This is a genomic window from Aeromonas sp. D3 (genome assembly GCF_027705025.1).
Taxonomy (GTDB): Bacteria; Pseudomonadota; Gammaproteobacteria; order Enterobacterales; family Aeromonadaceae; genus Aeromonas; species Aeromonas salmonicida.
The window spans coordinates 1-57,671 of the sequence record NZ_JAPDBE010000011.1 but is presented as its reverse complement, the minus strand read 5'-3'; the positions used below and the strand labels follow the sequence as shown (position 1 = coordinate 57,671).

Annotated in this window: 49 protein-coding genes and 1 tRNA gene; 30 read left to right on the top strand and 20 right to left on the bottom strand. The window is 60.4% G+C overall.

The annotated features are described in order from the left end of the window. Positions 1 to 233: 233 nt before the first annotated feature. Both OKC28_RS08950 and OKC28_RS08945 read right to left on the bottom strand, forming a co-directional pair. Positions 234 to 3,311, bottom strand: a complete 3,078-nt coding sequence (locus OKC28_RS08950; RefSeq protein ID WP_270688795.1) for a beta-galactosidase — start codon at positions 3,309 to 3,311, stop codon at positions 234 to 236. A gap of 218 nt (positions 3,312 to 3,529) precedes the next feature. After that, complete coding sequence (locus tag OKC28_RS08945) at positions 3,530 to 4,534, bottom strand: substrate-binding domain-containing protein (RefSeq protein WP_011898254.1); 1,005 nt, start codon at positions 4,532 to 4,534, stop codon at positions 3,530 to 3,532. Between the two features lie 204 nt (positions 4,535 to 4,738). Here OKC28_RS08945 and galE point away from each other — a divergent pair, with 204 nt between their 5' ends. The 6 genes from galE to bacA all read left to right on the top strand — a co-directional run bounded on the left by galE (position 4,739) and on the right by bacA (position 11,470). Then, positions 4,739 to 5,752: a UDP-glucose 4-epimerase GalE gene (gene galE / locus OKC28_RS08940; RefSeq protein ID WP_270688792.1), complete on the top strand. Its 1,014-nt coding sequence runs from the start codon at positions 4,739 to 4,741 to the stop codon at positions 5,750 to 5,752. Positions 5,753 to 5,834: 82 nt separating this feature from the next. After that, positions 5,835 to 6,893 carry a UDP-glucose--hexose-1-phosphate uridylyltransferase gene (locus tag OKC28_RS08935; RefSeq protein WP_270688864.1) on the top strand — a complete coding sequence of 353 codons (1,059 nt, stop codon included), beginning with the start codon at positions 5,835 to 5,837 and terminating at the stop codon, positions 6,891 to 6,893. Next, on the top strand, positions 6,890 to 8,038 hold the full coding sequence (gene galK / locus OKC28_RS08930) for a galactokinase (RefSeq protein ID WP_270688790.1): 1,149 nt from the start codon (positions 6,890 to 6,892) through the stop codon (positions 8,036 to 8,038). Before OKC28_RS08935 ends, galK begins: the two co-directional genes overlap by 4 nt. A gap of 186 nt (positions 8,039 to 8,224) precedes the next feature. Then, entirely contained in the window at positions 8,225 to 9,205 is a 981-nt protein-coding gene (gene galM, locus OKC28_RS08925; RefSeq protein WP_270688788.1) for a galactose-1-epimerase, read from the top strand. A gap of 182 nt (positions 9,206 to 9,387) precedes the next feature. Then, positions 9,388 to 10,383 (top strand): aldo/keto reductase, encoded by a 996-nt coding sequence (locus OKC28_RS08920; RefSeq protein ID WP_270688787.1) that lies wholly within the window; start codon positions 9,388 to 9,390, stop codon positions 10,381 to 10,383. Positions 10,384 to 10,654: 271 nt separating this feature from the next. Next, positions 10,655 to 11,470: an undecaprenyl-diphosphate phosphatase gene (bacA, locus tag OKC28_RS08915; RefSeq protein WP_021141140.1), complete on the top strand. Its 816-nt coding sequence runs from the start codon at positions 10,655 to 10,657 to the stop codon at positions 11,468 to 11,470. Between the two features lie 63 nt (positions 11,471 to 11,533). Here bacA and OKC28_RS08910 read toward each other — a convergent pair whose 3' ends face one another. From OKC28_RS08910 to OKC28_RS08900, 3 genes are all read right to left on the bottom strand, one after another. Beyond that, positions 11,534 to 12,211: a ChrR family anti-sigma-E factor gene (locus OKC28_RS08910; protein ID WP_270688784.1), complete on the bottom strand. Its 678-nt coding sequence runs from the start codon at positions 12,209 to 12,211 to the stop codon at positions 11,534 to 11,536. Continuing rightward, positions 12,204 to 12,773, bottom strand: a complete 570-nt coding sequence (locus tag OKC28_RS08905; protein ID WP_005318397.1) for a sigma-70 family RNA polymerase sigma factor — start codon at positions 12,771 to 12,773, stop codon at positions 12,204 to 12,206. Before OKC28_RS08905 ends, OKC28_RS08910 begins: the two co-directional genes overlap by 8 nt. 132 nt (positions 12,774 to 12,905) lie before the next feature. Then, positions 12,906 to 13,472, bottom strand: coding sequence for an LON peptidase substrate-binding domain-containing protein (locus OKC28_RS08900; RefSeq protein WP_021138448.1), 567 nt, complete (start codon positions 13,470 to 13,472; stop codon positions 12,906 to 12,908). Between the two features lie 313 nt (positions 13,473 to 13,785). On the opposite strand from OKC28_RS08900, the gene argS reads away from it, so the two are divergent. The 4 genes from argS to hslU all read left to right on the top strand — a co-directional run bounded on the left by argS (position 13,786) and on the right by hslU (position 18,480). After that, positions 13,786 to 15,531: an arginine--tRNA ligase gene (gene argS / locus OKC28_RS08895; protein WP_059168218.1), complete on the top strand. Its 1,746-nt coding sequence runs from the start codon at positions 13,786 to 13,788 to the stop codon at positions 15,529 to 15,531. A 3-nt stretch (positions 15,532 to 15,534) separates the two neighbouring features. Continuing rightward, positions 15,535 to 16,362, top strand: a complete 828-nt coding sequence (locus OKC28_RS08890; protein WP_059168219.1) for an SPOR domain-containing protein — start codon at positions 15,535 to 15,537, stop codon at positions 16,360 to 16,362. Positions 16,363 to 16,553: 191 nt separating this feature from the next. Continuing rightward, on the top strand, positions 16,554 to 17,087 hold the full coding sequence (gene hslV, locus OKC28_RS08885) for an ATP-dependent protease subunit HslV (RefSeq protein WP_005318389.1): 534 nt from the start codon (positions 16,554 to 16,556) through the stop codon (positions 17,085 to 17,087). 64 nt (positions 17,088 to 17,151) lie between these two features. After that, positions 17,152 to 18,480, top strand: coding sequence for an HslU--HslV peptidase ATPase subunit (gene hslU / locus OKC28_RS08880; protein ID WP_005318386.1), 1,329 nt, complete (start codon positions 17,152 to 17,154; stop codon positions 18,478 to 18,480). A 73-nt stretch (positions 18,481 to 18,553) separates the two neighbouring features. Here hslU and OKC28_RS08875 read toward each other — a convergent pair whose 3' ends face one another. Beyond that, positions 18,554 to 19,942, bottom strand: coding sequence for an MFS transporter (locus tag OKC28_RS08875; protein ID WP_270688776.1), 1,389 nt, complete (start codon positions 19,940 to 19,942; stop codon positions 18,554 to 18,556). Positions 19,943 to 20,132: 190 nt separating this feature from the next. Between OKC28_RS08875 and OKC28_RS08870 the strand changes: the two genes are divergently transcribed. From OKC28_RS08870 to mgtE, 6 genes are all read left to right on the top strand, one after another. After that, positions 20,133 to 21,053, top strand: a complete 921-nt coding sequence (locus OKC28_RS08870; protein ID WP_219614767.1) for a LysR family transcriptional regulator — start codon at positions 20,133 to 20,135, stop codon at positions 21,051 to 21,053. Positions 21,054 to 21,352: 299 nt separating this feature from the next. Further along, the gene (gene nirB / locus OKC28_RS08865) at positions 21,353 to 23,899 is read left to right on the top strand and encodes a nitrite reductase large subunit NirB (RefSeq protein WP_270688774.1); all 2,547 of its coding nucleotides are present in this window, start codon (positions 21,353 to 21,355) and stop codon (positions 23,897 to 23,899) included. Between the two features lie 106 nt (positions 23,900 to 24,005). Then, the gene (nirD, locus tag OKC28_RS08855; RefSeq protein ID WP_005318375.1) at positions 24,006 to 24,323 is read left to right on the top strand and encodes a nitrite reductase small subunit NirD; all 318 of its coding nucleotides are present in this window, start codon (positions 24,006 to 24,008) and stop codon (positions 24,321 to 24,323) included. A 51-nt stretch (positions 24,324 to 24,374) separates the two neighbouring features. Continuing rightward, complete coding sequence (gene nirC / locus OKC28_RS08850; protein WP_270688772.1) at positions 24,375 to 25,187, top strand: nitrite transporter NirC; 813 nt, start codon at positions 24,375 to 24,377, stop codon at positions 25,185 to 25,187. A 12-nt stretch (positions 25,188 to 25,199) separates the two neighbouring features. Beyond that, positions 25,200 to 26,606 carry a siroheme synthase CysG gene (gene cysG, locus OKC28_RS08845; RefSeq protein ID WP_270688770.1) on the top strand — a complete coding sequence of 469 codons (1,407 nt, stop codon included), beginning with the start codon at positions 25,200 to 25,202 and terminating at the stop codon, positions 26,604 to 26,606. A 150-nt stretch (positions 26,607 to 26,756) separates the two neighbouring features. Beyond that, positions 26,757 to 28,181 (top strand): magnesium transporter, encoded by a 1,425-nt coding sequence (gene mgtE, locus OKC28_RS08840; protein WP_058395131.1) that lies wholly within the window; start codon positions 26,757 to 26,759, stop codon positions 28,179 to 28,181. 70 nt (positions 28,182 to 28,251) lie between these two features. Here the strand turns inward: mgtE and OKC28_RS08835 are convergent, their stop codons facing one another. Continuing rightward, a complete protein-coding gene (locus OKC28_RS08835; protein ID WP_270688767.1) occupies positions 28,252 to 30,105 on the bottom strand; it encodes a methyl-accepting chemotaxis protein in 1,854 nt (617 codons plus the stop codon). A gap of 145 nt (positions 30,106 to 30,250) precedes the next feature. Between OKC28_RS08835 and rraA the strand changes: the two genes are divergently transcribed. Further along, positions 30,251 to 30,736: a ribonuclease E activity regulator RraA gene (rraA, locus tag OKC28_RS08830; protein WP_005318362.1), complete on the top strand. Its 486-nt coding sequence runs from the start codon at positions 30,251 to 30,253 to the stop codon at positions 30,734 to 30,736. 270 nt (positions 30,737 to 31,006) lie between these two features. Here the strand turns inward: rraA and OKC28_RS08825 are convergent, their stop codons facing one another. From OKC28_RS08825 to OKC28_RS08815, 3 genes are all read right to left on the bottom strand, one after another. After that, complete coding sequence (locus OKC28_RS08825) at positions 31,007 to 31,681, bottom strand: 7-cyano-7-deazaguanine/7-aminomethyl-7-deazaguanine transporter (RefSeq protein ID WP_059111846.1); 675 nt, start codon at positions 31,679 to 31,681, stop codon at positions 31,007 to 31,009. Positions 31,682 to 31,851: 170 nt separating this feature from the next. Next, complete coding sequence (locus OKC28_RS08820; RefSeq protein WP_265456805.1) at positions 31,852 to 32,139, bottom strand: DUF3630 family protein; 288 nt, start codon at positions 32,137 to 32,139, stop codon at positions 31,852 to 31,854. A gap of 10 nt (positions 32,140 to 32,149) precedes the next feature. Continuing rightward, complete coding sequence (locus OKC28_RS08815; protein WP_270688764.1) at positions 32,150 to 33,577, bottom strand: protein adenylyltransferase SelO; 1,428 nt, start codon at positions 33,575 to 33,577, stop codon at positions 32,150 to 32,152. Positions 33,578 to 33,681: 104 nt separating this feature from the next. On the opposite strand from OKC28_RS08815, the gene OKC28_RS08810 reads away from it, so the two are divergent. Continuing rightward, complete coding sequence (locus tag OKC28_RS08810) at positions 33,682 to 33,984, top strand: c-type cytochrome (RefSeq protein WP_021138464.1); 303 nt, start codon at positions 33,682 to 33,684, stop codon at positions 33,982 to 33,984. A 101-nt stretch (positions 33,985 to 34,085) separates the two neighbouring features. On the opposite strand, the gene recQ is transcribed toward OKC28_RS08810, so the two are convergent. Beyond that, positions 34,086 to 35,909 (bottom strand): ATP-dependent DNA helicase RecQ, encoded by a 1,824-nt coding sequence (recQ, locus tag OKC28_RS08805; protein WP_021138465.1) that lies wholly within the window; start codon positions 35,907 to 35,909, stop codon positions 34,086 to 34,088. A gap of 133 nt (positions 35,910 to 36,042) precedes the next feature. Between recQ and OKC28_RS08800 the strand changes: the two genes are divergently transcribed. Both OKC28_RS08800 and OKC28_RS08795 read left to right on the top strand, forming a co-directional pair. Continuing rightward, positions 36,043 to 36,507, top strand: a complete 465-nt coding sequence (locus OKC28_RS08800; RefSeq protein WP_270688761.1) for a thioesterase family protein — start codon at positions 36,043 to 36,045, stop codon at positions 36,505 to 36,507. A 124-nt stretch (positions 36,508 to 36,631) separates the two neighbouring features. Then, positions 36,632 to 37,159, top strand: coding sequence for an AbiTii domain-containing protein (locus OKC28_RS08795; RefSeq protein ID WP_270688759.1), 528 nt, complete (start codon positions 36,632 to 36,634; stop codon positions 37,157 to 37,159). Between the two features lie 338 nt (positions 37,160 to 37,497). Here the strand turns inward: OKC28_RS08795 and OKC28_RS08790 are convergent. The 9 genes from OKC28_RS08790 to OKC28_RS08750 form a co-directional block, all read right to left on the bottom strand. Beyond that, a tRNA-Pro gene (locus tag OKC28_RS08790) sits at positions 37,498 to 37,574 on the bottom strand. A 154-nt stretch (positions 37,575 to 37,728) separates the two neighbouring features. After that, positions 37,729 to 38,433 (bottom strand): MOSC domain-containing protein, encoded by a 705-nt coding sequence (locus tag OKC28_RS08785; RefSeq protein WP_270688757.1) that lies wholly within the window; start codon positions 38,431 to 38,433, stop codon positions 37,729 to 37,731. A gap of 45 nt (positions 38,434 to 38,478) precedes the next feature. After that, positions 38,479 to 39,321, bottom strand: coding sequence for an ABC transporter permease subunit (locus tag OKC28_RS08780; RefSeq protein ID WP_005318337.1), 843 nt, complete (start codon positions 39,319 to 39,321; stop codon positions 38,479 to 38,481). Positions 39,322 to 39,394: 73 nt separating this feature from the next. Beyond that, positions 39,395 to 40,300 carry an ABC transporter permease subunit gene (locus OKC28_RS08775; RefSeq protein WP_005318334.1) on the bottom strand — a complete coding sequence of 302 codons (906 nt, stop codon included), beginning with the start codon at positions 40,298 to 40,300 and terminating at the stop codon, positions 39,395 to 39,397. Then, positions 40,297 to 41,451, bottom strand: a complete 1,155-nt coding sequence (gene potA, locus OKC28_RS08770) for a polyamine ABC transporter ATP-binding protein (RefSeq protein ID WP_270688754.1) — start codon at positions 41,449 to 41,451, stop codon at positions 40,297 to 40,299. Before potA ends, OKC28_RS08775 begins: the two co-directional genes overlap by 4 nt. A 76-nt stretch (positions 41,452 to 41,527) precedes the next feature. Beyond that, the gene (locus OKC28_RS08765; RefSeq protein ID WP_219593972.1) at positions 41,528 to 42,589 is read right to left on the bottom strand and encodes a polyamine ABC transporter substrate-binding protein; all 1,062 of its coding nucleotides are present in this window, start codon (positions 42,587 to 42,589) and stop codon (positions 41,528 to 41,530) included. 139 nt (positions 42,590 to 42,728) lie between these two features. Beyond that, positions 42,729 to 43,826, bottom strand: a complete 1,098-nt coding sequence (locus OKC28_RS08760) for a polyamine ABC transporter substrate-binding protein (protein ID WP_270688751.1) — start codon at positions 43,824 to 43,826, stop codon at positions 42,729 to 42,731. Between the two features lie 54 nt (positions 43,827 to 43,880). After that, positions 43,881 to 45,242, bottom strand: a complete 1,362-nt coding sequence (locus OKC28_RS08755; RefSeq protein WP_042468411.1) for an aspartate aminotransferase family protein — start codon at positions 45,240 to 45,242, stop codon at positions 43,881 to 43,883. A gap of 179 nt (positions 45,243 to 45,421) precedes the next feature. After that, complete coding sequence (locus OKC28_RS08750; RefSeq protein WP_111588527.1) at positions 45,422 to 46,753, bottom strand: glutamine synthetase family protein; 1,332 nt, start codon at positions 46,751 to 46,753, stop codon at positions 45,422 to 45,424. Positions 46,754 to 47,220: 467 nt separating this feature from the next. On the opposite strand from OKC28_RS08750, the gene OKC28_RS08745 reads away from it, so the two are divergent. The 10 genes from OKC28_RS08745 to pseC all read left to right on the top strand — a co-directional run bounded on the left by OKC28_RS08745 (position 47,221) and on the right by pseC (position 57,563). Then, positions 47,221 to 47,607, top strand: coding sequence for a TraR/DksA family transcriptional regulator (locus OKC28_RS08745; protein ID WP_005318322.1), 387 nt, complete (start codon positions 47,221 to 47,223; stop codon positions 47,605 to 47,607). A gap of 50 nt (positions 47,608 to 47,657) precedes the next feature. Next, on the top strand, positions 47,658 to 48,512 hold the full coding sequence (locus OKC28_RS08740) for a hypothetical protein (RefSeq protein WP_270688743.1): 855 nt from the start codon (positions 47,658 to 47,660) through the stop codon (positions 48,510 to 48,512). Between the two features lie 174 nt (positions 48,513 to 48,686). Then, positions 48,687 to 49,145, top strand: coding sequence for a CreA family protein (locus OKC28_RS08735; RefSeq protein ID WP_270688862.1), 459 nt, complete (start codon positions 48,687 to 48,689; stop codon positions 49,143 to 49,145). Between the two features lie 77 nt (positions 49,146 to 49,222). Next, positions 49,223 to 50,212: a 2-hydroxyacid dehydrogenase gene (locus OKC28_RS08730; protein WP_270688741.1), complete on the top strand. Its 990-nt coding sequence runs from the start codon at positions 49,223 to 49,225 to the stop codon at positions 50,210 to 50,212. A gap of 177 nt (positions 50,213 to 50,389) precedes the next feature. Further along, on the top strand, positions 50,390 to 51,751 hold the full coding sequence (yegD, locus tag OKC28_RS08725) for a molecular chaperone (RefSeq protein WP_270688739.1): 1,362 nt from the start codon (positions 50,390 to 50,392) through the stop codon (positions 51,749 to 51,751). A gap of 211 nt (positions 51,752 to 51,962) precedes the next feature. Further along, a complete protein-coding gene (locus OKC28_RS08720; RefSeq protein ID WP_058395143.1) occupies positions 51,963 to 52,382 on the top strand; it encodes an META domain-containing protein in 420 nt (139 codons plus the stop codon). 137 nt (positions 52,383 to 52,519) lie between these two features. Then, positions 52,520 to 53,368: an HDOD domain-containing protein gene (locus tag OKC28_RS08715; RefSeq protein WP_270688737.1), complete on the top strand. Its 849-nt coding sequence runs from the start codon at positions 52,520 to 52,522 to the stop codon at positions 53,366 to 53,368. 6 nt (positions 53,369 to 53,374) lie between these two features. Further along, complete coding sequence (gene malZ / locus OKC28_RS08710) at positions 53,375 to 55,204, top strand: maltodextrin glucosidase (RefSeq protein ID WP_270688735.1); 1,830 nt, start codon at positions 53,375 to 53,377, stop codon at positions 55,202 to 55,204. 221 nt (positions 55,205 to 55,425) lie between these two features. Then, positions 55,426 to 56,430, top strand: coding sequence for a UDP-N-acetylglucosamine 4,6-dehydratase (inverting) (gene pseB, locus OKC28_RS08705; RefSeq protein ID WP_270688733.1), 1,005 nt, complete (start codon positions 55,426 to 55,428; stop codon positions 56,428 to 56,430). Next, positions 56,427 to 57,563 (top strand): UDP-4-amino-4,6-dideoxy-N-acetyl-beta-L-altrosamine transaminase, encoded by a 1,137-nt coding sequence (gene pseC, locus OKC28_RS08700; RefSeq protein WP_270688731.1) that lies wholly within the window; start codon positions 56,427 to 56,429, stop codon positions 57,561 to 57,563. Before pseB ends, pseC begins: the two co-directional genes overlap by 4 nt. Positions 57,564 to 57,671 lie beyond the last annotated feature (108 nt).

The following is a 57,671-nucleotide window of genomic DNA, read 5'->3' as shown; positions in this document are numbered from 1 at the left end:
GTTATGCTCCGATCTCTCTATCTGTTTTTGTAGGGAATGCTGTACACCAATTGAACTGGCGCCAGCCTAATGTAATCAGTTTGTTGTATGCCGGTCTGTGATCATGGCAACAAAATGAAAACGTTTACACTCTGTTACATAGCAATAAACTCATTAAAAATCATGACGTTGAAGTTAACTCCGCTTGGTGGGGACCTGAACGTGCCTTCTCGCTACCTATGAACAGGTCAGATTCAGCGTAGAACACAGCTCCAATAGTAGCTCCCTGGCTGCAACCAATATTCCGGTCGCACGCTCTGGCTCCAGGAGTCATCGCCACCCACTCCCATATGAAAACCATCGAGACAGAGGTGCAGGCCTCCCTGCGCCACCAGATCGGTCTGATGACGCGCCAGGGTTAACTGCTGCTGACTGTAGCGACTGACGCTGAAGTGGAACTGCCCTTCGAACGTCAAGTCCCCCAGCAACAGTTGGCGCGTATCACAGCGAAGTCCGTTGTCGGTCGGGAACACATAAGGGGTGTGCAGAGCCGTCAGAGGCAACTGCCAGCGACCGAGATCAGCGCCAAACAGGCGATCAGGATAGTTCTCATGGGGGCCGCGGCCCAGCCAGCTCACCTCATTGAACTCATGGTTCACTCCTTCATCCAGCCAGAGCCTGGCACCGATGCGGGGCAGCGATGGCATGTCTGCGGCGACCTCCACCCTGATGGTGAGCCCCATGGCGCCATCGGCGCCAAAGCTGTGTTGCCAGCGGGTCGATAGCTTGAGCGCCTCGTTGACGAAGTAACCGTGAGTGACCACTACACAGCCCTGATGAGCATTGACCTCCAACCCGAGACAGCGATGCTGCAGATGGTTGAGCCCTGCCCTTTCCCAACGGGCAATCCAGGCGTTGGGATCGGCGTGATCCGCTTCGCTGGTGCCTATGTCGTTGTCCAGCGGCGCACGATAGAAGTGATCGGCAATGGCCCCCCTCAGTCGCTCGCGGCCATGTTTCTGCCAACTACGGATGCGGCCGCTGCTTTTGTCCAGTTGCCACTCGCTGCCAGCCGCACAGACAAGCCAGTGATCCGGCTGCTCGCTTATCGCGGCAGGGTTAAACGCCGCCGGAATAGCCATGGGCGTTGGCAGCATAAATTGCTGGTGCGCCACTTCATGCTCCGGCTCGGCCCAGGCCGTAGCTGCGGGTTGCACTATGGCCAGCTCCAGCCAGGCGAGGGAGCCTGCCGCAAAGGCTGGCAGCGTATCCAGCAAGGTCAGCGCCACGCTGGCCCGAGGCGCGAGTGTGAGTGGGCATTCCCCCTGCAGCACGACAACGCCGTTCTCGCACAGTCGCCAGCGCAGCAATTCGTTATCCGTGGTACGGAACAGGTATTCACTGTCGATCCCCACCACCAGGGGATGCTGGCTCAACAATGTCAGCTCGAAAAATTGCTGGGCCCGCTTTGCCTCGAACAGGGCGGGATGGGGCGTCCTGTCCGGAAACAGCAGGCCGTTGCAGCAGAACTGGCGATCGTTGGGCTGGTCGCCGAAGTCACCGCCGTAAGCCCAATAGTGGCGGCCATCGCCGGTCTGCTTGTCGAGCCCCTGATCCACCCAATCCCACACGAAGCCGCCCTGCAGCCTGGGATGATCGCGAAACGCCTGCCAGTAGTGGGCAAAGCCCCCCAGACTGTTGCCCATGGCATGGGCGTATTCACACAGGATGAGTGGCCGGGTCTCGCCCGGCAGGCCGATCCACTTGGCCAGCGCCCACTTGGGCACGGCCGGGAAGGGTTGATCCTGATGGGTACGGGCATACATGGGGCAGATGATGTCGGTAGCGGCCGTGTCTGCCCCGCCCCCTTCGTACTGGACCGGACGACTCGGATCACTGCGCTTGAGCCAGCCATACATGGCGTCGTGGGCAGGGCCATAGCCGGATTCGTTGCCCAGTGACCAGATGATGATGGAGGGGTAGTTGAAGTCGCGCGCCACCATGCGGGTGACCCGCTCCAGAAACGCACCACTCCAGGCGGGATCCTGCGCCAGTCGCCCCATGGGCACCATGCCGTGGGTCTCCAGGTTCGCCTCGTCCACCACGTAGAGACCGAGCCGATCGCAAAGGCGATAAAAGTCAGGATGATTGGGGTAGTGGGAGCAGCGCACCGCGTTGAAGTTGTGTTGTTTCATCAACCGCAGATCCTGCTCCATGGCGGCAGGGGTCACCACATGGCCCAAGGCGGGATCGTGTTCATGACGATTGGCACCGCGAATGAGCAAAGGCTGGCCATTGACCCGCAGCAGACCGTCACGGATCTCCACCGCCCGAAAACCCACGTCATGGGCCTCGCTCTCGATGGATTCGCCCTGTTCATCCAGCAGGGTCAGGGTCAGTCGATAAAGGTGGGGCGTCTCGGCGCTCCACTTGTGCGGCGCCGCTACCTCCAGCCATAGCTCGGCCCTGTCTGTGTAAGCGCCCTTCTCGTCGATGGCGCCTGTGCCCAGCGGCTGGCGCCGGTCGGCGATCAGCGTCTCACCGAAATAGAGCTTGGCCTCCACCGCCAGCCCGGCGCCCTCATTGACTTGCAGCGCCACCTTGAGGCGAGCATCCCGATAACAGGCATCCAGCACGGGTGTCAGCCGCACATCCATCAGATGGCGATCGGGTTTGTGCAGCAGGCTGACGGAACGGAAGATGCCGCTCATGCGCCACATGTCCTGATCTTCCAGATAGGAGCCATCAGACCAGCGCAGCACCAGCACCGCCAACCGGTTGCGACCGGCATTGAGGCATGGGCTCAGATCGAATTCGGCAGGCAGCCGGCTGTCCTGGGAATAACCGATCCAGCGGCCGTTGCAGAACAGGTAGAAGGCGCTGTCCACCCCGTCGAAGATGATGCGAGTCTGGCCGCTGGCCAGCCAGTCGGCGGGCAACTCGAACTCGCGGGAGTAACAGCCGGTCGGATTGTCTGCCGGTACCCGGGGCGGATCACAGGGGAAGGGATACTTGATATTGGTGTAGATGGGGCCGTCAGTGGCGGGACGTGACGCCGGATAGGCGGCATCCAGCTGCCAGTTGCCGGGCACTGAGATGGCACAGGCATCCGCCAGATCCTGCTCTAGCCACTGCTCAGGCACAAACTCCGGTGCCTCGAAGAAGGAGAAACGCCATTCGCCATCCAGCAGCAACCGTGACGGTGAGGCGAGAGCGGTACGGGCATCCGCCTCGCTGCGCCAGCTGAACAAGGGGGTATGAGCCGCCAGACGATTCACCGATGTAATCGCCTGGGTCTGCCAATCCTGACGGGCCACTATCTCCCTGAGCATCTTTTTCTCTCCCTGCATCGACGCTGAAAACCAATGCAGTGTAGGGGAGTTTTGCCTGGGGATCGGCGATCTCGCTCACACAGATGTAAACGATTACACTCATTGTGTTAAGTAAAACAGGGTAAAAAATCGCTAAATGAAGGTAAAAATGAGCGCCGCCGGATCGCCCACCTGAAAAAGGGCGATCCGGGACAGGAAACTGACGGAAACAGGAGGGATCAGGCTCGAACGGGTGCCACAGAGTGACGATTGATCAGCGTCGGGGTGTAAATACGGCTCTGCACAGCTTCACTTTCACCCGCCGCCAGCTGCAACGCCAGCTTGGCAGCCTGGGCCGCCATCAGTTCGATGGGATAACGCATGGTGGAAAGCTTGGGCCTCAGGTATCGGGCGTAGATGATGTCATCGAAGCCCACCACCGAGACCTCCTCAGGCACCTTGAGGCCGTTGTCAGCCAGCACGGAGATGGCCCCCGCCGCCATGGCATCGTTGTAGGCAACCACGGCCGTGATGGGCTGCCCTTTGGCCAGCAGGTTGAGCATGGCGCGCTCCCCCCCCTCCTCGTTGGGCATGCCGCTCTCGACCAGCTCGGGATCGGCGCGCAGCCCAGCCTCGGTCAGCGCATCCTGGTAACCCTGCAACCGCAAGGTAGCATCCTCAATAGCGTGGTCCGAGCTGAGAAAAGCGATATGCCGGTGGCCCAGCTCCAGCAGATGCCGGGTCGCAGTGGCGGCCCCCTGTCGATTATTGAGAGCGATGCAGCGCCCCTTCAAGGCAGGAATGTCGCGATTGATCAGCACCATGCCGGGCACCCGCAGGGCGTAATCGATCAACTCCTCGTCACTCAACGCCTTGCTGTGTACCACCAGCGCCTCGCACCGCTTGCCGATCAGCAAGTCGATGGACTCGCGCTCTTGCTGCGCCCTGTGAAAACCATTACCCATCAGCAGGTGCAATCCCTGCTCCACCGCCACCGCAGCGACCCCCTTGATCAGGGCACCGAAGAAGGGATCTGCCACGTCACCCACCAGCACGCCCATGGTGTCACAGGTCTTGCTGACCAGTGCTCGGGCGTTGGCGTTGGGGGTATAGCCCAACTCGGCCATGGCTTTTTGTACCACCTCGCGAGAAGCAGCACTGGCCTTGGGTGAGTTGTTCATCACCCGTGAAACCGTTGCCACAGATACATTGGCCAAACGGGCGACATCCTTGATGGTACTCATGCTGTTTTCACTTATTTCACAGTTCAAGACGGAGCCATTATACCGGGCATCATCAGTGATGACAGGGGAAAAAGCCAAGTCGTATCATTTATGACCACACGCGCAAGTGTAATCGTTTACATGCTTTTGTTAAGCAGTTCACAGTTTGCTCGTCAGGGGCTCGGCTAAACTCCTTCACAGGCTTTTTTCAGCATGGAGAAGAGGATGAAAGTACTGGTCACCGGCGGCTGCGGCTATATTGGCAGCCACACCTGCCTGGCCCTGCAGACCGCTGGGATGGAGCCTGTGGTGGTGGATAATCTCTGCAACAGCAAGGTGGGTGTGCTGGCCCGCATCGCCGCCATCAGCGGGCGTGCTCCCCTCTTCTATCAGGGGGACATACGTGACCCGGCACTGCTGGATCGCATCTTCGCCGAACAGCAGATAGCCGCCGTGATCCATTTTGCCGCCCTCAAGGCGGTCGGTGAATCGACCCGCCTTCCCCTCGAGTACTATGAAAACAACCTCGCTGGCACCCTCACCCTGCTGCAGGCGATGAAACGCGCGGGGGTCAACAGCCTGGTCTTCAGCTCCTCGGCCACCGTCTATGGTGATCCGGCCAGCACGCCCATCCGGGAAGATTTCCCCCGCAGCGCCACCAATCCCTATGGTCGATCAAAACTGATCATCGAAGAGATCCTCGAGGATCTGCAACGGGCCGAACCGCACTGGAGTATGACGCTGCTGCGCTACTTCAACCCGGTCGGGGCCCACGAGTCCGGTACCATGGGGGAGGATCCCCAGGGTATCCCCAACAATCTGATGCCCTTTCTGACCCAGGTCGCCATCGGCCGCCGCGACACTCTCTCCGTCTTTGGAAACGATTACCCCACCGTCGATGGCACAGGGGTGCGCGACTACATCCACGTAATGGATGTCGCCGAGGGGCATGTCAAAGCACTGCAGCATTGCGCCCGTCAGGGCGGCGTGCATACCTACAATCTGGGCACGGGCCAGGGCCAGAGCGTGCTGCAGATGGTCGCAGCGTTCGAAGCCGCTTCCGGTCAACCGCTACCCTGCCGCATCGAACCAAGACGCCCTGGCGACATCGCCGAGTGCTGGGCCGACCCGAGCAAAGCAGAGCGCGAGCTGAACTGGCGCGCCAACCGGGATCTCGCAACCATGTGCGCCGACAGCTGGCGCTGGCAGTCCAGAAATCCACAGGGGTACGAGGCGTAAGCATGCACAGCGCCGCTCGCCCTCTCTTCCAGGCCCCGTTGGCGGCCACCCAATCCATTTCATCAGGTAATGAGGAGTGATGATGTTCAACCCTGTTGATCACCCCCACCGTCGTTTCAACCCGCTGACCGGTCAATACGTGCTGGTCTCCCCCCACAGGGCAAAACGCCCCTGGCAAGGCCAGGTCGAGAAGGTCAGTCAGGCGCCGAGCCAATCCCACGATCCGGATTGCTTCCTCTGCGCGGGCAACCAGCGCGTCACCGGCGACAAGAACCCGGACTATCAGGGCACCTTCGTCTTCACCAACGACTTCGCCGCCCTGATGCAAGACACACCGGTCACCCGCGGCGACCAGGATCCCCTGTTGAAACTGGAAGCCGCCCGCGGCACCAGCCGGGTCATCTGCTTCTCGCCGGATCACGGCAAGACACTGCCCGAGCTGCCGCTGCCCGCCATAGAGGCAGTGATCACCACCTGGATGGAACAGGTGGCCGAGCTGTCGAGCCAGTGGCAATGGGTGCAGGTGTTTGAAAACAAGGGCGCCGTCATGGGCTGCTCCAACCCCCATCCCCATGGCCAGCTCTGGGGCAGCGACTTTCTGCCCAACGAGATCGCCCGCGAAGAGCAGCACCAGCGCGACTGGCTGGCCGAGCACGGCCGCCCGCTGCTGGTCGAATATGTGGAGCGGGAGCTGGCGGATCGCAGCCGCATCGTAGTGGAAACAGCACACTGGCTGGCAGTCGTTCCTTTCTGGGCCGCCTGGCCGTTCGAAACCCTGCTGCTGCCCAAGACCCATGTCCCCTCCCTGCTGAGCCTCACCCCCGAGCTGCAGCAGGATCTGGCGGTGGCGCTCAAGGAGCTCACCAGCCGTTACGACAATCTGTTCGAGTGCAGCTTTCCCTACTCCATGGGCTGGCACTTCGCCCCGCCCCATTCAGACTGCCCCGAGGCCTGGCAACTGCACGCCCACTTCTATCCGCCGCTGTTGCGCTCTGCCACAGTGCGCAAATTTATGGTGGGCTTCGAGATGCTGGCAGAGACCCAGCGCGATCTGACGCCGGAACAAGCGGCAGAACGACTTCGCGCACTCAGTCCAATCCACTACAAACACACCAGCCAAGCCAATGAGGAGGCCCTATGACCCCCAGCCAACGCGTCAGCGCCGTTTTTATCGAGCAGTTCGAACAGCAACCTGACCTGCTGGTGCGCGCCCCCGGCCGCGTCAATCTCATCGGCGAGCACACCGACTATAACGACGGCTTCGTACTGCCCTGCGCCATCGACTACGAAACCTGTGTCGCCATCGGTCTGCGCAGCGACTGTCAGGTGCAGGTGATCGCCGCCGATTACGACAACCAGCGCGACCTGTTCGACCTGAACCAGCCCATAGAGCACCACCCCAGCCAACGCTGGAGCGACTATGTACGCGGTGTGGTGAAGTATCTGCAGGAGCGCGGCCAGGCCTTGCACGGCCTCAATCTGGTGGTCTCGGGCAACGTGCCGCAGGGGGCAGGTCTTTCATCGTCCGCCTCGCTGGAAGTGGCCATAGGCCAGGCTTTCAAGGAGGCGCTGGGGCTTCACATCAGCCAAGCCGAGATTGCCCTCAACGGTCAGCAGGCGGAGAACCAGTTCGTCGGTTGCAACTGCGGCATCATGGATCAAATGATCTCCGCCAGCGGCAAGCAGGATCATGCCCTGCTGCTCGACTGCCGCTCGCTCGAAACCCGCCTCATCCCCATGCCATCCGACCTGGCGGTGCTGATCGTCAACTCCAACGTGCGCCGCGGTCTGGTGGACAGCGAGTACAACACCCGCCGCCAGCAGTGTGAAACCGCCGCCCGCCACTACGGGGTCAAGGCACTGCGGGATCTGGACTTGGCTGCACTGGAAGCAGGCAAAGCCGGGCTGGATGAGGTCTGTTACCGCCGCGCCCGCCATGTGGTGGGCGACAACACCCGTACTCTGGCCGCTGCCGATGCGCTGGAGTCCGGCGACCTGGTACGCCTCGGCCAACTGATGGCCGAGTCCCACGCCGCCATGCGCGATGACTTCGAAATCACAGTGCCCCCCATCGACGGTCTGGTGGAGATCATAAAAACCAAGCTTGGCCGCGAGGGCGGTGTGCGGATGACAGGTGGCGGCTTCGGTGGCTGCGTGGTTGCCCTGCTCCGCCCGGCGCAGGTCGCCGAGGTGATTGCCGCCGTCGACGCCGAGTACCCGGCCCGCTTCGGCATCAAGGCCGACAGCTATGTCTGCCGCGCCAGTGCAGGAGCGGGCAAGCTATGACAGCCTTCACACACCATGACGGCATGCACCCAATCATCACGACTGACAGTCATGTCTGCCGTACCCATACAAGCACAGGAGCGGGCAAGCTATGACAGCCTTCACACCCCATGACGGCATGCACCCGATCATCACAACTGACAGCCATGTCTGCCGTACCCATACAGGCACAGGGGCAGGCAAGCCATGACACCATTCGAGCTGGAAAATGAAGAAGGGCTGCGCCTGCGCGGCCTCGATTTTGGCGCCACCCTCACCTCCCTCACCCTGCCGGTGGCAGGCTCAAGGCGTGAAGTGCTGCTGGGCTGCGCCGATGAAGCCTATCCCGCACAACAGGTGTGGCTGGGCGCCGTCGCGGGCCGTTTTGCCAACCGCATCGGCGGGGCAGAGCTGGTGCGTGATGGCCAGCACTGGGCTCTGGATGCCAATCAACCGCCTCACTGCCTGCACGGTGGACAGGAGGGGTTTCATCACAGGATCTGGCAGATCAAGGAACAGGAATCGGATCGGGTCAAACTCGTCCTGCTGTCAAAGGCAGGGGATCAGGGCTTTCCCGGCAACTTGCGGGTGACGATGGAGTATCGACTGGAACAGTACGACCTGGTGGTGGAGTTCAGAGCCAGCACAGATGCCCCTACTCCGGTCAGCCTCACCAGCCACGCCTATTTCAATCTGGATGGGGGCAGCAAGGGCGGCGATGTGCGCGACCATGCCATCAGTCTCAATGCCGACTACTTCCTGCCTACCGACGGCAGCGGCCTGCCGCTGGCCATTGCGCCAGTGGAAGGTCCCTTCGATCTGCGGGTTGCACGCCCCATGGGCCTGGATTGGCTGAGCCACCCCCAGCAACGGCAGGCCAAGGGGTACGATCACGCTTTTCTCCTCAATGGTCCTGAACAGGGGCGAGCAGCGCAGGTGGTGTCGGGGGATAAACAGCTGACGATGGAGGTCTATACCAACCAGCCTTCGTTGCAGTTCTACACCAGCAACTGGCTGGCCAGCACGCCGAACCGCAGCGGTCAGCCCCATCAGGATTACGACGGCTTCTGCCTTGAAGCGCAGCAGCTGCCGGACAGTCCCAACCGGCCAGCGCTCGGTGATCCCTGGCTGCTGCCGGGCCAGCACTATCATCACCAGACCCGTTACCGTTTTATCCCCGCAGACTAAAACAGGTGCTGGTGGCGTCATTCTCCCGACCTCCCCTCTGTCAGGGGAGGAACCGGCTGACACCCCCTCTGGCAGGGAAGCGCTTTGTGTGCGCCCTTTCTTCCGGCAAGGGTGGGAGCTTTGGCCAACGACACCGGGCATGACAGCACACTGACAGTTATCGAGCCGATTCAGGAGTCTTTATGGATGACAACTACCTAGCCGCCCCCGACCGTTACCAGCACCAACCCTATCGATCCGTCGGCCGCCACGGCCTGCGCCTGCCCAGCATAGGGCTGGGGCTGTGGCACAACTTCGGCGAGGGCAGCGATCCCGCCAGGGTGAAGGCCATGGTGCATCAGGCATTCGATCTGGGCATCACCCACTTCGATCTGGCCAACAACTACGGGCCGCCCCCCGGCTCCGCCGAGACCACCTTCGGCCGCGTGATCAAGGGCAGTCTGGCCCCCTACAGAGACGAGCTGATCATCGCCAGCAAGGCGGGTTATGTGATGTGGGACGGCCCTTACGGCGACGGCGGCAGCGCCAAGTATCTGTTTGCCAGCCTGCACCAGAGTCTGCGCCGGCTCGGACTCGACTACCTGGACATCTTCTATCACCACAGGCCGGATCCCCTCACCCCGCTGGAAGAAACCTGCCAGGCACTGGCGCTCATGGTGCGTCAGGGCAAGGCGCTCTATGTCGGTCTTTCCAACTATCCGGCCGAACTGGCCGCCCGGGCGGCAAGCCGGCTGGCCGAACTCGGGACTCCCTGCCTGGTCAATCAGCTCAAATACTCCCTGTTTCAGCGGGAAATAGAGGCCGAAACCCTGCCGGTCTGCCGCGAGCAAGGCGTTGGCGTAGTGGCCTTTTCGCCACTGGCTGGCGGCCTGCTCAGCAACCGTTATCTGGCGGGCATACCGGCGGATTCCCGTGCCGCCAGCGGTAGCCCCTTTCTCAAGCCGGAACAGATCACTCCGGACAAGCTGGCCAGGATCCGTGCCCTGCACACCCTGGCGCAGCAGCGAGGACAGGATCTGTCACAACTGGCGCTGCAGTGGGTGCTGCGCGATCCCGTGGTGAGCTGCGCCCTGATTGGCGCCAGCAGCCCCCAGCAGATAGTGAACGCTGTCGATGCCCTCGCCTTACCCCCGCTGGATGAGCCGTTGCAACGGCAGATTGAGACGACCCTGGCCTGACCCTTTCCCGCCGCCTCCCTTGCAAGGGGAGAAGCCACTGCTGCATCGGCGTGGACAAGAAGGGCGTGACGGCGGCACCTTCCCCGAGAGATGGACCCCCCTCTCCTGGCCAGGGAGGGGCAGGGTGGGATCTGGCAACCCTGTATGACGACAGCCCCTCACAGCGCCCCAATATTTTCTGGTTGCCTGCCCGGTTTTCCTCCATCATTGGCCACCCCGACCCAGCTCGGGGTTGACCTTATCCGGACCAATCAACCAAGAGATCTGAACCATGACAGAGTCTTACGCCCTGTTTGTCGCCTTTGTGCTGGGCATAGTAGAGGGCCTGACCGAGTTTCTGCCCGTTTCCTCGACCGGCCACATGATCATCGTCGGCCACCTGCTGGGCTTCGAAGGGCCCAAGGCCGCCACCTTCGAAGTGGTGATCCAGATGGGCTCCATTCTCGCTGTCGTGGCCGTCTTCTGGCGCCGCCTGTTTGGCTTGATTGGCATCCACTTTGGCCAGAAACCACCTCAGGATCACGCCACCCTCTCCCTGGTGCACATCATCCTCGGCATGCTGCCCGCCGTGATCATCGGCTTGGGGATTCACAGCTGGATCAAGGCCAACCTGTTCGGACCGGAAACCGTGATGTACGCCCTGGTTGCCGGCGGCATCTTGCTGATCATCGCCGAGAAGTTTCGTCCGGCGGTACGCTCCGAGACCCTGGATGACATCAGCTACAAGCAGGCGTTCGGCATAGGTCTGTTCCAGTGTCTGGCGCTCTGGCCCGGTTTCTCCCGCTCCGGTGCCACCATCAGCGGCGGCATGCTGATGGGGATCAGCCGTCAGGCGGCTGCCGAGTTCTCCTTCATTCTGGCGGTGCCCATGATGGTGGCGGCAAGCGGGCTGGATCTCTACAAGAGCCGCGACCTCCTCTCCATGGCCGACTTTCCCATGTTTGCGGTGGGGTTCATCACTGCCTTCGTGGTCGCCATGATTGCCATCAAGACCTTCCTGGCGCTGATCCGTCGCCTCGACTTCATCCCGTTCGCCATATACCGCTTCATCGTAGCCTTCGCCGTCTACCTGGTGTTTGTTGCCTGATGACAGGCAAATAGCCGAATGAAAAAGGGACCTTTCGGTCCCTTTTTCTATTGCTGCCCCACCTCAATAGAGACGATGGGTGATGCCGTTGAGCAGCCGCGACAGTCCCTTGGTGAACTGGACCGGCGCATCCTGCACCGTGTAGCAGAGGCAACCATCCGGCGTATGCGGGCTGTGGGCATGGCTGGCATCGCGCCAGATGAAGTCCCCCGCCTGATAGCAGGTGTCACCATCCTGCATGTTGCCCGCCAGCAACAGGGTCAGCTCATAACCCTGATGGGTGTGCTCGGGGATGCGACCACCGGCCTCGATGTGAAACAGACTGGCGCGGGCCCCCATCTCGTCCAGCGGCAAACTGTGCTGGCGAATGGCACCGATGTGGCGCCACTTGGGGGCATGGTGACGGGCAAGCACCCTAGGCAGGCGGTATGAATGGCCGGCTACCTGCAATTCGGGGGTGGACGGCGCCGGTTGGCCGAGCTCGGCCTGGCTGGCCACTGGCTGCTGCAATATGCCGGCCAGTACGGCATCGAGTCCGGCTGGCATGGGCTCGCTCACCTCGGCTGGCTGCTCGGTCGGCTCCAGATACTGGCGAGCCAGTTCCTCTTCGCAGGCTCGCAGACTGGCAGCACACTCGGGGCAGAGCTCACAATGGGCAGAGACACCGACGGCCAGCGGCAGGGGCAGCTCGTCGGCAGCGAAGTCGCGCAACATGGCGTGAGTCGGATGGGTTTTAATCATGGCCTTGCTCCACTTGCTCTTTCAATTTCTGTAATGCCAGTCTGAGGCGGGATTTGATGGTGCCAAGGGGCACGCCGAGTCGCTCCGCCAGCTCCTGCTGGGAGAACTCCTGCAGATAGATGCCGCGCACCACCTGCTGTTGCGGTTCCGGCAGGGTGGCAAGATAGTGCGCCATCTGGCGGGTCAGCACCGCATCCTCACCACCGCTCAGATGCTCCTCTTCCGCTCTGAACTCCAGCATGGGCCACAACTCCTCGGCGCAGAGATCCTCCTTGCTGGCGCGGCGGCGGCGCAGCATGTCGAAGCTCTGGTTGCGCATGACGGTGTAGATCCAGGTGGTTGGTGCCCCCTTCTCGGGATGGTAGAGACGAGCCTTCTGCCACACCAGCAGCATGGTCTCCTGTACCAGTTCCATGGCGTTGGCCTCGCTGCCGAGGTGACGCAGGCCGTAGCTGCGAATGCGCGGCGCAAAGTGAGTGAACAGAGTGGCAAACGCGGCCTTGTCGGCATGTTCGGCCACCCGGATGAGAAGAGACTTCAGATCGCCATCTGGATTGTCCATGGGGGGCGATATCCTGCGCAGAGTCGATTGGGGTTGGCCAGTATATGCCATTGCGCCATACCTTGAATGTTGTGGTCATCACCATTACGCCTGACGCGGAAAAAGGATCACCCCTGGGTCGCACATTCGCGCTCAATGAGTGGCAACCAGCAGGCCGCTCAGCAGGGAAAGGGCGGGCAGGTTGTTCTCCGCCGCCAGCAGCCACTGCTTCTGCTCCACGGGAATGGGCAACACCTCCAGCCAGCGCTGGGCCACCCAGCTGGCATCATCCCAGTCGGGGTTGTGGTAGAGCGCCGCATACTCCGGGTAGTCGTTGAACACCTCCTGCAATGCACTGACCAGGGAGTGCTGGTCGGCATTGAGCCGTCCTGTCTGCCAGAGCGGCAGCAGTTCCACCTCGCCGACTCTCAGCCCGTCGGACTCCTGCCACAGATCGACGATCCTGACCCGTTCCATGCCGAGCACTGTAATGCCCAGCAGACCGTCCGGCAGTTGATCGAAATCGACTATTCGCACCCGGGTAGCAATGGGGTACATGTTGCGCAGCGCATCGGGCTGACGGGGGTCGAGCATGCAGAGCACAAAGCCCTGATCTCCCGCCTCGGCGATCATGCGCTGGTATCTGGGCTCGAAGATGCGCAGCGGCATGATGCCACCGGGCAGCAAGTGAGCCGAGAGGGGAAACAGCGCCAGTTTCATCAGGTTATTCCTCTGTTGGAGATGCTTCTTGATACGACGGCCGCACCAGAGCAGATCATTGAGTGCCAGTTGGAATAGAAAAACCCTTAACAATCAGGGGAAAATAGCCTGGACAACCCGATTCGATATGCAGTAGAAATGGATAAGCACCGCTTATCCCAGTGAATATTCTGGATAGTGGTGGCAAATGCAGTGAAATATCCGCCCGACCAACTCTGGCGGGCCGTCCCTATAGTTTTCTCGGGCCGATGCGGGTAAAATTCACGCCCTTATATATCAGTCATTTTTCGACGCGCAACCTTGGTGGTCAGTTATGAAAGAGCATATTCATCATCTACTTGAACAAACGGTAGCCAATCTCAAGTCAGCAGGCGTCTTGCCGGCGGACCTGGAAGCCCGGGTGCAAGTAGACCGATGCAAGGAGAAGGCTCACGGTGACCTGGCCACCAACCTGGCCATGCTGCTGGCCAAACCGGCCCGCAAGAATCCCCGTGAGCTGGCCGCTGCCATCATTGAAAACCTGCCCGCCTCGGATCTGATCGCTAAGGTCGAGATCGCCGGTCCCGGCTTCATCAACTTCTTCTTCGACCAGCGCTGGCTGGCCGGCCAGGTCGAGGCCATGGTGACCAGCGCCAACGCCAACGTGAAGCTGCCGACGCCGCAAACCGTGGTGGTGGACTACTCGGCGCCGAACGTCGCCAAAGAGATGGCGGTGCACCACATCCGCTCTACCGTGCTCGGTGATGTGGCCGCTCGTGCTCTGGAGTTCCTCGGCCATAAGGTTGTGCGCGCCAACCACATTGGTGACTGGGGTACCCAGTTCGGCATGCTGATCGCCTATCTGGAGAAGATGGCCAACGAGCACGCCAGCGACATGGCGCTCAAGGATCTGGAAGCCTTTTACACCCAGGCCAAGCGTTGCTACGACGAAGACGAAGCCTTCGCCGAGCGTGCGCGCAACTACGTGGTCAAGCTGCAAGGTGGCGATGAGTACTGCCGCACCATGTGGAAGAAGCTGGTCGACATGACCATGGAACAGAACCAGATCAACTACGACCGCCTGAATGTCTCCCTGACCAACAAGGACATCATGGGCGAGTCCATGTACAACGACATGCTGCCCCAAATCGTCACCGACCTGAAAGCCAAAGGGCTGGCGGTCGAGAGCGAAGGCGCCACCGTTGTCTTCCTGGACGAATTCAAGAACAAGGATGGCGAGCCCATGGGCGTCATCATCCAGAAGAGCGATGGCGGTTTCCTCTACACCACCACCGACATCGCCTGTGCCAAATACCGTTATGAAACCCTGGGCGCCGACCGGGTCATGTATTTCATCGACTCCCGTCAGCACCAGCATCTGATGCAGGCCTGGACCATCACCCGCAAGGCGGGCTATGTACCGGAATCCGTACCGCTCGAGCACCACGCCTTCGGCATGATGCTGGGCAAGGATGGCCGTCCCTACAAGACCCGCTCCGGTGGTACCGTCAAGCTGGTTGACCTGCTCAATGAAGCGGAAGAGCGCGCCGCCGCCCTGCTGGAGAGCCGCAACAGCGACCTCTCTGCCGAAGAGAAGGCCAACGTGGTCAACGCCATCGCCATGGGCGCGGTCAAGTATGCGGACCTCTCCAAGAACCGCACCACAGACTACATCTTCGACTGGGACATGATGCTGTCGTTTGAAGGCAACACTGCGCCCTATCTGCAGTATGCCTACACCCGCATCCAGTCCATCTTCCGCAAAGCCAACATCGATGCCAGCACGCTTATTGGCAACGTGACCCTGAACGAAGAGGCGGAAGAGGTACTGGCCCAGAAGCTGATCCAGTTCTCCGACGCGGTCAACGGCGTTGCCGACAAAGGCATGCCACACCTGCTCTGTACCTATCTGTACGAGCTGTCAGGCAACTTCATGACCTTCTACGAAGCCTGTCCGATCAACAAGGATGGCGTCGATGAAGCCACCCGCCAGAGCCGCCTGCTGCTGTGCGCCGCCACTGCCAAGGTCCTGAAACTGGGTCTGGGCGTGCTGGGCATTCATACCCTGGAGCGCATGTAATAGATGGCAACCCGGGATTACGTCGGCAACAGCCCGAGAAGACGGGCCGGTGGTCGTAACACCAAGAAAGCGGCACCTCGCCGCTTTCCTGTTATCCCGGCACTGCTGGCCGGGGCGCTGCTGGCGGGTTTCGGCGGCTTCCTTTACATGATCAATGGCAAGGGCAGCGATGCCCCCACCATTGAAGAACAGGTCAAGGCCAACAAGCCCAAAACGCAGAACAATGGTCTGCCCCAGGAGAAGTGGAGCTATATCGAACGGCTTGAAAACAAGCAGGTCGATGTCATAGCGCCACCTCCCCAGCCGGGTGTGTTGCCGCCACCACCGGCGGAGACGCTCACCCTGCAGCCGGAGAAACTGCCGCAGCCGGTGCCGACCGACATCCCCCAACCGGGTACGCCCATTGGTCAGGTGCAGCCCTACAAGCCGCAACCGGTTCAACCGGCCAAACCCGCCCCTGTGGCCAGCGCCCAGGAGCAGGTGATCGATCGTCAGGCGGACCGGGAGCGGATGGAGCGGGAGATCCGTGCAGAACTGGAACGTGAGCGGGCCGCTGCGCCCAAACCACAAGTTGCGGCAGCCACGGGGGACGACAGCGGACGCTACATGATGCAGTGCGCCGCCCTGCGTTCGCAGGATTCTGCCGAATCGCTCAAGGCCCGTATCGCCTTCACCGCCGGGCTCTCCTCCAGCCTGCAAGTTGTCAACGGGGCCGGTGGTGCCGTCTACAAGGTGATGGTGGGTCCCTTCAGTGGCAAGGCAGCCACAGATGCGGCCAACCGCAAGCTGCAAAGCGCTGGCATCAGCGGTTGCATCCCCAAGAAGGGGTGAACCCTGTCAGGGGAACCTTGAGAAAGGGCCGGGTCGACAGACTCGGCCCTTTCTCCTTTCTGTGCCACCGAGTCTCGATAGAGGTCGACCCGCTTCGGATACTCCCCCAGGGTTGAAAAGCCAGTCGGGCATCCCCATCTTTCTTGCCATGCACAGTCAGGCCGTTATTCGGCTCAAGCGAGGTAAGTAAAGTGACTACCATAGTTTCAGTTCGCCGCAACGGTCAGGTCGTGATCGGTGGTGATGGCCAGGTATCCCTCGGCAACACCGTCATGAAGGGCAATGCCCGCAAGGTTCATCGTCTCTATAACGGCAAGGTGCTGGCGGGTTTCGCTGGCGGTACTGCCGATGCCTTCACTCTGCTCGAACGCTTCGAAGCCAAACTGCAGGCCCATCAGGGTAATCTGGAGCGCGCCGCCGTGGCGCTGGCCAAAGACTGGCGCACCGATCGCGCCCTGCGCCGTCTCGAAGCCTTGCTGGCGGTCGCCGACGAACACAAATCCTTCATCATCACCGGCAACGGTGACGTGGTGCAGCCGGAGCAGGATCTTATCGCCATCGGCTCGGGCGGCAACTTCGCCCAGTCCGCGGCCATCGCCCTGCTGGAAAACACCGAGCTGGATGCCAAAACCATAGTCGAGAAGTCCCTCAAGATTGCGGGCGACATCTGCGTCTTCACCAACGGCAACCACACCATAGAAGTGCTGGATTATTCAGCTAAATAAGCCAGCCAAGTAACCCATTTTCGAAGGGGTGGGCCCTGCCCGCCCCGGATACAGGAATGCCATCATGTCCGAGATGACCCCGAGAGAAATCGTTCACGAGCTGGACCGACACATCATTGGTCAGGCCGATGCCAAACGCGCCGTCGCCGTTGCCCTGCGCAACCGCTGGCGCCGGATGCAGCTCGGTGAAGAGATGCGCCATGAAGTGACCCCGAAAAACATCCTTATGATAGGCCCTACCGGTGTCGGCAAGACCGAGATCGCCCGTCGTCTGGCCAAGCTGGCTAACGCGCCCTTCATCAAGGTGGAAGCGACCAAGTTCACCGAGGTGGGTTATGTGGGCAAGGAAGTGGACAGCATCATCCGTGACCTGACCGACGTCGCCATCAAGCTGGTGCGCGAGACCGAGATGGAGAAGATGAAATACCGCGCCGAGGAGGCCGCCGAAGAGCGCATCCTCGACGCCCTGCTGCCCAACCCGCGCAACACCTGGGGTGAGGAAGAGAAAGCCGACAACTCCAACACCCGCCAGATCTTCCGCAAGAAACTGCGGGAAGGTCAGCTGGATGACAAGGAGATCGAACTGGAGCTCTCAGCCTCCCCGATGGGCGTCGAGATCATGACACCGCCGGGCATGGAAGAGATGGCCAACCAGCTGCAGGGGCTGTTCCAGAACCTGGGCCAGAACCAGAAGAAAAAGCGCAAGATCAAGGTCAAAGAGGCCATGAAGGCGTTGATCGAAGAGGAAGCCGCTCGTCTGGTCAACCCGGAAGAGCTGAAGCAAAAAGCCATAGCGGCGGTCGAGAACAACGGCATCGTCTTCCTCGACGAGATCGACAAGATCTGCAAACGCGGCGAGAGCTCGGGCCCGGACGTTTCCCGTGAAGGGGTACAGCGCGACCTGTTGCCGCTGGTGGAAGGCTGTACCGTCAACACCAAGCACGGCATGGTCAAAACCGACCACATCTTGTTTGTCGCCTCCGGCGCCTTCCAGGTCGCCCGCCCGTCGGATCTCATCCCCGAGCTGCAGGGTCGTCTGCCGATCCGGGTCGAGCTGACCGCGCTCACCACAGATGACTTCGAGCGCATCCTGACCGAGCCGAACGCCTCCCTGACCGATCAGTACAAGGCGCTGATGGCCACCGAAGGGGTCAATATCGAGTTCACCAAGGATGGCATCCGTCGTCTGGCCGAAGCGGCCTGGCAGGTCAACGAGCGCACCGAGAACATAGGTGCCCGTCGCCTGCATACCGTGATGGAACGACTGATGGAAGACATCTCCTTCGATGCCTCCGAGAAGTCCGGCGAGACCTTCGTGATCGACACCGACTACGTCAACGCTCACCTCGGCAAGTTGATTGAAGATGAGGACCTGAGCCGCTTTATCCTGTAAGCGAGTCTCGGCACAGCACTGACTATTCTGGACGCCTCCACTATGGAGGCGTCTTTTTTGTGTCTCATGATCCTTACGCCAGCGCCTCCTCTCGTCTGCGCCCCACCAGCCATAGCGCCAACCCTGTGAGCAGGCCGGTCAAGGCAAAGGTAACCTGAGTACCGAACACCAGATCGGTCGACATGGCCATGCTCAGATTGTGCGTCCCCACCAGAGTGGCAAACAGGCCACCGAGCCCGGCTGCTCCCGTCAGCTGACCCAGATTGCGCGACAGGGTCAACAAGCCCGCTACTGCCCCCCGTGCCTGCTCACTCGCCCTACCGACCACGGCACTGTTGTTGGCGGTCTGGAACAATGCATAACCGGCCGTCAGCAGCAGTATGGGCAACAGATAGCCGAGCGGACCATATCCCGCCGTCAGGGTTGCCAGTCCAAGGGCTGCTATCACCATGACAGCCAACCCCAGCCGAACGACCCATAGCACGCCAAACCTGTCCACCAGCCAGCCGGCAGGCATACCCGTCAAGGCGGCCAGCAGGGGTCCCCCCGAGATCATGAGCCCGACCGTCGCCATATCGAGGTCAAACACGCCGCGCAGGTAAAAGGGGCCGATCAGCAATGTCACCACCATGACGCTGGCCACCAGGGCACTGGCGAGCAAGCCGCCCCTGAGCCTGGGTTCGGCCAACAGCACCAGTGGCAACAGGGGAGAGGGGTCGAGGCGCTCGCGGCGAATGAACAGTGCAGTGACAAGCAGAGCCCCCGCCCACAACCCCAGCGCCAAAGTCCCTCCCGAGGTCAGCGCCAGCCCGTAGCAAAGCAGCGCCATCACCAGCATCGACAGACTCGCCAGGTTCACCCTCTCTCTTTGTGGCAAAGCGCCCTCAGGTGGCAGACCCAGCATACCGGCCCCCAGTGCCAGCAGGCTGACGGGCACCAGCAACAGAAAGGGAGCCTGCCAGCCAAACGCCCCGATCAAGAGGCTGCCGAACGAGGGGCCAAGGGCTGTGCCGCAGGCCGACAGGGTACCGAGCAGTCCCATGCTCCAGCCACGCCGCTCTGGTGGCACCAGCTGCCCCACCATGGCGAGCGCCAGAGAGAGCATGCAGGCAGCACCGGCTCCCTGCAGGACGCGCGCCGCGATCAGCCAACCCATGGTGGGAGCCAGGGCGCACAGCAGGGACGCCAATGCGAACAACGCCATGCCCCAGAGCAGCAAACGCCGGCGGCCAAACCTGTCCCCAAGCCTGCCAGCCACCACTGTCAGGCAGGTAATCCCCAGCAGATAGGCCACCAGTACCCATTGCACGCTGGCAAAGGGGACGGCAAACACCTGCCCCAACGCGGGCAGTACCATGTTGGCCATGCTCCCCGCCAGCATGGGCAACAGGGTGGCAAGACCGAGCGCCAGCAGGCCAACACGGCGGGCAAAAGGCGTCGGGATTGTGATGGAATGTGACATGGGCATGACCTCCGGCGAACTATGATGCCGACAAGGCTAGTCAGAGCGTGTATCTGGCGGAAGACGCACGGCTTGCAACTTATAGCTGCACGACACGCCATATGAAGAGCCGGATTCTCGCGTATGATGAATCCAACCGACCGCCATCAGGTTGGTCACCCCTAACACCCGGCTCGGCGAGGGCACGACCATGACCACCCCCGATTTCAATCTGCTGCTGACCCTGGATGCGCTGCTCGATGAAGGCAGCGTAGCCGGGGCGGCCAGGCGGCTGAAACTCAGCCCCTCCGCCATGAGCCGGGCACTGGCCCGCCTGCGTGACACCACGGGGGATCCGCTGCTGGTGCGCGCGGGCCGGGGGCTGGTGCCAACACCACGCGCGCTGGCCCTGCGCGAGCGGGTCAGCCAGCTGGTGCAGGAGGCCGAGGCCGTACTGCGCCCCCAGCAGGAGATAGATCCGGCCCACCTAGTACGCACCTTTCGTCTCAGATCCAGCGACGGTTTCGTGGAGAGTGTCGGGGCGGCCCTGCTGGCGCGGCTCGCCGCCGAGGCGCCCGGGGTGCGGCTGCATTTCATGGCCAAGCCCGACAAGGAGAGTCAGCCCCTGCGCAGCGGTGAGCTGGATTTTGAAACCGGCGTGATCGGCACCAATACGGCGCCCGAGCTGCGCACCCAGGCGCTGTTTCAGGATCGCTTCGTCGCCGTGGTACGGCCGGGCCATCCACTGTGCGAGGAGCCCCTGACCGCCGCCCGCTATGCCGCCGCCCGCCATGTGCTGGTGTCGCGGCGCGGGCAGGAGCACGGCCCTGTCGACGAGGCGCTCGCCGCCCTGAAACTGGAGCGTGCCATCGCCACCCTGGTGCCGGGGTTTGCCACTGCGCTGGCGCTGGTGCGGGGCAGCGATCTGGTCGCGACTGTGCCAGCCCTGCACTGCGCCTCCCTGCACGCCGATCTGGTGACTCTGCCCCTGCCCTTTCCCCTGCCCGGGATCACCCTGGCCCTGCTCTGGCACCCGCGGCTGGACGCCGATCCGGCCCACCGCTGGTTGCGCACCGTCATCCGCGAAACCTGCGCCCGCGCCCCCTATCAGGCCACTCCGAAAGAGCGGTGATCTGCGCCGCCATAATCCGCCGCACCAACCAGATGCCACACAGTGAAAGCACCTCTGTCGAGGTGTTTTCTTTCATTATGCCTGGCCAGACGGGCTCCCCCTCTTGCCCCCTTGCCCCGTGACAGCCAAAGCCCAGAATGCACCACTGGTATACCTATTTATGTATATCTTTGAATTGTATCGAATTACCCCTGAGGAGATATATAAATAGACACTTGATTTGCATCAATCGTCCCGTCCCTGCGACTGGGTAGCCTAGCCTCAGAATGATGTTTTATTACTCCAAACTAGAGGCAATCATGAGCAAAGTCAGGCTGGCCGTCATAGGGAACGGCATGGTGGGGCACCGCTTCATCGAAGAGTTGATCGAGCGGGCCGATCCGGACCGGTTCGAGATCACCGTCTTCGGTGCAGAACCGCGTCCCGCCTACGATCGTGTCCATCTCTCCTCCTACTTTTCCCACCACACCAGCGAAGATCTCTCCCTCGTCAAACCCGGTTTTTACGAGAAGCACGGCATCCGCCTGCTGCTCGGCGAAGCGGTGAAAAAAATCGACAGGGCGGCCCGCGAAGTGCATTCCAACAAGGGCACTGTGGTCGTGTACGACAAGCTGGTGCTGGCCACCGGCTCCTACCCCTGGGTGCCGCCCATAGCGGGCAGTCAGCACCACGAGTGCTTCGTCTATCGCACCATAGAGGATCTGAAAGCCATCCGCAGCGCCGCCAGGAGCGGCAAGAGCGGTGTTGTCATTGGGGGCGGCCTGCTCGGCCTGGAAGCGGCCGGCGCCCTCAAGGCACTGGGCCTCGAGACCCATGTGGTGGAATTTGCCCCGGTCTTGATGGCGGAGCAGCTCGACGGTCAGGGTGGCCAGCTGCTGCGCCGCAAGATCGAATCCATGGGGGTGCAGGTTCACACCAGCAAGAGCACCAGCGAGATCCTGATGCACGGCGGTCGTGACGCCCGGCATCGCCTCGCCTTTGCCGACGGCAGCACGCTTGAAGTAGATGTGGTGGTCTTCTCCACCGGCATACGCCCGCAGGACACCCTCGGCCGTTATTGCGAACTGGCCATAGCCGAGCGCGGCGGCGTAGCTGTCGACGATCACTGCCTCACCTCGGATCCCGACATCTATGCCATCGGCGAGTGCGCCGCCTGGCAAGGTCGCTTCTTCGGCCTGGTGGCCCCCGGCTACAAGATGGCCCAGATCACGGTCGACCACCTGCTCGGTGGCGACAGCCGCTTCGAAGGGGCGGACATGAGTGCCAAGCTCAAGCTGCTCGGCGTCTCCGTCGGTTCCATCGGCGATGCCCATGGCCGCACGCCCGGCAGCCACAGCTATGTATTCCAGGACGATCAGGCCGGCGTCTACAAGCGTATCGTGGTGAGCGAAGACAACAGTCGCCTGCTCGGCGCCGTGCTGGTTGGCGATGTGGATGACTACGGCAACCTGCTGCAGCTGATGCTCAACGCCATGCCGCTGCCCGCCCACCCGGATACCCTGATCCTGCCCGCCTATGCTGGTGCCAAACCCACCCTGGGGGTGGATGCCCTGCCGTCCACCGCCCAGATCTGCTCCTGCTTCGACGTCTCCAAGGGCGACATAGCCCAGGCAGTCGCCGAGGGCCACACCACCCTGGCCGCCATCAAGCAGCACACCAAGGCCGGTACCGGCTGCGGCGGCTGCGTGCCGCTCATCAGCCAGGTGCTCAACGCCGAGCTGGTGAAGCAGGGCATAGAGGTCAACAACCACCTCTGCGCCCACTTCCCCCACTCCCGTCAGGAGCTGTTCCATCTGGTCAAGGTGGAAGGGATCAAGAGCTTCGACGAGCTGCTGGCCAGACACGGACACGGCTATGGCTGCGAGGTGTGCAAGCCCACGGTCGGCTCCATCCTTGCCTCCTGCTGGAATGGCTATGTGCTGAGCCCGCTCAACACCCAGTTGCAGGACACCAACGACATCTTCCTCGGCAACATGCAAAAGGACGGCAGCTACTCCGTCATCCCGCGCATGGCCGGTGGTGAAGTGACCCCGGAAGGCCTGCTGGCGGTGGCCGAAGTGGCCCGCGACTACAAGCTCTACACCAAGATCACCGGTGCCCAGCGCATCGGCCTGTTCGGTGCCCAAAAAGATGATCTGCCCGCCATCTGGCGGAAATTGCTGGCCGCGGGCTTCGAGACAGGTCAGGCCTACGCCAAGGCGCTGCGCATGGCCAAAACCTGTGTCGGCAGTACCTGGTGCCGCTTCGGCGTGCAGGACAGCGTCGGCCTCGGGGTCTTCCTCGAGAACCGCTACAAGGGCATTCGCACCCCCCACAAGATGAAGTTCGGTGTCTCCGGCTGTACCCGCGAATGTGCGGAGGCCCAGGGCAAGGACGTCGGCATTATCGCCACCGACGCGGGCTGGAACCTCTATGTGGGCGGCAACGGCGGCATGAAACCGCGCCACGCCGACCTGCTGGCCTCCGACCTTGATAGAGAGACCCTCATCAAGCTGATCGACCGCTTCATGATGTTCTACGTCACCAGCGCCGACAAGCTGCAGCGCACCTCGGTCTGGCTCGGCAACCTGGAAGGGGGTGTCGACTACCTGCGCGAGGTGATAGTCGACGACAAGCTGGGACTGAATGCCACCCTGGAGCGCGACATCCAGGTGCTGATCGACAGCTACGAGTGCGAGTGGTCCCGCACCCTGAATGAAGAGGAGCAGCTCAAGCGCTTCAGCCACTTCATCAACAGCGGCAAGCGTGACCCGGACGTGCAGTTCGTCAGCGAGCGCGATCAGCACAGGCCCGCCACTCCGGCGGAGCGCATTCCCGTCTACCAGATCGAAGTGGAGGCAAAGTGATGAAATTAGCCTGTCAGCTCAATGAGATTTTTCCAGGCACTGGCGTCTGTGCCCTGCTGGAAGGGCGCCAGAATATGCCTGTTTCGCTCGATGTGGAGGTTCAATCATGAAATTCGCCTGCCAACTCAACGACATCCTGCCGGGAACCGGCGTCTGCGCTCTGATCGAGGGGCGTCAGATCGCCCTGTTCCGCCCGAGCGCGGCGGCCGAGGTGTTCGCCATCGACAACCGGGACCCCTTCTTCGCCGCCAACGTGCTGTCGCGGGGTCTGATCTGCGAACACGAGGGCGCGCTCTGGGTTGCCAGCCCGCTCAAGAAGCAGCGCTTTCGCCTGAGCGATGGCCACTGCTTCGAGAATCCGGCCATGTCGATTGCCTCCTATGCCGTAGAGGTACGCGATCAGCAAGTCTGGGTCGCCGTTTAACTCCATGAATATCGGGGCTGCCCGCGGGCGGCTCCCTTAAAGAGAACACCTATGTATACCGACACCATCAACAAGTGCGCCGCCAACGCGGCCCGCATCAACCGCTTCGAGCGCAGCGACAAGCTGGGCTTCTGGCTCAGCTCCGCCATGGCGGGGGCCTATGTGGGCCTGGGCATCATCCTTATCTTCACTCTCGGCAATCTGGTCGACCCCAGCATTCGCCCTCTGGTGATGGGAGCCACCTTCGGCATCGCCCTGACCCTGGTCATCATCGCCGGCTCCGAGCTGTTCACCGGCCATACCATGTTCCTCACCTTCGGGGTGAAGACGGGCAAGATCACCATGGGCGACCTGCTGCGCATCCTGCCCCAGACCTGGGCTGGCAACCTGCTCGGCTCCATAGCAGTGGCGCTGATCTACTCCTACGGCGGCAGCCTGCTGCCGGATGCGGGCAGCCTGGTCCACAAGGTGGCGCTGGCCAAGACCCAGGCACCGGCCCTGACCCTGTTCATGAAAGGGGTGCTTTGCAACTGGCTGGTCTGCCTCGCCATCTGGATGGCACTGCGCACCGAGGGTGCCGCCAAGTTCATCGCCATCTGGTGGTGCCTGCTGGCCTTCATCGCCTCCGGCTACGAGCACTCGGTCGCCAACATGACCCTGTTCGCCCTCTCCTGGTTCGGTGCCCATTCCGAGGCCTACACCCTGGGCGGCATAGGCCACAACCTGCTGTGGGTGACCCTCGGCAATACCGTCTCCGGCGCCCTCTTCATGGGGCTGGGCTACTGGTATGCCACCCCGAAAGCGGATCGTCCGGTCGCAGTGACAGACGCCAACGCCACCGCCAGCCAGACCCAAACCGCCTGATCCGGAGGCCCCATGGACTACTTGCCCATCTTTTGCCGACTCGACAACAAACCCGTGCTGCTGGTTGGCGGCGGCGAAGTCGCAGAGCGCAAGGCGCGCCTGCTGCTGGACGCCGGCGCCCGGCTGACAGTGGTCTCTCCCGTGCTCGACCCCGAGCTGGCAGCCCTTGCCGCCAGCGGGACGATCGACTGGCTGGCTGCCGAGTTCGAGCCGGCGCAGCTGACGGGCAAGTGGCTGGTGGTGGCCGCCACCGACAGGCATGAAGTCAATGCGCTGGTCTACCAGAGCGCCAACCAGGCGGGCATCTTCGCCAACGTGGTGGACGACCCCAAACGATCCAGCTTCATAATGCCGTCGATCATAGACAGATCGCCGCTGATGGTGGCCATCTCCTCCGGCGGCAAGGCCCCGGTGCTGGCCCGCTTGCTACGCGAAAAACTCGAGGCCCTGCTGCCCCAGCATCTGGGCGCCATGGCGGTTTTCGCCGGCGGCCTGCGTGATAGGGTCAAGGCCCGCTTCGCCAGCATGGGAGAGAGGCGCCAGTTCTGGGAGCGGCTGCTTGGTGCAGACCGGCTCGGTCAGGCGCTGGCACGGGGTGACAAGGAATCGGCCAACCAGCTGGCCGACGCTCTGTTTGCCGAGGATGCAGGTGCCAAGGGGGAAGTGATCCTGGTGGGCGCAGGCCCGGGGGATCCCGGTCTGCTCACCCTGCACGCCCTGCGCCACATGCAACAGGCGGACCTGGTGGTCTATGACCGGCTGGTCTCCGATGAGGTGATGGCGCTGGTGCGCCGCGATGCCAGGCGTATCTTCGTCGGCAAGCAGGCGGGCAACCACTGCGTTCCCCAGGAGGGCATCAACCAGCTGTTGCTGGAAGAAGCCAGCAAGGGGCAACGGGTGGTGCGGCTCAAGGGGGGCGATCCCTTCATCTTCGGCCGGGGCGGCGAGGAGCTGGAGACGCTGGTCGGCAGCGGCGTGGGCTTCCAGGTGGTACCGGGGATCACGGCTGCGAGCGGCTGCGCGGCCTATGCGGGCATTCCTCTCACCCATCGCGATCACGCCCAGAGCGTGCGCTTCGTCACCGCGCACGGCAAGGGTGGCACCCGGGATCTGGACTGGCCCCTGCTGGCTCGGGATCAACAGACGCTGGTGTTTTACATGGGACTCTCATCGTGCGCCACCATACGCCAGAAGCTGACGGCTCACGGCAAGGCGGGCACAACGCCGGTGGCGCTGATCGAGCGGGGCACCCAGCCTCGTCAGCGGGTCATCCGCGGCACCCTCGACCAGCTGCCGGAGCTGGCCGTCGGGGTCGAGAGTCCCGCTCTTATCATGGTGGGCTCCGTGGTAACCCTGGCCGACAAGCTCGCCTGGTTCGGTCAGACCAACCATGGGATGCAAGCCGCCGCACTGGCCTGAACCCGCTATCTGCCAGTCCATTCAGACCGCCGCCATCATGGCGGCGGTTTTTTATGACGTCTGACGGCACTCATGGTCATAACCTCCTGTTTTGAGTCTGGTATCCTATGGGGAGGTCATCCGGCCAACCGATTTCAGGAATTCCGTTTCATGTCTCACCCCGTCAAGAACAGCGCCAAACAGCGTGAAAAAGACAGAAGGCGCATCCTCACCCTGCTGCTGGCCGACGATGCCCTCACCGACAGCCTGCTCGACCCCCAGTCGGCACAGGATGCGGCGCAGCGCGACCAGACTGGCGAAATAATCCGTCTGGTGAACCGACTGCCCGCCGCCGACGTCGCCGATACCCTGGAATCCCTGCCGCCGGACGAGCGGCACGCGCTGTGGCAGCTGGTGAATGAAGAGAAGCATGGCCAGATCCTGGTCGAGGCATCGGAGACTGTGTGGGACAGCCTCATCAACGGCATGAGCGACAAGGCGCTGCTACATGCACTGCGCTCCCTTGATATCGACGATCAGATCTATCTGGGCCAGTACCTGCCTCGCAACCTGATGGGCCGCCTGCTCACCTCCATGGCCCCGCCCCAGCGCGAACGGGTACGGGACGTGATCCGCTATGGCAAGCACACTGTCGGCGCCATGATGGACTTCGAGATCATCACGGTGCGAGCCGAGGTGAGCCTGGCGACAGTGCAGCGCTACCTGCGCCTGCGCGGCAAGATCCCCGTCAACACCGACAAACTGTTCGTCATCGACAGGCGCAACCGCCTGCAGGGGGAGCTGCCCCTCACCACTTTGCTGCTGCACAAACCGGATACCCTGGTCGCCAACGTCATGGAGCGGGATCCTGTTACCTTCGACCCGGAAGACAACGATGAAGCGGCGGCCCGAACCTTCGAGCGGGATGACCTGATTTCCGCGGCCGTGGTGGATGCCAAGGGCAAGCTGATGGGTCGCCTCACCGTCGCCGAGGTGGTGGACCTGGTGTATGAAGAGAGTGACACAGACCTGCGCCGCATGGGGGGGATCAGCGAGGATGAAGACCTGTTCGCCCCGGTCAGCAAGGCGGTCAAGACCCGCTGGGCCTGGCTCGCCATCAACCTCTGTACCGCCTTCGTGGCGTCACGGGTCATAGGTCTGTTCGAACACACCATCTCGCAACTGGTGGCGCTGGCGGCCCTGATGCCCATAGTCGCGGGGATAGGTGGCAACACCGGCAACCAGACCATCACCATGATAGTCCGAGCACTGGCACTGCAGCATATCCAGGCGGGCAACATCTCCTTCCTGCTGTGGCGTGAGCTGGGGGTAGCCCTCGTCAACGGCCTGGTGTGGGGCGGCACCATGGGGGTCGCGACCTATCTGCTCTATCAGGATCCGGCGCTGGGTGCCGTGATGACACTGGCCATGATGATCAACCTGCTGGTCGCCGCCCTGATGGGGGTCATCATTCCCATGACCATGACCCGTCTCGGCCGGGATCCCGCAATAGGTGCCAGTGTGATGATCACCGCCATCACGGATACCGGCGGCTTCTTCATCTTCCTCGGGTTGGCCACCCTGTTCCTCATCTAGGAACACCCAGCCTCAAACAACAAAGGGAGCCACTATGGCTCCCTTTGACTATCCCCCCCGGTGCAGGCAGCTACACCCGGTACTTGGCCACCGCCTGGTGGAGCAGCTTGGCCTGCTCGGTCAACCCATGGCTGGACTTGGCATTCTCCTCCGCCATCAGACTCGACTCCTGGGCGATATCACGGATGTTGGTCACGTTGCGATTCACCTCGTTGGCCACCAGGCTCTGCTGCTCGATGGCGGCGGCGATCTGGGTGCTCATGTCCATGATGTGAGTGACATCCTGAGTGATCTGTCCCAGCAGATCACCCGCCGTGCTGGCCTGCTCCGAGCTGCTGTTGCCCTGTTCCCGGCAGGTTGCCATCATGCCCACTATGCTGCCAGTCTGTTTTTGCAGCGAGCTGATGATGCCGGCGATCTCCTGGGTCGACTTCTGGGTACGGATAGCGAGGCTGCGTACTTCGTCTGCCACCACCGCAAAGCCACGGCCCTGATCTCCCGCCCGCGCCGCTTCTATGGCCGCATTGAGGGCCAGCAGGTTGGTCTGCTCGGCAATGCCGCGGATCACGTCCAGCACAGAGCCTATGGTCTCGCTCTCTTTCTGCAACTGGGCCACCTCGCGGGAGGAGCTCTCCAGATTGCCCGCCAGCGAGCGGATCTGGCGAACCGTGTTTTCGACCGCAGTGCGCCCCTCCATCGCCTTGATGTTGGTCGCCTGGGCATTGTTGGCAGCCTGCTCTGTGTTGCGTGCTATCTCCTCTATGGTGGAGCCCATCTCGGTGGAAGCCGTCGCCACCTGATCTGTCTCCTGCAACTGCTTTGACGCCCCTTCGCTCGTGCGCCTGACGTTGCTGGAGAGGTGATCCGCCGCCTCGGTCAGGGTATGCACGCTCTGCTTCACGTCGCCGATGAGATGGCGAAAGCCGCCCAGCATCACGTCCAGATTACCCGCCAGCTGGGCCATCTCGTCAGCCCCTTTCAACTCAATCCTGAGGCGCAGGTCATTGTCCTGACGGATGCGATTGACTGTGTCATTCACCCGCGAGATGGGTCTGTCTATGCTGCGGCCCAGCAGTACGCTCATGACGCCAATCAGCACTATGATCACTCCGCCACACACCAGCATCAGACTGTTGAGGCGGGAGGTCTGCCGTACCAGCTCGTCGGCGATATGCTGGCCGACAGCCGCAAAGCCCTGCTCGGTCTGATGCACCAGATCCCGCATCTGGTTGCGCAGTCCCTCATCCTCTTTCAGTCCCAGCACCTGCATCCCCTGCACCAGGGCAACGAAGTCCTGCCGGTACTGCTGGCTGGCCTGCTCCAGCTTGCCACGGTCAGCCTCCGGCAATGCTGCCAGATTATCCTGGAAGCTCTTGTGCAGGGTCTGGAAACGCTCCAGATACTGGATGTCGGAGCGCAGCATGAAGTCTTTCTCCGCCCGTCTCAGTTGCAGCATAGTGATGAGCAGCCCTTGCTGATCCAGCTGTTTGAGCCCCTCTTCAACCTGATGCACCGCCGCTCTCAAGCGGCCATAAAGCCCATCTTCCGGCCCCAACCCGATCGTCTGCTGTTGGGTCACCAGATCGTTGAAGGCCTTGCCATAGAGCCCCATCTGCTGATCCAGCCTGGCCAGCTCACCGTGCACGACACTGATGTTGTCATCTGTGCTCAGAGTCCGGTTGAGGGTGTGGAAATCCGCCAACTCTTTATTGAAGCGTTCGACAAAGGTCAGATCCTTGCGGATCAGGAAGTCTTTCTCGGCACGCCGCAGGTTCAACATGGCGATTTCGAGCCCGTCCACATTGCGTTGGGCTTCAGCCAGGTGGCGGCTTACCTGGCTGGAGTAGAGGAACAGAGCGCTCAGCACCAGCATGGCAACGGCCACCAGCGCGGTATTTAGGATCAATTTATGACGGATCAACACTATGGGCCTCTCACAAACAAGGGATGGACTGCATTGAGCTTATGCAGAAAACGTTATCCCTGTTGTTGTTCAAGGAATATTCATTGAAATGCCAGTCCCACTCCTTATACTGGTTCCACCTGTTTCCAGCGGTGGATTTGACACAATGGAATACAACACTTCAGAACTGTGCGACATCTATCAGGACATGGTGGATGTGCTCGAACCCATGCTCTGCTCCTTCGGCGGCCGCGCCTCTTTCGGCGGCGTCATCACCACGGTCAAATGCTTCGAATCAAACGGTCTTATTCGTGAGCTCGTCAAAGAGAACGGCGTCGGTCGCGTGCTGCTGATCGATGGCGGTGGCTCCATGCGCCGTGCCCTGATCGACAGCGACATTGCCACCACGGCCGCCGAGAACGAGTGGGAAGGGATCGTCTGCTATGGGTGCGTGCGCGAAGTCGATATCCTGGAAGATCTGGATATCGGCATCCAGGCACTGGCGGCCATTCCGGTCGGCGCCGACAGCAAGGACGTGGGGGAGACGGATCTGCCGGTCAACTTCGGTGGCGTCACCTTCCTGCCGGATGATCATCTCTACGCAGATACCACAGGGGTGATCCTCTCCCCTGAGGCACTCGATATCGAGTAAGCCGAAATCAACATGACGATGGGAGCCTTGGCTCCCATTTTTTATGGCTGAAACTTGCTGAAAAAAGACAAAAAAAGAGGGCCAGAAGAACTGGCCCTATAACTGGAAGCAATGTGAGCAATGTCGTGCCTTCACAAGAAGTCCATCACGTTGGAACGAATGAAGTCTTTCCCGGAAAACAAGTTAACAATAATCATTCTCATTTAACTAAGCAACCCTTATTTTCCGAAAGTGCAAAAAAATTGACCACCGCCGGGGTGGTCAATCTCGTCAGGCTTGGCGCGTCGCCGTTTGCAGACCGGCCAATCCGGCCTCACCCACCAGCTTGCGGCTGAGGTAACGCAGCAAAACACCGTAGAGCGGTACAAACAACCCAAGGCTTATCAGCAGCTTGAATACATAGTCCACGGTGGCGATCTCGACCCAGTGCTCGGCCATGAAGGGATCCGTGCTGCGCCAGAAGGCGATGCTGAAGAAGGCGATGGTATCCACCAGATTGCCAAACAGGGTCGAGGCAGCTGGCGCTACCCACCAGGCCCTGAGCAGGCGCAGCCGGTTGAACACCACCACATCCATGAACTGGCCCACCAGATAGGCCATGAAACTGGCCAGAGCGATGCGCGCCACGAACAGGTTGAACTCGGCCAGATTACCGACCCCCTGGAAACTGCCTTCGAAAAACAGTACCGAGAGGACATAGGACACCGTCAGCGCAGGCAGCATGACTGTCTGGATAATCTTGCGTGCCAGACCGGCACCGAAGATCCGCACCGTCAGGTCGGTGGCCAGGAAGATGAACGGGAAGCTGAACGCCCCCCAGGTGGTGTGAAAGCCGAAAATGGTGATCGGCAGCTGCACCAGATAGTTGCTGCTGGCAATGATCAGGATGTGGAACAAAGAGAGACGCACCAGCGCCGTGCGGTGCTGAGCAGGGGTCAAATTCATATTGTGACCTTTTTGGTTAATGGGGTTAGGGAACCCATACCGCCACCATTGGCGATAATTGAGGGGCGAGATTATACGCCCCCCAACTGATAGTTCAATCTTTATGCTGCTGATTCGGCCAGCGGCCATTGTCGCTTAAGGAACAAGACCATAGGCCCCAAACCGATAGTTCAATCTTTATGCTGTCGGCCAAGCCAGATCACCACCTCACGATCTGCCGGCTGCACTGCCGCCAGCCAGCAACCGCTGTAGTGCTCATATTCCAGCCTGAGCTGACTCCCTTCAAATTCCAGCCGCCAGCTGTGACGATCGGCGCCCCACTCCTTGTCGACAAACCCTAACTCCCACTCCTGCAAGAAGCCCTCGGCCAACGCCGGAAAGGTATCCCAGCAGAGTCCCGGGCAATCCAGCATCACAACGCCTTGTTCCAGTTCGATGCGATTCACGCGCCAATTCATGGTTTATTCCTCAGCTACTGCAAGAAAGCTCACCACCGCAATACCACTGAGGGACGGGCGTAGCCAGATCTGCATACTCGGGTTGTTCATCATAGGGCTGCTGCAAGGCAGCAAGCAGCCGCTCGAACGGGGTCATATCCCCCCCCTCGGCGGCATCTATCGCTTGCTGGGCCAGGGCATTGCGCAGCACGAACTTGGGATTGATGGCATCCATCTGTGCCTTGCGGACGGCATCCTCGCTCCCCTCCCGGGTCAGCCTGACCCGATAAAGTTCAAGCCATCCCTGCCAGAGGGCAGGATCCGGCAGCAAGGCCAGCAGAGAGGCAGGCCACTCACCCTTCCCTGTCACCTCACCCAGGCGGCGCAGGAAGAGGTGATAATCCACCCCCTGGCTCACCAGCAGCTGGAACAGCTGGCGGAACAGGGCGGGATCTTCCTCCTCCCACTGCGTCAGCCCAAGCTTGGCTCGCATCAGCTCGGAGTAGTGCAGCATCAGCTGATGTTCGTACTGGGCAAGCGAGGTGGCCAGGGCATCGCCGTCGACATGCCCGGCCAGCGCCTGAGCCAGCTTTTGCAGATTCCAGTAACCCACCGCCGGTTGCTGATCCAGTGCATAGCGACCATCCGGATCCGAGTGGTTGCAGACAAAATCCGGCACATAGGCATCGATGAAACCATAAGGACCGTAATCCAGAGTCAAACCAAGCAGGGACATGTTGTCGGTATTGAGCACACCGTGGCAGAAACCCGCCGCCTGCCACTTGGCGATAAGCCGTGCCGTGCGGCGCACGACTTCGGCAAACAGCTCGGCGCCGTTTTCCAGTTCAGGGAAGTGGTAACGCAGCAGATAGTCGATGAGAGCCGGGATCTTCTCCCCCTGACCACTCCAGGCAAAGTATTCGATGTGACCGAAGCGCAGATGGCTGGGCGCGGTACGCAACACGGTTGCGCCCGTCTCTTCCTGCTCCCGGTAGACAGGCTCCTTGCTGCCCACCAGCACCAGTGCGCGGGTGGTAGGAATACCGAGGGCATGGAGCGCCTCTGAGGCGAGATACTCGCGGATGCTGGATCGCAGCACGGCGCGGCCGTCACCGAAGCGGGAGAAGGGCGTCTTGCCCGCCCCTTTCAGGTGCAGATCCCAGCGCTGGCCATCGGTGGCTAGTTGTTCCCCCAGCAACAGGGCGCGGCCATCACCGAGGCGCGGGCTGTAACCACCAAACTGATGGCCCGCATAGACCTGCGCCACAGGCTGCATGCCGGGCAGCGGCTGCCCCAGACCACAACAGGCAAGCCAGTCTGTGTCACTGACACCATCCAGCCCCAGCTCGGCCAGCAGGCCACGATTGAGATGCAGCAACCTGGGTTCACGCAGTGGCTGGGGGACGACAGGCTCACAAGCCCAGGGCAATTCAGTGGCAAAAGTGTTGATCAGCTTCATGGTGGTGCGATTCGTCCCTGCGTATGCTCGTGTCACTCTTTATACCGCCGTCGGCCGAGTTCGGCTAACAGGCGATTGCGCTATTTCATTTCAAGGAGAAGAAGATGCAAAGATGGGTGTATGCCCTGCCGCTGCTGGCACTGGCTTGGGGACATCTGGCCAAGGCCGCCGATATCGAAGCGGGCAAGGCCAAGGCGGCGGTCTGTGCTGCCTGTCACGGGGTAGAAGGCAAGGCACTGATCCCCAACTATCCCCATCTGGCTGGCCAGAACCACGCCTATCTGGTGAAACAGCTGAAAGCCTTCAAGGATGGCAGCCGCCAGGAGCCCTTGATGGTGCCTTTTATGGCCCCCTTGACCGAAGCAGACATGGAAAATCTGGCTGCCTTCTATGCCAGCTTGAAATAACCCGCCTTATCCAGGCGACCCAACCCTCATCTTGCCCTGAGTTGGAGGTGAAAAATTTCGCCTGCCCTCCCGCCCTTCTGAGCGGGAGTCGGGGTCATTGCCTACCGCCGACAGTAGTCGATGATAAGGTCCATAAAGGCTTCGCCGAAGCGCTCCAGCTTGCGATGCCCGACGCCATTGATGGCGAGCATCTCAGCCTCGGTCATCGGCATCAGCTGAGCCATCTCCACCAGAGTCGCGTCATTGAACACCACATAGGGCGGCACCTCTTCGTCTTCGGCGATCTGCTTGCGCAGGCCGCGCAGCTCCTTGAACAGCCGCTTGTCGTAGTTGGCGTTGTCCAGCAGGCCGTTGCGCTTCTCCTTGCGACTGGAGATGGGTTGCAACCGCGGCACCGCCAGTTCCAGCTTCATCTCGCCACGCAGCACGGGGCGAGATGCCTCAGTCAGCTGCAGCACCAGATTGCGGGTGATGTTCTGGGTCAGCAGCCCCTTGTGGATCAGCTGGCGGATCACGCTCATCCAGTACTCGTGGCTCTGATCCTTACCGATGCCGTAGGTCGACAGCTTGTCGTGGCCATGGTCCTTGATGCGCTGGTTGAGAGAGCCGCGCAGCACCTCCACCACGTAACCGACCCCGAAGTTCTGACCCACCCGCCAGACGCAGGAGAGCGCCTTCTGGGCATCCTCGGTGCCGTCGTAGCTCTTGGGCGGATCCAGACAGATGTCGCAGTTGCCGCACGGCTTGTCGTTGTATTCACCGAAGTAGTTGAGCAGCACCTGACGGCGGCAGGTCTGCGCCTCGGCAAAGGCCGCCATCACGTTGAGCTTGTACTGCTCCACCTGCAACTGCTGCGGGTTTTCTATGTTGTCGAGCAGGCGCCGCACCCGGCCTATGTCGGCGGGGTCGTACAGCAGCAGCGCCTCGGCCGGGGTCCCGTCACGGCCGGCCCGGCCGGTCTCCTGATAGTAGGATTCGATGTTCTTGGGGATGTCGTAGTGCACCACGAAGCGCACGTTGGGCTTGTCGATCCCCATGCCGAACGCCACCGTCGCCACCACTATCTCGATGTCATCCTTGAGGAAGTCATCCTGGGTCTGCTGGCGCTGGGCCAGGGGCAGACCTGCGTGGTAGGGCGCGGCCTTGCTGCCGTGGCGGGAGAGGCGCTCGGCCACCTCCTCCACCCGATTGCGGCTGGAACAGTAGACGATGCCGCAGTTGCCCTTCTGGCTCTGCACATAGCGCAGCAGCTGCTCCGCCGCCTTGAACTTCTCCACCAGGCTGTAGCGGATGTTGGGCCTGTCAAAGCTGGCGGTATGGATGAAGGGATCGTTGAGCTCCAACCGGTGCAGCATGTCGCTGCGGGTCGCCTCGTCGGCGGTGGCAGTGAGCGCCACCACGGGCACCTGGGGGAACCACTGCTTGAGCCGGCCGAGCGCCGCGTATTCCGGCCGAAAATCGTGGCCCCACTGGGAGACGCAGTGGGCCTCATCGATGGCGAACAGGCCGAGCGGCAGCTCCGCCAGCCGATCCATGAACTCGTGCTGCAACAAGCGCTCGGGGGAGACGTAGAGCAGTTTGATCTCGCCGCGACGCATGGCGGCAAAGTTCTGTATCATCTCCTCCCGGCTCAGGGCCGAGTTGATGTAGATGGCTGCCACACCGTTGGCGCGCAGGCTGTCGACCTGATCCTTCATCAGCGAGATAAGCGGGGAGACCACTACGCCCAGCCCGGGTCGCAGCAGCGCCGGGATCTGGAAGCAGAGTGACTTGCCGCCACCTGTGGGCTTGAGCACCATGGCATCGCGTCCCGCCACTATCTGCTCGATGATCTCCAGCTGGCCCGGCCGAAATTGCTGGTAGCCGAATACCGCCTGCAACAAGGCAAGTGGAGTATCGGGCAGGGTTTCGGCAATGACGGTCATGGGCTCTCCTTTGGGGTCGCCATTCTAAAGCAGCCGCCGCTCACAATAAACCTGCCATTGCGACTGTTAAGGAAGTGTTGCAGACTGGCTGGAGTTTTTACTCAGCTTTGATGACAGGGATCGGTATCAGAGAATGAAACACATGCTGAAGAAGATGGCGCTCAGTGGCATTGCCAACCTGTTCGCAGAGCGGATGCCGTTCAACAAGCTGATTGGCATGCAGGTGACACACTACGACTTCGACAAGGTGGAGCTGCGCATCAAGATGGATAACAAGCTGATCGGCAACCCCTTCCACAACATCTTGCACGGCGGTGTCACCGCCAGCCTGCTGGATGTGGCCGGTGGCATGATAGTCGCCGCCTCCTGCATCGACGAGCTGGAAGATTTCTCCCCCAGCTACCTCAAGGAGCGATTCTCCCGCCTCGGCACCATAGACCTGCGGGTGGACTACCTGCGCCCGGGCCGCGGCAACGAGTTCATCGCCACCGCCCACATCATCCGTGCAGGCAGCAAGGTCGCCGTCGCCCGGATGGAACTGCACAACGAAGAGGGCACCCACATCGCCTTCGGTACCGGTACCTATCTGGTGGGCTGACCCCACCTATTGCATAAAAACCACGCTGCTAATCTGATTTTAATCATTAGAATCGTTACCCCCTCTGCCACCCACGGGTCCATACTGAAATTCGGGATTGTGTGCAGAGGGAGGATTGCAGGCGATGAGTGCGAAACTGGCCACCAAACCATCCAGAGCCTTGTTGACACAGCTCGAGTCCATGCTCGACGAGGTGCAGACACCCGAGTGTCGCCACTGGCTGGAACAGGAGCTTGAGGGATACTCTCTCTGTTCGCACCTGCCCTGGTATCGCATCGTAGCCTGTCGGCAACGCGGTCACTTCTTGGATCTGAAGACGGGAAAATATTTGACCTGTCACATAAACAGTCAAACGCTAAGCCAACGCGATCTGGCCCAGATTCAGTTCATTTATGCCCGTGAACCCGCCGCCCATTATCTACTGCAACGCAATTCCGGTATTGAGCCGTGGCCAGAGCAGTTGCTCGAAGATTATCAGGAGCAGTTGATCCCCGGCCATTTGTGCCTGCAAGCTTGGCATGAGCCCGTGATTTCATTACGTGAACAACTGATGGAGGGAATCGAACATTTCATTAGCGAGTACCCCAAGCACGCGGCCTTGCAACCTCAACACAGCTTCAAGGCATTGCGGCATCAGCACTGGCATATCTGAGTAAGCGCCTGGCGCGCAAGGAGGGCACCATAGACAAGACCCATAGCGAGATTGCCACAATATAGAGTGCCGGAGTCAGGATCAGACTCCACCGATGGGCCACCGAGCGGTGGCCCTTTTAATGTCTGCGCAACACGACGGCAAGAAGAGACAAGAGGAAAAAGGAAAGAAAAACTGTCTCGGTATCGATATGCCTCGGTCACAACCAGCAACCAGCAACCAGCAACCAGCAACCAGCAACCAGCAACCAGCAACCAGCAACCAGCAGGATATTCTGTACCGGGATCGGTAAAATCCAGATGCAAAAAGGCCGCTCTACTGAGCGGCCTTTTCAAATTTGGTCGGTGTGAGAGGATTCGAACCTCCGACCCCTTCGTCCCGAACGAAGTGCGCTACCAAGCTGCGCTACACACCGATGTCTGCGGGGCGAGAATTTACCTAAAGCCCTGACATGACACAAGCCTTTTTTACGTTTGACAGGAAAAAAGTGGCCATTGGTTCAACTATTCAACGCTTTGGCCCAGGGTTCACAGAAAGGGGGCACCACTGTGACATTTTTCCAACCCACCCTAGGAAAGCTGAAATTCGGCCGGGCCCAGCAAACGGCGCTGCCAATCAGCCACCACTCCATGTTCCAGCCAGTTGGCCGCATGCTGGCGCCAATTGGGGGAGAGCGCCGGGTTTTCCAGCAGCAACAGCAGATCCGCTTCGTTGCGCACCTGGTTGAACAATATGTCTGCGGTCCGCTTTACGGTCAGAGCGGGATAGGGTCTGTCGACCAGCTCCATAGTCTCTTGCGGTACGACCGTCCCCTCCTCCAGCACCCGCAACAACCAGCCACAGCGACCATTGAGTTGCATCACCTGAGAGAGCTGGGGGTAACCAAAGCGCAGGTTCAGTTTGAAACAAGGGGATCTGGGTTGGCTTATCTGGATCAGCGCCTCACCGAGCCGATAGACATCACCAATACAGGCCTGCTCCTCGGTCAACCCAAGACCGGACAGATTCTCGCCAAAAGCGGCAGGTTGCCAGGGTGTGCGGGGCGCAGCAAGGCCCATGGCGGTTTGCCAGTTGTGCCACCAGGGGTAGTGATCGGCAGGGTAGTAGTGCAGCGCCCTATCCGGGCCGCCATGATGACGTGGGTCACTTTGCTCATCACCACCCAGGCCGCCAAAACCGCACCAGAGCGGTATGGTAGTGGCTTGCTTGTTGATGGCACTGACCAGGCCCTGTACCAGTTCGGTACCCTGGCCACTAAAGATGGAGATCCGCATTCTCATCCTCCGGATTGACGAGAGAATGCGGATATTAGCACGAGGTCAGGCGACTGCCTGCATCTGGGTGGTCATGGCGATCTCGGCGCGGCGACGTTTTTCCGCCCTGGCCATCAGATACCAGCTGCTGAAGGTGAACAGCGACACTGACAGCAGGATCAGGCTGGCCACAGCGTTAATCTCGGGTTTCACCCCGAGCCGCACGGCCGAGAAAACTTCCATCGGCAAGGTGGTCGCGCCCGGCCCCGAGACAAAGCTCGCCAGCACCAGATCATCCAGCGACAGGGCAAACGACATCATGCCGCCCGCCGCCAGCGAAGGAGCGATCATGGGGATGGTGATCAGGAAGAACACCTTCCAGGGCTTGGCTCCCAGGTCCATGGCCGCCTCCTCGATGGAGAGATCCAGCTCCCGCAGTCGCGCCGACACCACGATCGCCACATAGGCGGTACAGAAGGTGGTATGGGCAATCCAGATGGTCAGCATGCCACGCTCGGCAGGCCAGCCCACCAGTTGCGCCATGGCGACGAACAGCAGCAACAGCGACAGACCCGTGATCACTTCGGGCATCACCAGGGGTGCCGTCACCATGCCGCCGAACAGAGTCCGGCCACGGAAGTGCGGGATCCGGGTCAGCACGAAGGCAGCCACAGTCCCCAGGGCCACGGCAGCAACCGCAGTGTAGAGCGCTATCTCCAGCGAGCGCAGCACGGATCCAATCAGCTGCTTGTTATCGAGCAGGCCGAAGTACCACTTGAGGGACCAACCTCCCCACACCGTCACCAGCTTGGAGGAGTTGAAGGAGTAGATCACCATGATGACCATGGGCAGGTAGATAAACAGCAACCCCAGCCACAGCATCATCTTGGCAAAACCGAAACGTTTCATATCTTGCCCTCCAGCTCTTTAGCCTGGTTGCAGTTGAACAGGGATGACAGAGGGACTATCAGCAGTTCCTTCTTCATACCTTGCCCTCCAATTCCTTAGCCTGGTTGCGGTTAAACAGGATGATGGGGACTATCAGCACCGCCAGCATCACTACCGCCAGGGCAGAGGCCACCGGCCAGTCACGGTTGTTGAAGAACTCCTGCCACAGCACCTTGCCGATCATCAGGGTCTCCGGACCACCAAGCAGCTCCGGGATCACGAACTCACCCACGACCGGGATAAACACCAGCATGCAGCCGGCAATGATGCCGTTCTTGGAGAGGGGCACAGTGATCCGCCAGAAGCGGGTCAGGTTGCGGGCACCGAGATCGGAGGCTGCCTCCAGCAGACTCTGGTCATGCTTGACCAGATTGGCATAGAGCGGCAGCACCATGAACGGCAGGTAGGAGTAAACGATGCCGATGTAGACAGCCAGGTTGGTGTTGAGGATCTGCAGCGGTTCGTCGATGAGGCCAATGCCCATCAACAGACTGTTGAGCAGGCCGTTGTTGCTGAGGATCCCCATCCAGGCGTAGACCCGGATCAGAATGGCGGTCCAGGTTGGCATCATGATGAGCAACAACAAGACCGTCTGGGTCTCCTTGTTGGCACGCGCTATGGTGTAGGCCATGGGATAGCCGATCAGCAGACAGAGCACTGTGCTGATGAAGGCTATCTTGAGGGAGCCAATATAGGCAGCTATGTAGAGCTCATCCTCCTGCAGCAACAGGTAGTTGCCCAGGTTGAGCAGTATGGTGAGCTGATTGTCGGCCCAGCTCACCACGTCGGTATAAGGCGGGATCGCCACGTCCGCTTCGGCGAAGCTGATCTTCACCACTATGATGAAGGGCAGCAGGAAGAAGAGGAACAGCCAGAAGAACGGAATGCCGATCACCAGCTGGCGCCCACCCAGTCGCTTCAGTCGTCTCAATGCCTTCATGATTGCAGCACCACGCCGCTGTCATCTTCCCAATAGAGGAACACCTGGTCATCCCAGGTTGGCCGCTTGCCGTGGCGTTCGGCATTGGCGATGAAAGCCTGAACGATTTTGCCCGAGGGCAGCTGGATATGATAAACCGAGTGACCACCCAGATAGGCGATGTCATAGACCTCACCCTTGGTCCAGTTGAAGTCCGGATGCTCGATCTCGGTCGGTTTCTGGGTACTCATCAGCAGTTTTTCCGGCCGAAGCGCGTAGGTCACCTTCTTGTTCTCGGCCCGGGAGCTGATGCCGTGGCCCACGTAGATGGGCTGTTCCAGGTCGGCGCAGGCGATGGTGGCGTGGTCCTGCTCATCCTCCACCAGCAGGCCGTCAAACAGGTTGACGTTGCCGATGAACTCGCACACCAGCCGGCTGGCCGGGGTTTCGTAGATATCCATCGGGCTGCCGATCTGCTCGATGCAGCCGAGGTACATGATGGCGATCCGCTCGGCCATGGTCATGGCCTCTTCCTGATCATGGGTCACCATGACGCAGGTTACGCCGACCCGCTCTATGATCTCCACCAGCTCCAGTTGCATCTGTGAACGCAGCTTCTTGTCCAGCGCCCCCATGGGTTCGTCCAGCAGCAACAGCTTGGGGCGCTTGGCCAGGGAACGAGCCAGAGCGACCCGCTGGCGCTGACCACCGGAGAGCTGATGCGGCTTGCGGCGCGCATACTGGGCCATCTGCACCAGCTTGAGCATCTCTTCCACCCGCGCATCCACCTCCGCCTTGGGCAGGCCATCCTGCTTGAGGCCAAAGGCGATATTCTGCGCCACCGTCATGTGGGGGAACAGGGCATAGGACTGGAACATCATGTTGATGGGACGCTCATAAGGCGGCATGTCGGTGATGTCGACGCCATCGAGGAACAGCCGCCCCTCTGTGGGGCGCTCGAATCCCGCCAACATCCGCAGCAGGGTCGATTTGCCGGAGCCGGACCCTCCCAGCAAGGCGAAGATCTCCCCCTTGTGGATGTTGAGGGACACGTTGTCGACCGCCAGCGTTTCATCGAACTGCTTGCTTACCCGATCTATTTTGACCAGCACTTCTTTGCGCTGCTGGTTGCCCTCGAGGGCTTTCTTGTAGGCACTGGAGGCTATCGCCATTACCAAACTCCCAAACGTGATACCGGCCTTTGGCCGATCCATAAAACAATCTGGCGCCCCGGGGTGGGCGCCAAGGTTAGGTTCCGGACTTGATCTTGGTCCAACTCCGGGTGATCAGACGCTGCACCGCCCGGGGATGCGCTTGCTGCACATAGAGCCGTTCCAGCACCGCCTGGGGTGGATAGACTGACTCGTCATCTCGCACGCTCTCGTCCATGTACTCTCCCGCCTTGGCATTGGGATTCGCATAGCCCACATAGTTGCTGACCTTGGCGATCACTTCGGGCTGGAGCACATAGTTGATGAGGGCATGCGCCTCTTTCACATTGGTGGCATCCGCCGGGATAGCCATCATGTCAAACCAGAGATTGCCCCCCTCTTTCGGGATGCTGTAGGCAATATTGATTCCCTTGCCCGCCTCGTCGGCACGGGCCGCTGCCTGCAATATGTCGCCGGAGAAACCCGCCGCGACACAGATGTCGCCATTGGCGAGATCGGCTATGTACTTGGAGGAGTGAAAATAGGTCACATAGGGCCGCACCTTCAGCAACTGTTCCTCGGCACGCTTGATATCTTCCGGCTTATGACTGTTGGGATCGAGTCCGAGGTAGTTGAGCACTGCCGGGATCATCTCGTCCGCCGAATCGAGGAAGGCGACACCGCAACGGGACAGCTTCTGCATATTTTCCGGTTCGAAGATCACAGCCCAGGAGTCAATCTTGTCGACTCCCAGCACGTCCTTGATCTTGTCGACGTTGTAACCGATGCCGTTGGTTCCCCACAGATAGGGGACTGCGTATTGGTGACCCGGATCCACCTTGTCGAGCTGCTTGAGCAAGACGGGATCCAGGTTGACCAGATTGGGCAGCAGGGCGGGATCCAGCTTCTGGAATGCACCTGCCGTGATCTGCTTGGCCAGGAAGTTGTTGGAAGGCACCACCAGATCGTAACCGGTACGTCCGGTCAGCAACTTGCCTTCCAGGGTCTCGTTGGAGTCAAACACGTCATAGACGGTCTTGATCCCGGTCGCCTGCTGGAAATCGCTGAGAGTGGTTTCACCGATATAATCGGACCAATTGTAGAAATGAACCACGGGGGCGGCATGAGCCAGGCTTGCCAACCCCAGGGCCAGGGTCATAGTCACTGTCTTGGTTGTGTGCACGTATCAGTCCTCATCTGTTTTGGTATGCCAGCTGCGCATCCATACGCGCCGTTCAACCTGTCGGGTTGTCACCACCCTCCTGGCCGAACTGCAGACCGGGAGGGGTACTCGTCACTTACTTGCCAGACTTGATCTTGGTCCAGCTGCGGGTCATCAGGCGCTGCACCTTGGCCGGCAGATCCGGGAAGGTATAGATCTTCTGCAGCGTTTCGGCGTTGGGGTAGATACCCGGGTCGGTACGGATAGCCTCATCCACCAGGGGTGTCGCGGCCTTGTTGCCATTCGGGAACTGCACAAAGTTGGTGATGCTGGCGATCACCTCAGGCTTCATCAGGTAGTTGATGAAGGTGTGCGCGGACTCTGCGTTCTTGGCATCAGCCGGAATGGCAATCATGTCAAAGAAGCTGCCCGCCCCCTCTTTCGGAATGCTGTAGGTCAGCGCCACGCCGTTGTTGGCTTCCGCCGCTCGCGCCTTGGACTGCTGCAAGTCACCGGAATAGCCGACCGCGACGCAAAGGTTGCCGTTGGCCAGATCCGAGATGTACTTGGAGGAGTGGAAATAGGCGGTATAGGGGCGGATGGAGAGGAACAGTGCCTCTGCCTGCTTCAACTCGTCCGGCTTCTGGCTATCCGGTTTGAAGCCCAGATATTGCAGGGCGGCCGGCAGCATTTCGGTCGGTGAGTCGAGGAAGGAAACACCGCACTCCTTCAACTTGGCCATGTTCTCCGGTTTGAACACCAGATCCCAGGAGTTGACCGGCGCATCCTTGCCCAACACGGCTTTTACCTTCTCAGCGTTGTAGGCATAGCCGATGGTGCCCCACAGGTAAGGAATGGAGTACTGGTTGCCCGGGTCACTCGGTTCGAGCGCCTTCAACAGGTCGGCATCCATATTTTGCCAATTGGAGAGTTTGGACTTGTCCAGTTTCTGGAACACGCCCGCCTTGATTTGCTTGGCCAGGAAGGGGTTGGACGGCACGACTATGTCGTAACCTGAACTGCCCGCCAGCAACTTGGCTTCCAGCACCTCGTTGCTGTCGAACACGTCGTATACCACCTTGATGCCCGTCTCTTTCTGGAAGTTTTCCAGGGTCTCCGGCGCGATATAGTCGCTCCAGTTATAGACGTGCAACACCTTCTCGTCGGCCATCGCCCCGGTACTTGCCATGACCAGCGCCACAGAAGCGGCAATCATTCCCGTTTTGAAAGACATCGTCCTTGTCTCCTAAGCAAATTATATGCGCAAGCCAACCTGCCCAGCCCCCGCCTACCCTTTCAGCTTTGCCGCCGTCAGATCCAGACTGAGCCTGGCCAGATTGACCAATTCATCCACCTGTTCCTCGGTGATGACCAAGGGGGGCGATATGATCATGGTATCGCCGACCGCTCGCATCACCAAGCCATTGTTAAAGCAGAATTCCCGGCAGGTCATGCCGGCTTGCAGCCCAGCCGGGAAGCGACTGTTGGTCTGCTTGTCCTGCACTATTTCCAGCGCGGCCACCAGGCCTTTGCCACGGGTTTCGCCCACCAGCGGATGGTCTGCCAGTTCGCGCCAGCGGCGCTGCAAATAGGGGCCGATAGTATCATGAATTCGCTTAACTATGCTTTCGCTTTGCATAAGCTTAATGTTGGCAATGGCGACGGCGCAGGCCACCGGATGGCCGGAATAGGTGAAGCCGTGGTTGAATTCCCCCCCCTCCTCTACCAGCACCCTGGCAACGCGATCCCCCACCATCACGGCCCCCATGGGCAGATAGCCGGAGGTGATCCCCTTGGCCAGGCACATGAGGTCCGGCTTGATGCCGAATCCCTCGCTGGCAAACCAGTGGCCGGTACGGCCAAAGCCGCAGATCACCTCGTCGGCAATGAGCAGGATGCCGTAGTGATCGCAGATACGCTGGATCTCGGGCCAGTAGCTGTCGGGCGGAATGATGACGCCGCCGGCGCCCTGGATGGGCTCGCCGATGAAGGCGGCCACCTTGTCCACCCCCAGTTCCAGGATCTTCTGCTCCAGCTGGCGGGCACGCTCCAGACCAAACTCGTGGGCACTCATTCCCTGCCCCTCACCGAAGTGATAGGGCTGATCGATGTGCACTATGCCGGGAATGGGCAGGCCGCCCTGGGCGTGCATGCCCTTCATGCCACCCAGACTGGCACCCGCCACGGTGGAGCCGTGATAGGCGTTGTGGCGGCTGATGATCACCTGCTTGTCCGGCTGCCCCTTGCTGGCCCAGTAGTGGCGGACCATGCGCAGCACCGTATCGTTGCACTCGGAGCCAGAACCGGTGAAGAAGACATGGTTGAGATGGGGTGGAGTCACCTCGGCCAGCAGGGTCGCCAACTCGATCACAGGAGGGTGTGCGGTCTGGAAGAAAAGGTTGTAGTAGGGCAGTTGCTGCATCTGTTTGGTGGCTGCCTCCACCAGCTCCTGACGACCGTAGCCCATGTTGACGCACCAGAGTCCCGCCATGCCGTCCAGAATGCGACGCCCGTCGGAGTCTTCCAGATAGATGCCTTCGGCCCTGGTGATGATGCGGCTGCCCTTCTGGTTCAGCGCCTGAAAATCGGTAAAGGGATGCAGGTGGTGGCTGGCATCCAGCTGCTGCCACTCACGTGTCGTGTGCTGCATTGTATTTGCTCCTCGGTTCCTTCGATTTAAGCGGGACTCTTTCGTCAATCAATCCGGGTGGCAGGCGCTCTTTCAGTCACTGCCACTCACAGCTGGCATGCTTTCTGGTGTCTTCAATACAAGGACAGGAGAGGCCGGGTCTGGCCTCCCCCGCTGTCAGGGCTGGCACGCCCCCGGGATCACACGTTCAGCAGCAGGAACTCGCGCTCCCAGCGGCTGATCACCCCGAAGTAGGTCTCGTACTCCTTGCGCTTGACCGCCACGAAGGCGCGGATGAAACGCTCCCCCAGCATCTCCTTGAGGGGCTCGCACTGCTCAAGATGGCTCAGAGCCTCCTCCAGCGAACGGGGCAGACTGTAAGGCAGGTCATAGGCGCTCGACTTCATTTCCGGCAACGGATCCAGCTTCTCCATCATGCCGAGGTAGCCGCAGGCCAGGGTCGCAGCCAGCGCCAGATAGGGGTTGGCATCGGCGCCAGCAAAACGGTTCTCTACCCGGCGGGCACTGGCATCGGAGAAGGGCACCCGCAGGCCACAGGTGCGGTTCTCTACGCCCCACTGCACGTTGCGCGGCGCGCTCTCGCCAAAGGTGAGCCGACGATAGGAGTTGACGTTAGGCGCCAGCAAGGCGGTCACGGCTGGTGTGTATTTCTGCAGACCGGCGATGAAGTGCATGAACTGCTCGGTATTGCCGCCATTGTCCGTGCCGAACAGGTTGCGACCGTCCACATCTTCCAGACTCTGGTGGATGTGCATGGCGGAGCCCGGCTCGTCGCTCATCGGTTTGGCCATAAAGGTGGCATAGATGCCGTGACGGTGAGCCGCTTCCCGCATGGTGCGCTTGAACAGGAACACCTGATCGGCCAGATCGATGGCATCGCCGTGCAGAAAGTTGATCTCCATCTGGGCGGCGCCGGATTCGTGGATAAGGGTGTCCACTTCCAGTTCCTGCGCCTCGCAGTAGTCGTACATGTCCTCGAAGATGGGGTCGAATTCGTTGACCGCATCGATGCTGAACGACTGGCGGGCCGTCTCCGGGCGGCCATTGCGGCCAATGGGCGGTACCAGAGGATAGTCGGGGTCTTCGTTGCGCTTGACCAGGTAGAATTCGAGCTCGGGGGCGACCACCGGCTTCCAGCCCTGCTTCTCATAAAATGACAGGACCCGACGCAGCACCGAACGCGGCGCTATGTCGATAAGATTGCCATTGATGTCGAAACAGTCGTGGATCACCTGAGCGGTCGGCTCCAGCGCCCAGGGCACGAAACGAATGGTGTTGGGGTCCGGGTAGAGCTGCATGTCCCGCTCCAGCGGGTCTATCATGCTGTCGTCATCCGGGTACTCGCCGGTCACCGTCTGGGTGAAGATGACCTCGGGCAGCCGCATGCCCCCTTCGCGCAAAAATTTGTTGGCTGGAATGATCTTGCCTCGGGCATTACCGGTGAAATCCGGAAACAGGCACTCCACTTCCGTGATGCGATTGCTCTCCATCCAGCCCTTGATACTGTCCATGTTAAACCCCGACTTTACGATTGCCATTGGCAAGGGTGTCTAGTATATGGAACACCCTTGTTATCAAATTGTAATCAACAACACCATAAAAGCCCGCCGTTAAGGCCGATGTCAAGCGGTGGTGTTTAAAAAATTATAAATAACGGTGCATATAATGACCATGTCGGCACCAAATACTAAACACCTTGGCTCACCCAGGACCCATTGCAAGGCCGATGCCAACGAGGGTGCCTGATCCCCCATGTTCTCAGTCAGACCCTGTCCGAATCAGGTCATTTTTTTGCAAGGGCGCACAATCCTTATCCTATTTGCTTTGCATGCCTGCATTTTTTTGGTACAAGGCCCGCCCTGATTTGCACTCTCCTGCTTGGATTTGGTGCAAATTCAGGATACAGGGCTTGGTCTGCAGGCAGACAGCCCCCATAAACAGGGATAATTGGGTTAGTAACTGACTGGTAGTAAACCGTATGTGTGATTTCATGACTAAAGACCAACTGGCCTTTTACAAGGGGCAGATCGAGCGTCAGATCCTCGAACTCGAAGATCGCCTCAACTCCCAGGCCAGCCAGGCCATCGCCACCGATACCAACGAGATGGCTGATGAAATTGACCGTGCCAGTATCGAGGAAGCCCGTCGTCTGGAGCTGAACCGCATCGAGCACGACAAGTTGCACCTGCGCAAGCTGCAGGGTGCGTTAAGGCGTATCAACGAAGGGGATTTTGGTTACTGCGAATCTTGCGGTGACGAGATTTCTCTCAAGCGGCTGCAGGCTCGTCCCGAGTCCCGCTTCTGCGTTGAATGCCAGAGTACCAAGGAATTCAACGACACTCACGTGTACCGTCGCGTTGCCTGATTCTTCTGTTAGACTCCGGGCAAGTCCCGGATTCTACAGGAGAGCAGAGAGTGAAATGGTTCCTCAGACTGTGCTTGTGTCTGCCGTTGCTGGCACAAGCACAGACCCTCACGGTCAAGGTTCCCAGCCGACCAATCAACGATCTCGATAAGGAATATCAACTCAAACTGCTGGAACTGGCGCTGACACATGCCGGACAGCCGTTTCGTATCGAGCAGGTCGAGCTCAACCTCAACCAGTACAGCCTGCAGCAACAGCTGAGCAAGGGAAAGACCATCAATGTATTCTGGATGGGTACCTCCAGCGCACTAGAATCCTCCCTCATTGCCGTCCCGATCCCGCTGTTTCGCGGTCTGGAAGGCCTGCGCATCTCCTTCATCCACAGCGACGCTCAGGAGAAGTTCAACCAGATCAATTCGCTGGCCGACCTCAAGCAATTGAAAGCGGCACAAGGTGTGGGCTGGGCTGACAACAAGATCCTGGAAAACGCCGGTATCCCGACTTATTCCGGTCGCTACAGCACGCTGTTTCGTCTCATCAACGACGGCGACAAGCTCGATTTCTTCCCGCGCAGTCTGGTGGAGATCTTTGCCGAGCGCAGCGAACTGGTGGCGCAATACCCCAATCTGGTCATCGATCAGCGCCTGCTGATCCGCTATCCCTTTGCCGAGTTCTTTTTCGTCAGCCCCGAGTACCCCAAGCTGGCCAAGGCGATCCAGGCAGGGCTGGAACGGGCCTATGCCGATGGCAGCTTCATGACCTTCTTCCGTGAAAATCCCAAGATCCGTGAAGCCCTCGCCAGCGCCAATCTGGAGAAGCGGATCACCATTCAGCTCCCCAACCCGGACATGACCCCCTTGCTCAACAGTATTCCAGCCCAATATTGGGAGTATCCTCCGCGGTAACAGTGTTCGAACGACATGCGCGTTGAGCGGCACTGGCATCACCGCCGGGATTATCCCCCGGCCATCAGGGACCGGGGGCAGACAGCCCTCTGAGGCAAGCGGGGTCGTGGCAGCCAGAGTGCCGGGATCGCGCCCTGCCTGCTGCTGACAACCCAAGGAAACCATATGCGAAACATGAATACAGGCCTGCTGCTGGCGGGCTGTCTGGTGGCAATCCCGGCCCTGGCCGACAAGGCCGACCCCATAGGAGAGGTGAGTACCGCCTTCAAACTGTTCGGCCCCAACCACAAGATCCTGGTGGAAGCGTTCGATGACCCCAAAATCGCCGGCATTGCCTGCTACTTGGCACGCCCCAAAACCGGTGGCGTCAAAGGCGGGCTGGGACTGGCGGAAGATCCCTCTCACGCCTCGCTTTCCTGCCATCAGACTGGCCCCATCTCACTGCCTGCCAAGCTCAAAGCGGGGGAGGAGGTGTTCGATGTCAGCACCTCACTGGTGTTCAAGGAGCAGAAAGTGGTGCGTTTTTACGACGAAAAGCGCAATGCGCTGGTTTATCTGACTTACAGCACCAAATTGGTAGATGGTTCGTATAAAAGCGCAGTGAGTGCAGTTCCCATCATGCCATGGCGCTGAATCGGCCCCATTTATCCCGTGATGACGGCCCACATTTGTTGTAATTTAACTACATCATTATTTGCGGAGAGCACACCATGAAAGTCGCCGTTTTCAGTACCAAGAACTACGACAAGGAACACTTCAATCAGGCCAACAGCCAGTACGGCTATGAGCTGGAGTTCTTCGACGTACGGCTGGAGGCCAAGACAGCCCGGTTGGCCCACGGCTTCCCCGTGGTGTGCCTGTTCGTCAATGACGACGCCGACCGGGAAGTGCTGGCCGAGCTGGCCGCCAACGGCACCAAGGTCATCGCCCTGCGCTGTGCCGGTTACAACAATGTGGATCTGGCTGCCGCCAAGGAGCTGGGGCTGAAAGTGGTACGGGTCCCTGCCTACTCTCCCGAAGCCGTTGCCGAACATGCGGTGGGGCTGATGATGACCCTCAACCGCCGCATTCATAAGGCCTATCAACGCACCCGCGATGCCAACTTCTCGCTGGAGGGGCTGGTCGGCTTCAATATGCACGGCCGCACCGCCGGCATTATCGGCACCGGCAAGATCGGCATCGCCACCCTGCGCATCCTCAAGGGCTTTGGCATGCGTCTGCTGGTAAGCGATCCCTACCCGAGTCAGGCGGCCATCGACTTGGGTGCCGAGTACGTGGATCTCGACACCCTGTTCCGCCAGTCCGATGTCATCAGCCTGCACTGCCCGCTGTTCAAGGAGAACTATCACCTGCTGAACAAGGAGGCGTTTGCCAAGATGAAGGATGGCGTGATGATCATCAACACCAGCCGGGGCGGCCTGCTCGACTCCAACGCCGCCATAGAGGCGCTCAAGACCGCCCGCATCGGCGCCCTGGGGCTGGACGTCTATGAGGAAGAGGAAGACCTCTTCTTCTCCGACAAGTCCAACGAGGTGATCACCGATGACGTGTTCCGCCGCCTCTCCGCCTGCCACAACGTGCTGTTTACCGGCCATCAGGCCTTCCTGACCCGCGAGGCACTGCACGCCATCGCCGATACCACCCTCGGCAACCTCAAGGCCATAGAGAGCCAGGGACATAGCGACAACGAGGTGGAGTAATCCTCTCGCACCCGCAGCCATGAACGACAGAGGGAGCCATTCCCTCTGTTTTCCACACCGACATGCGCCCCCCTGTGTATTTTCCCCTGCGACCTCAATATCCGGGGTGCCGGGTTGTGAGACCCGACGTCATCGGGTAGGCTACCTGCCCTTTTTTATTCAGGAGTCTGGCTGCCCATGTTTATCGGATTTGATTACGGTACTTCCAACTGTGCCGTCGCCGTGATGGAACAAGGCAGCCCCAGGCTGCTGACTCTGGGCGGTTCCCGCTATCTCCCCTCCACGCTGCACGCGCCCCACAGAGACGCCATCGCCGGCCTGCTGGCCGAAGGGCTGGCACCGGCCCAGCAGGCCGAATACCTCAAGCTGCGCGGCCCTGTGGTTACCCGTGCCCAGGCGGTACGCCGCCAGATGCGGGAAGAGGGGCTGATCGACGAACTCAGCTTCGGCGCTGCGGCGCTGGAGCGCTATCTGGAGGAGCCGGACGATGGCTATTACATCAAGTCGCCGAAATCCTTCCTCGGCGCCTACGGCCTCAAGGCTCCCCAGATCGCCCTGTTCGAAGACATCGTCTGCGCCATGATGCTGCACGTACGCCGCGAGGCGGAGCAGCAGCTTGGCACTCAGGTGCGCCGCGCCGTGATAGGTCGACCGGTCAACTTTCAGGGGCTGGCAGGAGAAGATAGCAACAGGCAGGCCATCGCCATCCTGACCGAGGCGGCCCGTCTGGCCGGGTTCGAGCAGGTGGAGTTCCTCTATGAACCCGTGGCGGCCGGCTTCGAGTTCGAGGCGCGGCTGGATGAAGACGCCGTCGTGCTGGTGGTGGATATCGGCGGCGGCACCACAGACTGCTCCATGCTGCGCATGGGCCCGAGCCATCGCGACCAGCTGGATCGCAGCGGCGATCTGCTCGGCCACAGCGGCCAGCGCATCGGCGGCAACGACTTCGATATCAGGCTGACGGTGGAAGGCATGATGCCGCTGCTCGGCATGCACGAAACCCTCAAGACCGGTAAACCGCTGCCTCACCCGCTGTTCTGGGATGCCGCCGCCATCAACGACGTCAGCGCCCAGAGCCGTTTCTACAGCCTGGATACCGCGCGTCAGCTGCAGGATCTGCAGCTCGACAGCCTGCCGGGCAGCAAGCTGGGACGGCTGGCCAATCTGCGCGCTCACAAACTGAGCCACCAGCTGGTATGGCGTGCCGAGCAGGGCAAAATCGCCCTCTCGGAGCAGGAGCTGAATCGCCAATCCCTGAGTGAACTGGAGAAGGGACTGGAAGCCGAGCTCAATCGTGAACAGCTGGCCAGCGCCTCTGCCCTGCTGCTGGAGAAGATTGGCGAGCTGATGGACGAAGCCATTACCAATGCAGGAGTGCAGCCGGACCGCATCTTCGTCACCGGTGGCAGCGCCCGTTCGCCGCTGATCGCCGCCTTTATTCGTCAGAAGTTGCCCACGATTCCGCTTGAGGGGGGCGATGACTTTGGCTCGGTGGCGGCAGGACTCGCTCGTTATGCCGCACGTCTGTTCGCTGACTGAGGCCCGCAGTTCCACCTCACGGAGACAGAGGCGATAATTGTTCTTATCGCCTGTTCAGCATCGAACGCATCCGATCACGGCAAGGTGTTGCCATTTAACGACACAGGGCTGACTCACAGGACGACAGAAGCAGTCGGGGTCGGCTCCCCTCGCCCTGCCCCGGGGACGGCGCAGGAGGTATGCTTGTTGCTCCCACTACCGGAGCCCTTCCATGCCCAGATTCCTGCTACTGCTGCTTGCCCTGTTCCTGCTCAGCGCCTGCAGCAGTACCCCCTCGTTCGTTCAGCAAGACTTGCAGCATCATCACTGGGTGCTCGACAAGCTGGATGGCCAGGCCATTGCGGCCTCCCGCGACAATCCGCCCGATTTCGAGATAGGTGAACACTTCACCGTCAACGGTATCGCTGGTTGCAACCGCTACTTCGGCCAGGGCCACCTCGAGGGCGACAGATTCTGGGTTACCAGCCTCGGCAGTACCGAGATGGCCTGTCAGGCTCCTCTCGATGCCATAGAGCAGGCAGTCATCACCACACTGCTCGAAGGCGCCACCCTGAGCGGCACCACCCAGACCTTGATCCTGAAGGGGAAACAGCACAGTTTGGAATACACCTTGCGTGACTGGGTGCTATAAGCGCGGTTGTCTGCCGGCGTAAAACTGACTCAATTGCGGTCGGAACTGCACATCAACGGACCCTCGTGCTCACGAAACCGGCATCACAAACAGGAACAAGTGTCCCGCCTGTGGCACAATATGAGGCAGTGCTCGCAATGGAGGCTGCCTCAGCCATGTCGATGGATCGTCTGTTTGACAAGATCAAACAACTCCCCACTATTCCGCAGCTGCTGCATGAGTTGATGCAGAGTTTCAGCGATGAAAATGCCCGTATCGACCAGATAGCGGGCAAGATCGCCATGGACCAGGTGATCAGCGTCAAGGTGCTGCGGATGGCCAACTCGGCCGCCCTGCGCCGTGGCAATGATGTCACCTCCATAGAGCAGGCGGTGATCCGCCTCGGTTTCAACCGGTTGCGCTCCGTGGTTGTCGCCTCCGGCATAATAGGCACCTTCAAGGCCCCCCCCAGCTTCGACAAGAACAAGTTCTGGACCGAGACCTTCCAGGTTGCCACTATCGCCAAGACCCTGGCCCAGGAGGCCAAGGTGCTGGATCCCGAGACCGCCTTTACCTGTGCCCTGATCCACAACATTGGTGAGCTGCTTATCCAGAGCACACTGCCGGAAGAGGCCGAGCTCATCAATATGGCGATCCAGAAGGGGAGCTGCCGGGTAGAGGCCCAACGGGAGATGCTGGGGTACGACTATGCCCAGCTCGGTGCCGAACTGGCACGGCGCTGGAACCTGTCGGAAGCCTTCGTCGATGCCATCTCCCAGCAGCTGGATCCCCTCTCCCACGATCCGGTCAGCAAGGAGGCGGTGCTGATCCGGCTCGCCGTCTTCATCTCCTTCGCCTGGAATGCGGGCGTGCCCGCCCAGGCCATCATTGCCCGTTTCCCCAAGCCGCTTGCCGACCAGCTGGGACTGGATCCCAAATCGCTGGCAGGCCAGCTCGAAACGCTTCACGAACAGGGTAATGCCCTCGCCGACCTTCTGACTCAATAAGCACTCATGACCCATCCATTTCTGTTTCATCCCCAGGTGGCGCCCTGGTTCAAAGAGAGCGCCGACAGCTTGCAACTCACCCTGTTCAGCGAGCTGGATGCCCCGATCCGGGAGGTGTGGCTGCGCCACGAACCGGACAACGAAGAGTACCTGCTGGCGATGACGCCAGTCTCGACCCGGGACATATTGCAGGTGTGGCAAGCCACATTGCCACTGATCAAAGGGCAGGATATCCACCTCTACTGCTTCAAATGTCTGACCGATGAGGAGCAGTGGTGGTTGCACGGCGCTGGCGTCAGCTCGGCCATGCCGCCTCGGGAGCAGCACTTTCGTTTCAACAGCCTGCACCAGCCGCCAGCCTGGGTGCAGGATCAGGTGTTCTACCAGATCTTTCCCGACCGCTTTTGCAACGGCGATCCGGCCCTGAGCGTGAAGCATCATGAATACGAGTACAGAGGCAAGGCGGTGATCAGCAAGGGATGGGGTGAGCCGGTCAGCCGTCACGAAGAGGGGCTCGGCGCCTGTGAGTTTTACGGCGGGGACCTGGCGGGGATAGATGCCAAGCTGCACTATCTGCAATCTCTCGGGGTCACGGCGCTCTACCTCAACCCCATCTTCGATTCGCCGAGCAACCACAAGTACGATACCCAGGACTACTTCAAGGTCGATGCCCACCTCGGCAGCAATGCACAGTTCGCCGAGCTGACCCGCAACCTGCACCAGCGCGGCATGAAGATCATTCTGGATGCAGTGGTCAACCACACCTCGACCCAGCACCCCTGGTTTTGTCCGCCACAGGGCGCCCAGAGCAACCCGGACTCACCGTGGCGCAACTTCTACACATTTGACAACGAAGGTGACTATGTCAGCTGGAAGGGCATTCGCAGCCTGCCCAAGCTCGACTTCTCCAGCGAGCAGGTACAGGACGCTATCTATCGCGCCGACGACGCCATACTGCGCTACTGGATGCGAGCACCCTACCAGATAGACGGCTGGCGCTTTGACGTCATCCACATGCTGGGGGAGCGTGGTACCGCCGAGGGCAATCGCGGCCATGTGCGTGCCATTCGCGGCGCCGTGAAGCAGGAAAATCCGGATGCCTATGTGCTCGGCGAGCACTTCTTCGAGGCGAGCCAGTGGCTGCAGGGGGATCAGGAGGATGGCGCCATGAACTACTATGGTTTCGCCCACCCGATCCGCGCCTTCCTGGCCGGGCAGGACATTGCCTATCACCCCATCAAGATCAGCGCCGAGGAGCTGGACAGCTGGCTCAAACTGGCACGAGCTCATATCCCGTTCAAGAACCAGCTGGCCCAGTTCAACCTGCTGGACAGCCACGATACCGCCCGCTTTCTCCATCTGCTGGGAGAGGACAAGCAGCGGATGCAGCTGGCCGCCACCCTGCTGCTCACCTATATCGGCGTGCCATCCATCTACTACGGCGACGAAGTCGGCCTCTCCGGTGGCAAGGACCCGGATTGCCGCCGCTGCTTCCCGTGGGAGACCACGGCCTGGGACCACGTGCTGCACGATCACTACCGCCGGCTGATCCAGATCCGCAAGCAGCGGCCTGCTCTGCGCCGTGGCGATATCCAGACCCTTTACGCCGGCCCTCACAGTTATGTGTTCGCCCGCACCCTGCAAAGCGATCAAGTTGTGGTCGCCTGCAACCGTCATCCAACCGAGCCGCGCACCATCAGCCTGCCGTTGTGGCAGACCGCCAGCCCCGCCAGCCGCTTCACCGATGCCTTCAACGGTGACAAGTACGAAGTGGTACAGGGACAGGTACAAGTGACCATACCCGCCAACTCGGCCAGAGTGCTGCTCTCCAGCTAAGCGTCAAAAAAGCGGAACCGAATGTTCCGCTTTTTGTTAAAGCATCAGAGATCGCATAAAGTTGTTTGAGCTGGGTTGGATTTCTCTATGAATCATCTAGTTACTTCACTCATAGTGGAATAAAACTGGCATCATACAAAACTGCTTCCAGCCCTTTTCGGCTAAACTGGTTCCAGGCACATATATTGCTTGCCTCTTGGCATCACTAGCGAGAATCCGTCATGTTCGACAATAAAACCCTATTGATTACCGGCGGCACTGGCTCGTTTGGCAAGATGCTGGTCAAGACAGTGCTGGAACGCTACAAGCCGAAGCGGCTCATCATCTACTCCCGCGACGAACTGAAGCAGTTCGAGATGCAGCAGGTGTTCAACGACCCCTGCATGCGCTATTTCATCGGGGATGTGAGGGATGCCAACCGGCTGAACATGGCGATGCGCGGCGTCGATTACGTCGTGCACGCGGCCGCGCTCAAGCAGGTCCCCGCTGCTGAATACAACCCCATGGAGTGCATCAAGACCAACATTCATGGGGCGGAGAACGTCATTCAGGCCGCCTTGCTCAATCAGGTCAAGAAGGTGATTGCCCTCTCCACCGACAAGGCTGCCAACCCGATCAACCTGTATGGCGCCACCAAGCTGGCTTCCGACAAGCTGTTCGTGGCGGCCAACAACATTGCAGGCCAGGATCCGACCCGCTTCGCGGTGGTGCGCTATGGCAATGTGGTAGGTTCACGCGGCTCAGTGGTGCCCTTCTTCCAAAAACGAATAGACCAGGGTGCCAGCACACTGCCCATCACCCATGCCGAGATGACCCGTTTCTGGATCACCCTGCCGCAAGGAGTGGATTTTGTGATGAACAACTTCCCGAGGATGAAGGGCGGCGAGATCTTCGTGCCCAAGCTGCCCTCGGTACGGATCACCGACCTGGCTACCGCCATGGCGCCCCAGCTGGCCCAGGAAATTATCGGTATTCGCCCCGGTGAGAAGTTGCATGAAGTAATGTGCCCTTCCGACGACTCCTATCACACCTTCGAGTTCGACGACTTCTTCATCATCGGCCCCACTATCAATTTCAATAATCGCAACAATGACTTCTCAGTCACAGCTGTGGGCGAGAAGGGTCTCATGGTCGAACAGGGTTTCGAATATAACTCCCGCAACAACAGCGACTTCCTGACGGTAGCCCAGCTAAAAGAGTTGAATGACAAGGTGGTAATGGAATGATCCCGTACGGCAGACAATCGATCAGCGAGGCGGATATCGAAGCCGTGGTCGAAGTACTGAGGTCGGACTTTCTGACACAGGGCCCGGTCGTTCCTCGTTTCGAGCAAGCAGTCGCCGATTACTGTGGCGCACGCTTCGGCGTCGCCGTGAACTCGGGCACGGCCGCTCTGCACATCGCTTGTATGGCTCTGGGTGTTGGCCAGGGGGACTGGGTCTGGACCTCCCCCATCAGCTTTGTAGCCTCGGCGAACTGCGCACTTTATTGTGGCGCTCAGGTTGACTTCGTCGACATAGAGCCGGATACCGGCAACATGTGCGCACTGGAGCTGGAGCGCAAACTGATTGTCGCCAAGGCGCAAGGACGCCTGCCCAAGGTAGTGATTCCGGTGCACTTCGCGGGCTTGCCCTGCGATATGAAAGAGATCCACCGCCTGGGCCAGGAGTACGGGTTTCGCATCATAGAAGATGCCTGCCACGCCCTCGGCGCCCGCTATCACGGCGAACCGACCGGCAATGGCCGCTACAGCGACATCACAGTCTTCAGCTTCCATCCGGTGAAGATCATCACCACGGGTGAAGGCGGCATGGCCATGACCAATGACCCAGCATTGGCCAAAAACATGCGCATGCTGCGCAGCCACGGTATCACCCGCGAACCGGAAGATTTCATCAACGAACCGGACGGCCCCTGGTACTACGAGCAACAGATGCTGGGTTTCAATTACCGGATGACAGATATCCAGGCGGCATTAGGGCTGAGCCAGATGAGCAATCTTGACCCCTGGATCGCCAAGCGCAGTGAGATTGCCCGTCGTTACTTTGAAGCGCTGGCCCCTGAACTCTTACCCCGTTACTTCAGCCCAGAACGGCGCAGCGCCTTTCATCTCTATGTTTACCACGTGGCTCCTAAGAAGCGTCCCCGTCTCTTTGAACAATTGCGGGCCCAAGGCATCGGCGCCAACGTGCACTATATGCCGATCTCCCATCAGCCTTGGTATCAAAGGTGGGCGCCGTCCCCCCAACCCCATGCAGAACAGTTCTATAGCGGCGCTATAACGCTGCCACTATTTCCAGCACTGGGTCATGCCCAGCAAGACATGATCAATGGTTTGTTGCGATCCATGAGCCCATAAGCACTGCATTCTGGGTGGCACAACGACAAACTAAATAGCTGTTTCGAATAGTAGATCACTGGGGGAAGGGAACTCAGTCCAGTTTGTGCGATCTCATTAGTCGCCAAA

Bases quoted from the DNA above. Each gene is read 5' to 3' on its own strand.
- OKC28_RS08950 (WP_270688795.1), bottom strand. From the start codon at position 3,311: ATGCTCAGGGAGATAGTGGCCCGTCAGGATTGGCAGACCCAGGCGATT.
- OKC28_RS08945 (WP_011898254.1), bottom strand. From the start codon at position 4,534: ATGAGTACCATCAAGGATGTCGCCCGTTTGGCCAATGTATCTGTGGCA.
- galE (WP_270688792.1), top strand. From the start codon at position 4,739: ATGAAAGTACTGGTCACCGGCGGCTGCGGCTATATTGGCAGCCACACC.
- OKC28_RS08935 (WP_270688864.1), top strand. From the start codon at position 5,835: ATGTTCAACCCTGTTGATCACCCCCACCGTCGTTTCAACCCGCTGACC.
- galK (WP_270688790.1), top strand. From the start codon at position 6,890: ATGACCCCCAGCCAACGCGTCAGCGCCGTTTTTATCGAGCAGTTCGAA.
- galM (WP_270688788.1), top strand. From the start codon at position 8,225: ATGACACCATTCGAGCTGGAAAATGAAGAAGGGCTGCGCCTGCGCGGC.
- OKC28_RS08920 (WP_270688787.1), top strand. From the start codon at position 9,388: ATGGATGACAACTACCTAGCCGCCCCCGACCGTTACCAGCACCAACCC.
- bacA (WP_021141140.1), top strand. From the start codon at position 10,655: ATGACAGAGTCTTACGCCCTGTTTGTCGCCTTTGTGCTGGGCATAGTA.
- OKC28_RS08910 (WP_270688784.1), bottom strand. From the start codon at position 12,211: ATGATTAAAACCCATCCGACTCACGCCATGTTGCGCGACTTCGCTGCC.
- OKC28_RS08905 (WP_005318397.1), bottom strand. From the start codon at position 12,773: ATGGACAATCCAGATGGCGATCTGAAGTCTCTTCTCATCCGGGTGGCC.
- OKC28_RS08900 (WP_021138448.1), bottom strand. From the start codon at position 13,472: ATGAAACTGGCGCTGTTTCCCCTCTCGGCTCACTTGCTGCCCGGTGGC.
- argS (WP_059168218.1), top strand. From the start codon at position 13,786: ATGAAAGAGCATATTCATCATCTACTTGAACAAACGGTAGCCAATCTC.
- OKC28_RS08890 (WP_059168219.1), top strand. From the start codon at position 15,535: ATGGCAACCCGGGATTACGTCGGCAACAGCCCGAGAAGACGGGCCGGT.
- hslU (WP_005318386.1), top strand. From the start codon at position 17,152: ATGTCCGAGATGACCCCGAGAGAAATCGTTCACGAGCTGGACCGACAC.
- OKC28_RS08875 (WP_270688776.1), bottom strand. From the start codon at position 19,942: ATGTCACATTCCATCACAATCCCGACGCCTTTTGCCCGCCGTGTTGGC.
- OKC28_RS08870 (WP_219614767.1), top strand. From the start codon at position 20,133: ATGACCACCCCCGATTTCAATCTGCTGCTGACCCTGGATGCGCTGCTC.
- nirB (WP_270688774.1), top strand. From the start codon at position 21,353: ATGAGCAAAGTCAGGCTGGCCGTCATAGGGAACGGCATGGTGGGGCAC.
- nirD (WP_005318375.1), top strand. From the start codon at position 24,006: ATGAAATTCGCCTGCCAACTCAACGACATCCTGCCGGGAACCGGCGTC.
- nirC (WP_270688772.1), top strand. From the start codon at position 24,375: ATGTATACCGACACCATCAACAAGTGCGCCGCCAACGCGGCCCGCATC.
- cysG (WP_270688770.1), top strand. From the start codon at position 25,200: ATGGACTACTTGCCCATCTTTTGCCGACTCGACAACAAACCCGTGCTG.
- mgtE (WP_058395131.1), top strand. From the start codon at position 26,757: ATGTCTCACCCCGTCAAGAACAGCGCCAAACAGCGTGAAAAAGACAGA.
- rraA (WP_005318362.1), top strand. From the start codon at position 30,251: ATGGAATACAACACTTCAGAACTGTGCGACATCTATCAGGACATGGTG.
- OKC28_RS08825 (WP_059111846.1), bottom strand. From the start codon at position 31,681: ATGAATTTGACCCCTGCTCAGCACCGCACGGCGCTGGTGCGTCTCTCT.
- OKC28_RS08820 (WP_265456805.1), bottom strand. From the start codon at position 32,139: ATGAATTGGCGCGTGAATCGCATCGAACTGGAACAAGGCGTTGTGATG.
- OKC28_RS08815 (WP_270688764.1), bottom strand. From the start codon at position 33,577: ATGAAGCTGATCAACACTTTTGCCACTGAATTGCCCTGGGCTTGTGAG.
- OKC28_RS08810 (WP_021138464.1), top strand. From the start codon at position 33,682: ATGCAAAGATGGGTGTATGCCCTGCCGCTGCTGGCACTGGCTTGGGGA.
- recQ (WP_021138465.1), bottom strand. From the start codon at position 35,909: ATGACCGTCATTGCCGAAACCCTGCCCGATACTCCACTTGCCTTGTTG.
- OKC28_RS08800 (WP_270688761.1), top strand. From the start codon at position 36,043: ATGAAACACATGCTGAAGAAGATGGCGCTCAGTGGCATTGCCAACCTG.
- OKC28_RS08795 (WP_270688759.1), top strand. From the start codon at position 36,632: ATGAGTGCGAAACTGGCCACCAAACCATCCAGAGCCTTGTTGACACAG.
- OKC28_RS08785 (WP_270688757.1), bottom strand. From the start codon at position 38,433: ATGCGGATCTCCATCTTTAGTGGCCAGGGTACCGAACTGGTACAGGGC.
- OKC28_RS08780 (WP_005318337.1), bottom strand. From the start codon at position 39,321: ATGAAACGTTTCGGTTTTGCCAAGATGATGCTGTGGCTGGGGTTGCTG.
- OKC28_RS08775 (WP_005318334.1), bottom strand. From the start codon at position 40,300: ATGAAGGCATTGAGACGACTGAAGCGACTGGGTGGGCGCCAGCTGGTG.
- potA (WP_270688754.1), bottom strand. From the start codon at position 41,451: ATGGCGATAGCCTCCAGTGCCTACAAGAAAGCCCTCGAGGGCAACCAG.
- OKC28_RS08765 (WP_219593972.1), bottom strand. From the start codon at position 42,589: ATGACCCTGGCCCTGGGGTTGGCAAGCCTGGCTCATGCCGCCCCCGTG.
- OKC28_RS08760 (WP_270688751.1), bottom strand. From the start codon at position 43,826: ATGTCTTTCAAAACGGGAATGATTGCCGCTTCTGTGGCGCTGGTCATG.
- OKC28_RS08755 (WP_042468411.1), bottom strand. From the start codon at position 45,242: ATGCAGCACACGACACGTGAGTGGCAGCAGCTGGATGCCAGCCACCAC.
- OKC28_RS08750 (WP_111588527.1), bottom strand. From the start codon at position 46,753: ATGGACAGTATCAAGGGCTGGATGGAGAGCAATCGCATCACGGAAGTG.
- OKC28_RS08745 (WP_005318322.1), top strand. From the start codon at position 47,221: ATGTGTGATTTCATGACTAAAGACCAACTGGCCTTTTACAAGGGGCAG.
- OKC28_RS08735 (WP_270688862.1), top strand. From the start codon at position 48,687: ATGAATACAGGCCTGCTGCTGGCGGGCTGTCTGGTGGCAATCCCGGCC.
- OKC28_RS08730 (WP_270688741.1), top strand. From the start codon at position 49,223: ATGAAAGTCGCCGTTTTCAGTACCAAGAACTACGACAAGGAACACTTC.
- yegD (WP_270688739.1), top strand. From the start codon at position 50,390: ATGTTTATCGGATTTGATTACGGTACTTCCAACTGTGCCGTCGCCGTG.
- OKC28_RS08720 (WP_058395143.1), top strand. From the start codon at position 51,963: ATGCCCAGATTCCTGCTACTGCTGCTTGCCCTGTTCCTGCTCAGCGCC.
- OKC28_RS08715 (WP_270688737.1), top strand. From the start codon at position 52,520: ATGGAGGCTGCCTCAGCCATGTCGATGGATCGTCTGTTTGACAAGATC.
- malZ (WP_270688735.1), top strand. From the start codon at position 53,375: ATGACCCATCCATTTCTGTTTCATCCCCAGGTGGCGCCCTGGTTCAAA.
- pseB (WP_270688733.1), top strand. From the start codon at position 55,426: ATGTTCGACAATAAAACCCTATTGATTACCGGCGGCACTGGCTCGTTT.
- pseC (WP_270688731.1), top strand. From the start codon at position 56,427: ATGATCCCGTACGGCAGACAATCGATCAGCGAGGCGGATATCGAAGCC.